The sequence below is a fragment of the Streptomyces sp. NPDC048644 genome, from assembly GCF_043199105.1.
Taxonomy (GTDB): Bacteria; Actinomycetota; Actinomycetes; order Streptomycetales; family Streptomycetaceae; genus Streptomyces.
In genome coordinates this window covers 110,864-164,693 of the sequence record NZ_JBICVO010000018.1, presented here as the reverse complement: position 1 = coordinate 164,693, position 53,830 = coordinate 110,864, and the positions used below count along the sequence as shown (strand labels likewise).

General features: G+C 71.1%; 57 protein-coding genes, 1 pseudogene and 1 riboswitch (2 of these 59 cut by a window edge). Of the genes and pseudogenes, 31 read left to right on the top strand and 27 right to left on the bottom strand.

Going from position 1 to position 53,830, the window contains the following annotated elements; translation table 11 throughout:
• Positions 1-31, top strand: partial view of a DNA repair helicase XPB gene (locus ACGFNI_RS31105; RefSeq protein WP_393688320.1) — the 3' end only. It extends 1,628 nt beyond the left edge of the window; the window shows 31 of its 1,659 coding nt (coding positions 1,629-1,659); its start codon lies off the left edge, out of view; the stop codon is at positions 29-31.
• A 14-nt stretch (positions 32-45) separates the two neighbouring features.
• Here the strand turns inward: ACGFNI_RS31105 and ACGFNI_RS31100 are convergent, their stop codons facing one another.
• Together ACGFNI_RS31100 and ACGFNI_RS31095 are read right to left on the bottom strand one after the other, a co-directional pair.
• Complete coding sequence (locus ACGFNI_RS31100) at positions 46-1,323, bottom strand: glycosyltransferase 87 family protein (protein WP_393688318.1); 1,278 nt, start codon at positions 1,321-1,323, stop codon at positions 46-48.
• Between the two features lie 155 nt (positions 1,324-1,478).
• Positions 1,479-1,676, bottom strand: a complete 198-nt coding sequence (locus tag ACGFNI_RS31095; protein ID WP_393688316.1) for a hypothetical protein — start codon at positions 1,674-1,676, stop codon at positions 1,479-1,481.
• Between the two features lie 369 nt (positions 1,677-2,045).
• Here ACGFNI_RS31095 and ACGFNI_RS31090 point away from each other — a divergent pair, with 369 nt between their 5' ends.
• Both ACGFNI_RS31090 and ACGFNI_RS31085 read left to right on the top strand, forming a co-directional pair.
• The gene (locus tag ACGFNI_RS31090) at positions 2,046-4,301 is read left to right on the top strand and encodes a HelD family protein (RefSeq protein WP_393688314.1); all 2,256 of its coding nucleotides are present in this window, start codon (positions 2,046-2,048) and stop codon (positions 4,299-4,301) included.
• A complete protein-coding gene (locus ACGFNI_RS31085) occupies positions 4,298-4,699 on the top strand; it encodes a hypothetical protein (protein WP_393688312.1) in 402 nt (133 codons plus the stop codon). The genes ACGFNI_RS31090 and ACGFNI_RS31085 overlap by 4 nt, the downstream gene beginning before the upstream one ends.
• A 50-nt stretch (positions 4,700-4,749) precedes the next feature.
• Here ACGFNI_RS31085 and ACGFNI_RS31080 read toward each other — a convergent pair whose 3' ends face one another.
• Positions 4,750-5,484, bottom strand: a complete 735-nt coding sequence (locus ACGFNI_RS31080) for a copper homeostasis protein CutC (protein WP_393688310.1) — start codon at positions 5,482-5,484, stop codon at positions 4,750-4,752.
• A 362-nt stretch (positions 5,485-5,846) separates the two neighbouring features.
• On the opposite strand from ACGFNI_RS31080, the gene ACGFNI_RS31075 reads away from it, so the two are divergent.
• The 6 genes from ACGFNI_RS31075 (at position 5,847) to ACGFNI_RS31050 (ending at position 11,278) form a co-directional block, all read left to right on the top strand.
• Positions 5,847-6,341, top strand: a complete 495-nt coding sequence (locus ACGFNI_RS31075; protein WP_393688308.1) for a hypothetical protein — start codon at positions 5,847-5,849, stop codon at positions 6,339-6,341.
• Positions 6,338-7,132: a hypothetical protein gene (locus ACGFNI_RS31070; RefSeq protein WP_393688306.1), complete on the top strand. Its 795-nt coding sequence runs from the start codon at positions 6,338-6,340 to the stop codon at positions 7,130-7,132. The genes ACGFNI_RS31075 and ACGFNI_RS31070 overlap by 4 nt, the downstream gene beginning before the upstream one ends.
• A 50-nt stretch (positions 7,133-7,182) precedes the next feature.
• A complete protein-coding gene (locus ACGFNI_RS31065) occupies positions 7,183-8,094 on the top strand; it encodes a transporter substrate-binding domain-containing protein (RefSeq protein ID WP_393688304.1) in 912 nt (303 codons plus the stop codon).
• 52 nt (positions 8,095-8,146) lie between these two features.
• Entirely contained in the window at positions 8,147-8,818 is a 672-nt protein-coding gene (locus ACGFNI_RS31060) for a hypothetical protein (RefSeq protein WP_393688302.1), read from the top strand.
• Positions 8,815-9,894 carry a serine hydrolase domain-containing protein gene (locus ACGFNI_RS31055; RefSeq protein ID WP_393688300.1) on the top strand — a complete coding sequence of 360 codons (1,080 nt, stop codon included), beginning with the start codon at positions 8,815-8,817 and terminating at the stop codon, positions 9,892-9,894. Before ACGFNI_RS31060 ends, ACGFNI_RS31055 begins: the two co-directional genes overlap by 4 nt.
• Positions 9,895-10,027: 133 nt before the next feature.
• Positions 10,028-11,278: a Cmx/CmrA family chloramphenicol efflux MFS transporter gene (locus ACGFNI_RS31050; protein ID WP_393688298.1), complete on the top strand. Its 1,251-nt coding sequence runs from the start codon at positions 10,028-10,030 to the stop codon at positions 11,276-11,278.
• A gap of 28 nt (positions 11,279-11,306) precedes the next feature.
• Here the strand turns inward: ACGFNI_RS31050 and ACGFNI_RS31045 are convergent, their stop codons facing one another.
• From ACGFNI_RS31045 to ACGFNI_RS31035, 3 genes are all read right to left on the bottom strand, one after another.
• Positions 11,307-11,852 (bottom strand): pyridoxamine 5'-phosphate oxidase family protein, encoded by a 546-nt coding sequence (locus ACGFNI_RS31045; RefSeq protein WP_393688296.1) that lies wholly within the window; start codon positions 11,850-11,852, stop codon positions 11,307-11,309.
• A 111-nt stretch (positions 11,853-11,963) separates the two neighbouring features.
• Positions 11,964-13,139, bottom strand: a complete 1,176-nt coding sequence (locus tag ACGFNI_RS31040; protein WP_393688294.1) for a CaiB/BaiF CoA transferase family protein — start codon at positions 13,137-13,139, stop codon at positions 11,964-11,966.
• 38 nt (positions 13,140-13,177) lie between these two features.
• Positions 13,178-14,344 carry an acyl-CoA dehydrogenase family protein gene (locus ACGFNI_RS31035; RefSeq protein WP_393688292.1) on the bottom strand — a complete coding sequence of 389 codons (1,167 nt, stop codon included), beginning with the start codon at positions 14,342-14,344 and terminating at the stop codon, positions 13,178-13,180.
• A 243-nt stretch (positions 14,345-14,587) separates the two neighbouring features.
• Between ACGFNI_RS31035 and ACGFNI_RS31030 the strand changes: the two genes are divergently transcribed.
• Positions 14,588-15,322 (top strand): IclR family transcriptional regulator, encoded by a 735-nt coding sequence (locus tag ACGFNI_RS31030; RefSeq protein ID WP_393688290.1) that lies wholly within the window; start codon positions 14,588-14,590, stop codon positions 15,320-15,322.
• Between the two features lie 89 nt (positions 15,323-15,411).
• Here the strand turns inward: ACGFNI_RS31030 and ACGFNI_RS31025 are convergent, their stop codons facing one another.
• Complete coding sequence (locus tag ACGFNI_RS31025) at positions 15,412-17,256, bottom strand: GAF domain-containing protein (protein WP_393688288.1); 1,845 nt, start codon at positions 17,254-17,256, stop codon at positions 15,412-15,414.
• A gap of 113 nt (positions 17,257-17,369) precedes the next feature.
• Between ACGFNI_RS31025 and ACGFNI_RS31020 the strand changes: the two genes are divergently transcribed.
• Complete coding sequence (locus ACGFNI_RS31020; protein ID WP_393688286.1) at positions 17,370-18,206, top strand: class II aldolase/adducin family protein; 837 nt, start codon at positions 17,370-17,372, stop codon at positions 18,204-18,206.
• Between the two features lie 26 nt (positions 18,207-18,232).
• On the opposite strand, the gene ACGFNI_RS31015 is transcribed toward ACGFNI_RS31020, so the two are convergent.
• On the bottom strand, positions 18,233-18,529 hold the full coding sequence (locus ACGFNI_RS31015) for a DUF4031 domain-containing protein (protein ID WP_393688284.1): 297 nt from the start codon (positions 18,527-18,529) through the stop codon (positions 18,233-18,235).
• A 68-nt stretch (positions 18,530-18,597) separates the two neighbouring features.
• Complete coding sequence (locus ACGFNI_RS31010) at positions 18,598-18,960, bottom strand: hypothetical protein (protein WP_393688282.1); 363 nt, start codon at positions 18,958-18,960, stop codon at positions 18,598-18,600.
• A gap of 131 nt (positions 18,961-19,091) precedes the next feature.
• Here ACGFNI_RS31010 and ACGFNI_RS31005 point away from each other — a divergent pair, with 131 nt between their 5' ends.
• The 8 genes from ACGFNI_RS31005 (at position 19,092) to ACGFNI_RS30970 (ending at position 28,727) form a co-directional block, all read left to right on the top strand.
• Complete coding sequence (locus tag ACGFNI_RS31005; protein ID WP_393688281.1) at positions 19,092-20,036, top strand: MurR/RpiR family transcriptional regulator; 945 nt, start codon at positions 19,092-19,094, stop codon at positions 20,034-20,036.
• Between the two features lie 96 nt (positions 20,037-20,132).
• Positions 20,133-21,071 (top strand): N-acetylmuramic acid 6-phosphate etherase, encoded by a 939-nt coding sequence (murQ, locus tag ACGFNI_RS31000; protein WP_393688279.1) that lies wholly within the window; start codon positions 20,133-20,135, stop codon positions 21,069-21,071.
• A gap of 65 nt (positions 21,072-21,136) precedes the next feature.
• Entirely contained in the window at positions 21,137-22,759 is a 1,623-nt protein-coding gene (locus tag ACGFNI_RS30995; RefSeq protein ID WP_393688277.1) for a PTS transporter subunit EIIC, read from the top strand.
• A gap of 145 nt (positions 22,760-22,904) precedes the next feature.
• A complete protein-coding gene (locus ACGFNI_RS30990; RefSeq protein WP_393688275.1) occupies positions 22,905-23,174 on the top strand; it encodes a hypothetical protein in 270 nt (89 codons plus the stop codon).
• On the top strand, positions 23,167-23,859 hold the full coding sequence (locus ACGFNI_RS30985; RefSeq protein WP_393688273.1) for a DUF6879 family protein: 693 nt from the start codon (positions 23,167-23,169) through the stop codon (positions 23,857-23,859). The genes ACGFNI_RS30990 and ACGFNI_RS30985 overlap by 8 nt, the downstream gene beginning before the upstream one ends.
• A gap of 132 nt (positions 23,860-23,991) precedes the next feature.
• On the top strand, positions 23,992-26,361 hold the full coding sequence (locus ACGFNI_RS30980; RefSeq protein WP_393688272.1) for an ATP-binding protein: 2,370 nt from the start codon (positions 23,992-23,994) through the stop codon (positions 26,359-26,361).
• 199 nt (positions 26,362-26,560) lie between these two features.
• Positions 26,561-27,661 (top strand): YncE family protein, encoded by a 1,101-nt coding sequence (locus tag ACGFNI_RS30975; RefSeq protein ID WP_393688270.1) that lies wholly within the window; start codon positions 26,561-26,563, stop codon positions 27,659-27,661.
• Positions 27,662-27,914: 253 nt separating this feature from the next.
• The gene (locus tag ACGFNI_RS30970) at positions 27,915-28,727 is read left to right on the top strand and encodes an alpha/beta fold hydrolase (protein ID WP_393688268.1); all 813 of its coding nucleotides are present in this window, start codon (positions 27,915-27,917) and stop codon (positions 28,725-28,727) included.
• Between the two features lie 40 nt (positions 28,728-28,767).
• Here the strand turns inward: ACGFNI_RS30970 and ACGFNI_RS30965 are convergent, their stop codons facing one another.
• Positions 28,768-28,980 carry a hypothetical protein gene (locus tag ACGFNI_RS30965; RefSeq protein ID WP_393688266.1) on the bottom strand — a complete coding sequence of 71 codons (213 nt, stop codon included), beginning with the start codon at positions 28,978-28,980 and terminating at the stop codon, positions 28,768-28,770.
• Positions 28,977-29,201 (bottom strand): hypothetical protein, encoded by a 225-nt coding sequence (locus tag ACGFNI_RS30960; protein ID WP_393688264.1) that lies wholly within the window; start codon positions 29,199-29,201, stop codon positions 28,977-28,979. Before ACGFNI_RS30960 ends, ACGFNI_RS30965 begins: the two co-directional genes overlap by 4 nt.
• 121 nt (positions 29,202-29,322) lie before the next feature.
• Here ACGFNI_RS30960 and ACGFNI_RS30955 point away from each other — a divergent pair, with 121 nt between their 5' ends.
• Both ACGFNI_RS30955 and ACGFNI_RS30950 read left to right on the top strand, forming a co-directional pair.
• The gene (locus ACGFNI_RS30955) at positions 29,323-30,162 is read left to right on the top strand and encodes a helix-turn-helix domain-containing protein (protein WP_393688262.1); all 840 of its coding nucleotides are present in this window, start codon (positions 29,323-29,325) and stop codon (positions 30,160-30,162) included.
• On the top strand, positions 30,146-30,448 hold the full coding sequence (locus ACGFNI_RS30950; RefSeq protein ID WP_393688260.1) for a DUF397 domain-containing protein: 303 nt from the start codon (positions 30,146-30,148) through the stop codon (positions 30,446-30,448). The genes ACGFNI_RS30955 and ACGFNI_RS30950 overlap by 17 nt, the downstream gene beginning before the upstream one ends.
• A 75-nt stretch (positions 30,449-30,523) precedes the next feature.
• Here the strand turns inward: ACGFNI_RS30950 and tgmC are convergent, their stop codons facing one another.
• From tgmC to map, 6 genes are all read right to left on the bottom strand, one after another.
• Complete coding sequence (tgmC, locus tag ACGFNI_RS30945) at positions 30,524-31,666, bottom strand: ATP-grasp peptide maturase system methyltransferase (RefSeq protein ID WP_393688258.1); 1,143 nt, start codon at positions 31,664-31,666, stop codon at positions 30,524-30,526.
• The gene (gene tgmB / locus ACGFNI_RS30940) at positions 31,663-32,625 is read right to left on the bottom strand and encodes an ATP-grasp ribosomal peptide maturase (protein ID WP_393688256.1); all 963 of its coding nucleotides are present in this window, start codon (positions 32,623-32,625) and stop codon (positions 31,663-31,665) included. The genes tgmC and tgmB overlap by 4 nt, the downstream gene beginning before the upstream one ends.
• On the bottom strand, positions 32,625-32,861 hold the full coding sequence (gene tgmA / locus ACGFNI_RS30935) for a putative ATP-grasp-modified RiPP (RefSeq protein WP_393688349.1): 237 nt from the start codon (positions 32,859-32,861) through the stop codon (positions 32,625-32,627). The genes tgmB and tgmA overlap by 1 nt, the downstream gene beginning before the upstream one ends.
• Positions 32,862-33,074: 213 nt before the next feature.
• Complete coding sequence (locus ACGFNI_RS30930; protein ID WP_393688347.1) at positions 33,075-33,368, bottom strand: DUF4328 domain-containing protein; 294 nt, start codon at positions 33,366-33,368, stop codon at positions 33,075-33,077.
• The gene (locus ACGFNI_RS30925) at positions 33,266-33,550 is read right to left on the bottom strand and encodes a DUF4328 domain-containing protein (RefSeq protein WP_393688345.1); all 285 of its coding nucleotides are present in this window, start codon (positions 33,548-33,550) and stop codon (positions 33,266-33,268) included. The genes ACGFNI_RS30930 and ACGFNI_RS30925 overlap by 103 nt, the downstream gene beginning before the upstream one ends.
• 229 nt (positions 33,551-33,779) lie before the next feature.
• Positions 33,780-34,550, bottom strand: coding sequence for a type I methionyl aminopeptidase (gene map, locus ACGFNI_RS30920; protein WP_393688254.1), 771 nt, complete (start codon positions 34,548-34,550; stop codon positions 33,780-33,782).
• Between the two features lie 77 nt (positions 34,551-34,627).
• On the opposite strand from map, the gene ACGFNI_RS30915 reads away from it, so the two are divergent.
• From ACGFNI_RS30915 to ACGFNI_RS30900, 4 genes and pseudogenes are all read left to right on the top strand, one after another.
• Positions 34,628-34,930: a helix-turn-helix domain-containing protein gene (locus ACGFNI_RS30915; RefSeq protein WP_393688252.1), complete on the top strand. Its 303-nt coding sequence runs from the start codon at positions 34,628-34,630 to the stop codon at positions 34,928-34,930.
• A 377-nt stretch (positions 34,931-35,307) separates the two neighbouring features.
• A complete protein-coding gene (locus ACGFNI_RS30910; protein WP_393688250.1) occupies positions 35,308-36,381 on the top strand; it encodes a hypothetical protein in 1,074 nt (357 codons plus the stop codon).
• Positions 36,382-36,492: 111 nt separating this feature from the next.
• A pseudogene (locus ACGFNI_RS30905) lies at positions 36,493-36,849 on the top strand (Uma2 family endonuclease); the annotation flags it as partial.
• A gap of 58 nt (positions 36,850-36,907) precedes the next feature.
• Entirely contained in the window at positions 36,908-37,330 is a 423-nt protein-coding gene (locus ACGFNI_RS30900; protein ID WP_393688249.1) for a VOC family protein, read from the top strand.
• A gap of 43 nt (positions 37,331-37,373) precedes the next feature.
• On the opposite strand, the gene ACGFNI_RS30895 is transcribed toward ACGFNI_RS30900, so the two are convergent.
• The 6 genes from ACGFNI_RS30895 to thrC all read right to left on the bottom strand — a co-directional run bounded on the left by ACGFNI_RS30895 (position 37,374) and on the right by thrC (position 43,502).
• Complete coding sequence (locus tag ACGFNI_RS30895) at positions 37,374-38,153, bottom strand: SDR family NAD(P)-dependent oxidoreductase (RefSeq protein ID WP_393688247.1); 780 nt, start codon at positions 38,151-38,153, stop codon at positions 37,374-37,376.
• A 52-nt stretch (positions 38,154-38,205) separates the two neighbouring features.
• Positions 38,206-38,901, bottom strand: coding sequence for a type 1 glutamine amidotransferase domain-containing protein (locus ACGFNI_RS30890; RefSeq protein ID WP_393688245.1), 696 nt, complete (start codon positions 38,899-38,901; stop codon positions 38,206-38,208).
• A 252-nt stretch (positions 38,902-39,153) separates the two neighbouring features.
• On the bottom strand, positions 39,154-40,779 hold the full coding sequence (gene groL, locus ACGFNI_RS30885) for a chaperonin GroEL (protein ID WP_227046769.1): 1,626 nt from the start codon (positions 40,777-40,779) through the stop codon (positions 39,154-39,156).
• A 384-nt stretch (positions 40,780-41,163) separates the two neighbouring features.
• A complete protein-coding gene (locus tag ACGFNI_RS30880; RefSeq protein ID WP_030576453.1) occupies positions 41,164-41,370 on the bottom strand; it encodes a cold-shock protein in 207 nt (68 codons plus the stop codon).
• 482 nt (positions 41,371-41,852) lie between these two features.
• A complete protein-coding gene (locus ACGFNI_RS30875) occupies positions 41,853-42,131 on the bottom strand; it encodes a MoaD/ThiS family protein (RefSeq protein WP_227046770.1) in 279 nt (92 codons plus the stop codon).
• Positions 42,132-42,209: 78 nt separating this feature from the next.
• The gene (thrC, locus tag ACGFNI_RS30870; RefSeq protein ID WP_393688242.1) at positions 42,210-43,502 is read right to left on the bottom strand and encodes a threonine synthase; all 1,293 of its coding nucleotides are present in this window, start codon (positions 43,500-43,502) and stop codon (positions 42,210-42,212) included.
• Between the two features lie 16 nt (positions 43,503-43,518).
• Positions 43,519-43,679: riboswitch (SAM riboswitch) on the bottom strand.
• 172 nt (positions 43,680-43,851) lie between these two features.
• Here thrC and ACGFNI_RS30865 point away from each other — a divergent pair.
• Genes ACGFNI_RS30865 through ACGFNI_RS30855 form a run of 3 tightly spaced genes read left to right on the top strand, consistent with a single transcriptional unit; the run spans position 43,852 to position 47,399 of the window.
• A complete protein-coding gene (locus ACGFNI_RS30865; RefSeq protein WP_393688240.1) occupies positions 43,852-44,817 on the top strand; it encodes a glucosyl-3-phosphoglycerate synthase in 966 nt (321 codons plus the stop codon).
• 39 nt (positions 44,818-44,856) lie between these two features.
• On the top strand, positions 44,857-46,314 hold the full coding sequence (locus ACGFNI_RS30860; protein ID WP_393688238.1) for a trehalose-6-phosphate synthase: 1,458 nt from the start codon (positions 44,857-44,859) through the stop codon (positions 46,312-46,314).
• Between the two features lie 53 nt (positions 46,315-46,367).
• Complete coding sequence (locus ACGFNI_RS30855; RefSeq protein WP_393688236.1) at positions 46,368-47,399, top strand: cytochrome c oxidase assembly protein; 1,032 nt, start codon at positions 46,368-46,370, stop codon at positions 47,397-47,399.
• A gap of 46 nt (positions 47,400-47,445) precedes the next feature.
• Here ACGFNI_RS30855 and otsB read toward each other — a convergent pair whose 3' ends face one another.
• From otsB to ACGFNI_RS30840, 3 genes are all read right to left on the bottom strand, one after another.
• Positions 47,446-48,360 (bottom strand): trehalose-phosphatase, encoded by a 915-nt coding sequence (gene otsB, locus ACGFNI_RS30850; protein ID WP_393688234.1) that lies wholly within the window; start codon positions 48,358-48,360, stop codon positions 47,446-47,448.
• A gap of 75 nt (positions 48,361-48,435) precedes the next feature.
• Positions 48,436-48,738: a DUF3263 domain-containing protein gene (locus ACGFNI_RS30845; protein WP_393688232.1), complete on the bottom strand. Its 303-nt coding sequence runs from the start codon at positions 48,736-48,738 to the stop codon at positions 48,436-48,438.
• Between the two features lie 93 nt (positions 48,739-48,831).
• Entirely contained in the window at positions 48,832-50,055 is a 1,224-nt protein-coding gene (locus tag ACGFNI_RS30840) for an extracellular solute-binding protein (protein WP_393688230.1), read from the bottom strand.
• A 330-nt stretch (positions 50,056-50,385) separates the two neighbouring features.
• Here ACGFNI_RS30840 and ACGFNI_RS30835 point away from each other — a divergent pair, with 330 nt between their 5' ends.
• From ACGFNI_RS30835 to ACGFNI_RS30825, 3 genes are all read left to right on the top strand, one after another.
• A complete protein-coding gene (locus ACGFNI_RS30835; protein ID WP_393688228.1) occupies positions 50,386-51,318 on the top strand; it encodes an ROK family protein in 933 nt (310 codons plus the stop codon).
• Positions 51,318-52,520: an N-acetylglucosamine-6-phosphate deacetylase gene (gene nagA, locus ACGFNI_RS30830; protein ID WP_393688226.1), complete on the top strand. Its 1,203-nt coding sequence runs from the start codon at positions 51,318-51,320 to the stop codon at positions 52,518-52,520. Before ACGFNI_RS30835 ends, nagA begins: the two co-directional genes overlap by 1 nt.
• Positions 52,521-52,752: 232 nt before the next feature.
• Positions 52,753-53,685, top strand: coding sequence for a 1-phosphofructokinase family hexose kinase (locus tag ACGFNI_RS30825; RefSeq protein ID WP_393688224.1), 933 nt, complete (start codon positions 52,753-52,755; stop codon positions 53,683-53,685).
• 21 nt (positions 53,686-53,706) lie between these two features.
• Here ACGFNI_RS30825 and ACGFNI_RS30820 read toward each other — a convergent pair whose 3' ends face one another.
• A protein-coding gene (locus ACGFNI_RS30820) for a carbohydrate-binding protein (RefSeq protein WP_393688222.1) crosses the window boundary here: on the bottom strand, positions 53,707-53,830 show its 3' end. Its footprint extends 794 nt past the window's final position; only the last 124 of its 918 coding nucleotides appear in the window; the start codon falls outside the window, past its right edge; it ends in the stop codon at positions 53,707-53,709.

Below are 53,830 nucleotides of genomic sequence, written 5' to 3'. Positions count from 1 at the left end.
GCTGTCGGCGGATCCTTCCGAGGACGCCTGACCGGAGCCTGTCGGTCAGCCTGCCGTGCGGGTGCTCTGCGGCAGCGTACGGCCGGTGCGTGGGCGTGGGATGCGGCCCGGGGTGCCGTCCGTCGGGGCCGTGCGGGTCCACCACACCACCATCGCCAGCATCGCGAGGCCGAGCAGCGGGTACGGCGAGGTGAGCGGCTGCTGCCACCAGGAGAAGTGCAGGTCGAGGTAGCCGGTGTGCGGGACGATCCACAGGGTGCGGACGGTGAAGGCGAGCGTGACGGCGACGAGCAGGGCGCGGCGCCAGCGGATGCCGCGGGTGTGGGCGGCCAGCGCGACGATCAGCGGCACGCACCAGACCCAGTGGTGGGACCAGCTGATCGGTGAGACGAGCAGCGCGGTGACGGCGGTGCAGAGCACGCCCCAGATGTCACCGCCGCGCCGCAGGAAGGCGCGGCGGGCGGCGTAGAGCCCTCCGGCGGCGGTGAGCAGCGCGGCGACGGCCCATATGAGGCCGGGCTCGGGGGTGTGCAGGACGCGGGCGATCAGGCCCTGGAGCGACTGGTTGTCGACGATCCACACCTTGCCGACCCGGCTCGTCTCGAACATCCGCCGGGTCCAGAAGTCGACGCTGGCGTCCGGGAGCACCAGCAGTCCGAGCAGTACCGAGCCGAGGAATCCGGCTGCGGCGGTGCAGGCGGCCTTCACCCGTCCCGTGACGAGGAGATAGACCGCGAAGATCGCCGGTGTGAGCTTCACGCCTGCGGCGATGCCGACGGCGAGGCCCTTGAAGCGGGCGCCGTCGGGGCGGGCGAGGTCCCACAGGACGAGGCAGGTCAGGGCGAGGTTGATCTGCCCGAAGATCAGGGTCTGGAAGACCGGTTCGAGCCAGATGCCGAGTGCGGTGGCGCCGATGACGGTGGGCGCGGTGTACGCGGAGCGGCGTATTCCGGCGGCTTTGCAGGAGAGCTGGATCAGCACGGCGAGCAGCGCGCCGTTGGCGAGGACGCAGGCGACCTTGAGCGTGGCGAGCGAGACCCACGTGGTGGGGAGGAAGAGCAGTGCGGCGAACGGCGGGTAAGTGGCCGGAAGGTGCCATTTGGTCGTGGTGAATCCGTAGAGATCACCGCCCGTCGCGGCGGCCTCGCCCTCGGCGCGGTAGACCTCTATGTCGGGCATCGGCAGCGGGTGGACCGTATACAGCACCCAGAGGCCGATGAGGGAAGCCGCCACCAGCGCTCCCGCGATCACCATGCGGTGCGGTCCGGCGACGCTCTGCGCCCATGTCCGCCTCCACGTCCGCGTCCCGTCGGCGGCAGACACCCGTTGCCCTCCTCGTCGCCCTGCGCTCTTTACGCGGCGACGCTAGCTGATCAGGGCCGACGGCCCGTAACGGTTTCCGGTCAACCGGATGTCCGGGAGGAATCACGCGCCCGCCGGCCGCTCCGGGGCGGGTGCCGGGGCCGGGGCGCCCCTGGTCAGTCCTCGGCGTACTCGCCGAGCAGGACGACGCTGAAGGCCGCCGCTGCGAAGACCTTCACCGCGCGCAGGGCGTTGCCGACGAGGTGGTGGCTGTCGTGGTCCCGGCCGACGGGCCCGGTGTCGAGCGCGGTGGCCCCCTTGGCCGGGTGCAGGGAAGCCGGTGCGACCGCTGGAATCATCGTTGCGCTGCTCATGCCTCCATGATGGTTTTCCCCCGGATACGGCACATCGGTCGATGGGTCCATTCCGCAGGGGGCCTGAAGTCCGACGGCGGGACCGCCCGGCCCCCTACCGGAGACGGACGGGGTCCTACGGGAGAGGGACGGGCGTACGGGGGCTCCGGAGCAGGACGGGCCGCCGGATATCCGTTGGCGCCGCGAATAGCTGCTGACTACAATCGCGCGTCTGCCCTGCCTCCCGTCGAGGAGTGCCGCCGACCGGACGGAAACCGGCCGGTTCTTCGCATGACGCCGATGACCGCCCCACGTACCGAACAACGGCCCGCCGTGCCCGCTCGCAGCGGCGCGTGCCCGCCGCAGTGAGATCCCACCGGAGGCAACGCCGTGCCCGCGCACGCCCAGCAACCCGCATCACCCGCATCCGCCCCGGCCCCAGGCGCCGCAGCCGACCCGCTCCAGCGCGAGCGCGCCCACCTCGCCGCTTCCCGCACCGCGCTGCGCGCCATGCGCGCCGACGCCGAGGCGCTGAACATCGCCGACGTCACCGCGAACTGGGTCAACGCCGAGGTACTCCAGGGCGAGATCGACGCCCGTATCAAGGCGCTCGCCGACCTGACCCACACCCCGCTCTTCTTCGGCCGGCTCGACTACCTGCACGCGCCGGGGATAGACGTGGCGGAGGACGAATCACGAGGTGCGGCGCAAAGCGCCTCCGGCAAGGGCGGTGATGGGCGACGGGCGGGCGAGAACTTCTACATCGGGCGGCGGCACGTCCACGACGCCGACGGCGACCCGATGGTCATCGACTGGCGCGCCCCCGTCTCCCAGCCGTTCTACCGGGCCTCCAAGAAGGACCCGATGGATCTCGCGCTGCGCCGCAGATTCGGCTACACCGGCGGCGAGCTGACCGCGTACGAGGACGAACACCTCACGGATCCCGGGGAGGGCGAACAGACCAGCAAGCTCCTCCAGTCGGAGATCGAGCGTCCGCGCGTCGGGCCGATGCGGGACATCGTCGCGACGATCCAGCCCGAGCAGGACGAGATCGTCCGCGCCGGGATCAGCGGTTCGGTCTGCGTCCAGGGCGCGCCCGGCACCGGGAAGACGGCGGTCGGCCTGCACCGTGTCGCGTATCTGCTGTACGCGCACCGGGAGCGGCTGGCCCGCTCCGGCACCCTCGTGATCGGCCCGAACGACTCCTTCCTGCACTACATCGAGCAGGTGCTGCCCGCGCTGGGCGAGCTGGAGGTCAAGCAGGCCACCGTCGACGCACTCGTCGGCCATGTGGAGGTGCGCGGCACCGACGGGGCGGCAGCCGCCACGCTCAAGGGCGACGCGCGGATGGCCGAGGTGCTGCGGCGGGCGGTCCGCTCGCACATCTCGCTGCCGCAGGAGCCCTGCGTGGTCGTCCGCGGCTCCCGCCGCTGGCGCATCCCGGCGTATGAACTCGAAGAGATCGTGCGGGAGTTGATGGAGCGGGAGATCCGCTACGGTGCGGCGCGCGAGGCGCTGCCGCAGCGGATCGCGCATGCCGTGCTGGTGCGGATGGAGCAGGCGGGCGAGGCGCCCGACGACCGGGTGCAGGACGCGGTGGCGCGCAATCCCGCGGTGAAGGCCCTGGTCAAGGCGGTCTGGCCGCCGGTGGATCCGGCGAAGCTGGTGCTGCGGCTGCTGGGCGACGCGGAGTTCCTGGCCGCGCAGGCGGAGGGGATCCTGTCGCCCGACGAGCAGCAGGAGATCCTGTGGGCCAAGCCGGCCAGGAGCGTGAAGAGCGCCAAGTGGTCTTCCGCGGACGCGGTGTTGATCGACGAGGCGATGGACCTGGTGGCGCGCACCCACTCGCTGGGCCATGTGGTGCTGGACGAGGCGCAGGACCTGTCCCCGATGCAGTACCGCGCGGTGGGCCGCCGCTGTACGACGGGTTCGGTGACGATCCTGGGCGACATCGCGCAGGGCACCACCCCGTGGTCGACCAACACCTGGGAGGAGGCGCTGGCCCACCTCGGCAAGCCGGGTTCGGCCATCGAGGAGCTGACGCTGGGCTTCCGCGTGCCGCGCGAGGTCATCGCGTACGCGTCCCGGCTGCTGCCCGCCATCGCGCCCGAGCTGACGGAGGCGACCTCGATCCGCGAGTCGGCCGGCGACTTCGAGATCCGCACGGTCCAGCCGCAGGACCTGGACACGTCCGTGCTCGCTGCCTGCCACGACGCGCTGGCGAAGGAGGGCTCGATCGGCCTGATCGCGGCCGACGAGCGGGTGCCCGCGCTGCGCGCCGCCTTGGAGAAGGCCGGTCTGAGCTGCCTCTCCCCCGGCGATGAGACCTCGGCCGACGCCCGCCTGACCCTGGTGCCGGCGACGCTCGCCAAGGGCCTGGAGTACGACTACGTGGTGCTGGACGAACCGGCCGCGATCGTGGCGGGCGAGCCGGACGAACGCACCGGGCTGCGCCGCCTGTATGTGTGCCTGACCCGTGCGGTGTCCGGCCTGACGATCATTCATGCGGCGGGATTGCCCGAGCAGTTGACGGACGGAGGGAGCGGTTCGGCCGCCGCGACGGGAGAGTTGACGGACCTGCTCGACGGATTGGATACCGTTCCCGGCCAGTTGCCCGAAGGTTTCGAAGGGGTGCCCACGTCATGACGTACGAGCAGGGCGGCGGGCCCGGCGCCGACGGCCCGCGTGCCGGGGAGGGGGCGGAGACGGCGGTCACGGTGTGCGTCGTCGCCTCGCCCCTGGCGGCCTGGTTCCACCACCTGCTGACGCGTCCGGTCGTCGTGATCGACGGCCGGGAGCACCCGGTGCGCTGGGGGCAGCGGGAGACGCGCGCCGGGCGGGCCCGGGTCGCTCCCGGCCTGCACCGGCTCTGCGTCGCCTTCCGCTACCGGTGGCAGCGGAAGGCGCGCCTCGGCGCAACCTGCGAGGAGTTCACGGCGGACGGGACGCCGGTCGGCTTCACCGCCCAGCTCGGCGTGCGCAACGGCAGCGGGTTCAGGATCGGGGTACGGGGCACCGTCCGCGTCCCGCCGGACACGCCCTGACGGCCCACCGCTCCCTACGTCCTATCGCTCCCTACGCCCCATCGCCCCCTCTAGGCCCCGTCCAGCGCCGTCCGCCACTCCCGTACCGCCGCCGCGTCCACCGGGCCGGACCAGCCGTCGGGGCGGGCGGCGCCGCCGATGTGGAAGGCGTCGAGGCCGCCCGCGCGCAGCGTCGGGAGGTGGGCCAGGGTGAGGCCGCCGCCGACCAGGATCTGCGGGGTGTAGCCCGGTTCGCCGGTGGCCGCGCGGGACTGTTCGGCCAGCAGGGTCGCCAGGCCGTCTTCGACGCCGCACGCGGAGCCCGCGGTGAGGAACGCGTCGGGTCCTGCGGGCCCCGGGGCGCCGCCGGGGCCCGGGGTCTCGGGGAGGGTGGCCAGTTCCTTGCGCAGGGCGTCACGGTCGGCGGCCCGGTCGATGGCCCGGTGGAAGGTCCAGCGGCAGCCGTCGATCACCTCGGCGACCGCCCGCACGGCGCGCAGGTCCGGGCTGCCGTCGGGGCCCAGGAAGCCGAGGACGAATTCATCGGCGCCCTCGGCCCGCAGCGCGGCGGCGTCCGCGCACAGCGTGTCCACGTCTCCGGCCGCGAAGCCGTCGGCGCGGCGCAGCATCACGCGCAGCGGGATATCGACGGCGGCCCGGATGGCGGCGAAGACGGCGCGGGGCGGGGTGAGCCCGTCGGCTGCCATGTCGGTGGCCAGTTCGAGCCGGTCGGCCCCTCCGGCCTGGGCCGCGACCGCGTCCTGCGGGTCGAGCGCGATCACCTCCAGGAGTGCGCGCTTGCTCATGTGACCTCAACCCTTCGGTGGACGACGTGGACGACGTGGACAGGGGTGGACGACGGTGGACCGGGCAGGCACAGGTCTAGTCCAATATCCAGCGTAAGGGCTGGTGGACGGTGCGGGGCCCACCACTACGCGGGACACGACCGGAAACCGCCCATACGCGCGGCCGGGCGCCCCCGTGCACCTCGGACCCGACGTGCACCCCTTACCCGTACGGCCCGCCCCGTTCACCCGGCCACCCCCCGCTACGCGCGTCGCAAACCACTCATCAGAGCGGGTGTGGAACTTGCCAATCATGGGTAACACGCCTTCCTCGTAAGGGCGTTGCGGCATCATGCACGTGGCCCACGAGCAGGGAGAAGCCGATGTCCGACCTTGCCACCGTTTCCGCCGAAGTCGCCCCCTTTCTCGCCCTGGCGGCGAACAGCCTCGGCAGCACCGTCCTCACCACCGCCCAGCAGCGGATCGCCGACCGCACGGTGACGGCGGGCGAAGGCTTCTTCCGCCGGCTGCTGCGCCGCGACCCCGGCGACGGGGACCAGGACCGCGGCAGCATCGGCGGCGGCACCGAGCCGCTGCTCGACACCCGTACCGCCGACACCCTCGACGGCCTGCTCGCCCGCCTCGACGACCGAGACCGGCAGCTGCTCTCCGACGCCATCACCGCCTGGCTGGCCGAGCCCGCCGACCGCCGCGAAGCCTCCCACCTGCTGGAACACGTGGCCCAACGCTCCGCACCCGCCCCCGTGCAGATCATCAACAACCACCCCACGGCGAACGGTGCGCACTCCCTCGCGGCTGTCGAGATCCACGGCGACATCCACCTGGGAGGCGGCGGACGCACCCAGGACGGCTCATGACAGCCGACGACCGCGAGGGCGGGAGCGCCCGCGGCGACCGCCGGAGACGGCCCGCGCGGGACACCCCGGGCACCCCACCCACCCGTGACATCCACAACAGCCCCACCACGCACGGCGACCACTCCATCGCCGCCAATGACATCAAGAACGTCATCATCCGCTGGGTGCTGCACCCCAGCGCCCGCTGGTTACCGCTGCTGCTGGTCTGCGCCGGGCTGGTGATCGCCCAGACCCTGCACCCGCGCGGCTCGTTCGGCCAGTACGTGCTGTGCGCCGTACTGGCCGGGATCGCGCTCGCCACGGCCGCCGTCCGCGTGCTGATCCGCAGGCCCCCGGGCGCCGGCTTCGTCGGGGCGCTCTCGCTGATCTCCGTGCTGGCCACCGTCGGCGGCTGGCTGGCGTTCCAGCACAGCGCCTCGCACGCCGACATCGACGTGACGGGGCAGGTCAGCACGGAAGGCACCCAGCCGCTCGACGACGCGGGGAACCGCTCGCTGATCTTCACCCTCGGCGAATCCGCGCTCGAAGAACCGCGCGCACGGCTGCGCCTGGACCTGGCGATCGACGACCACGACCCGTCGGGACCGACCTGCCTGCACCGGACCTCCGCCACGGTCCACCTGCTCACAGGGGGTGTCGCCGCCCAGGAGGAAGACCTTCGGTCCAGCGGCACCGTCGACTTCGCCCTGGGCGCGCGGACCGGCACCGTCAAGATCCAGCTGACGCTGAAGACCGGCCGGAACTGCCTGATGGACGTACGGGCCGCATCGGCGGTACTGCACGACAGTTGACGGCCGGCACCCGGCCACGACCAGGAACCTGAACGCGAACGGGGACGCCCATGACCACACCCGCACAGCACCGGGACGCACCGCCGAGAAGCCGCTCCCGCCGACGCCGCCGCCTGGCCTGCGCCGCGCTGCTCGCCCTCACCGCACTGCTCGCCGGTGCCTGCGCCGACCCCGAGCCGCCGTCCCTGTTCGCGGACGGCCGGGTCTCGGTCGGCGTCAAGAACGACCAGCCGGGGACCGGCAAGGAGACCTCCTACAAGTTCGCCGGGTTCGACATCACCGTCGCCCGGCAGGTACTCGCCGGCGTGCACGCGGAGCCCGATTTCAGCAGCGTGCCGTCCCAGGACCGCAGCACGGTGCTCACCCACCACCAGAAGGACCTGGTCATCGCGACCTACTCGATCACCGACAAGCGGATGAAGGCGGTGGACTTCGTCGGCCCCTACGCCACCACATCCCAGGGCATCATGATCCGCGAGAACGAAGCCGCCACCATCCGCAGCCGCAAGGACCTCAAGGGCAAGCGCGTCTGCACCTGGGAGGGCACCACCTCCGTCAAGGAACTGGACAAGCCCGCCTACGACGACATCGAGGACTATCCGCAGCACGACGCCTCGCTGTGCATCAAGGACCTGCAGGACGGCACGGCGGACGCGGTCTCGACCGACCAGATGATCCTCTACGGCTTCACGCAGGAGAAGGACGCCCACCTCAAGGTCGTCCCCGGCATCCTCTTCGGCTCGGCGAACGAATACGGCATCGCGATGGACAAGGGCCACCGCGCGGACTGCCTGCGGCTGCGCGACGCGCTGCGGGACTACCTCACCAGCACCGCCTGGGAGCAGGACTTCGCCATCTCACTGCCGTCCATCAAGGATGAAGAGCCGCACTGGCAGACCGATTTCAAGCCGACCACGGAGTCCATCGACCGGCTGTCCTGCCGCGACCACCCCGCCCCCTGACCCGGCCCGCGCCCCCTCGCCCGGCCCGTTCCGCGCGCGGCACAATGGCCGCATGACATCCGAGTCCCGTACGGCACGGCCCACCGGCCAGGCACCGGACCTGCACCGGCGCTGGGCCGCCGCCGTGGCATCGGCACGCGGCCAGGAAGGCCCCGATCCCGCCCCGTACGCGGACAACCTCCTGGCCCGCTGGGCGGAGCCGCAGCGCCGCTATCACACGCTCGCGCACCTGACCGCCGTCCTGGACCGCGTCGACGAACTCGCCGCGCACGCCGACGACCTGTGCGTCGTCCAGCTCGCCGCCTGGTTCCACGACGCGGTCTACCGCCCGGACCGCTCCGAGAACGAGGAGCGCAGCGCCGCGCTCGCCGAGCGCGCCCTGCCCGAACTCGGCGTCGGCCCGGCCCGCACCGCCGAGGCCGCCCGCCTGGTGCGGCTCACCGTCACCCACGACCCGGGCCCCGACGACCGCGACGGCGAGGTGCTGTGCGACGCCGACCTCGCGGTGCTCGCCGGCCGGCCCGCCGCCTACGCGGCTTACGCGGCGGCGGTCCGCGAGGAGTACGCCTTCGTCCCCGACCCCGACTTCACCGCGGGCCGCGCCGCCGTGCTCCGCCAACTCCTGTCCCTCCCCCGCCTCTTCCGCACCCCCACCGGCCGGGACCACTGGGAACACCCGGCCCGCCGCAACCTCGCCACCGAACTGGAGTTGCTGGAGGGATGAGCGAAGGGACGTATCTCGGCGGCGGCAGCGGCGATCCCTGGGCCGGGGTGGACGCGGCCGGACTGGCACAGGCCGCTCGGGCGCAAGGCGAACGGCCGGTGGCCGGTGTGGAGGACATGGCGTCGTACCTCGCGGCCCAGGTGTCCGACACTTCCCACCGGGACGTGGTGGGGCCGCTGCTCGACGGGCGGGGAGCGAGCGGCGTCGTGCTGCGGCGGGGCGCGGTCATCGCCCGCTGGGGCGATCCGGCGCGGGAGGAGATGGCGTTCAGCGCGACCAAGAGCGTGCTGTCGCTGGTGGCGGGGGTGGCGCAGGACGACGGGCTGCTGCGTCTTGACGAGCCGGTCCACCGGTCCGTCGGCCTGCCGCAGTTCGCGGACGGGCACGGACGCGCGATCACCTGGCGGCATCTGCTGGATCAGACCAGCCAGTGGGAGGGTGAGCTGTGGGGGAAGCCCACCGCGGTCGACGCCCAGAGCACGCGGGAGGGCACGGAGTCGGCGGGCGGTCCGCCCGGGGAGGGCTGGGCCTACAACGACGTCCGGGTGAACCTGGCCGCCCTGGCGCTGACGGTGCTGTTCCGGCGGTCGCTGCCGGACGTGCTACGCAGCCGGATCATGGCGCCGGTCGGTGCCTCGCCCTCGTGGTCCTGGCACGGCTACGCCGATTCCGTGGTGGACATCGACGGCGGCCGGGTGCCCGTGGTGTCCGGGGGCGCGCACTGGGGCGGCGGCCTGTGGATCAGCGCGCTCGACCTCGCCCGGATCGGACAGCTCTGTCTGCGGGGCGGGCGGTGGGGCGAGTGCCAGGTGGTGTCACGGCAATGGATCGACGCGTTGTGGACGCCCTGCCGGGTCAAGCCGGATTACGGGCTGTCCTGGTGGCTGAACGATGACCGCACGGTGTGGCCGCAGGCTCCGGCGACCGGCCGCTGCTCCCGGGGGAACGGCGGCAGCCACCTGCTGTGGGTGGATCCCGCGCGGGACCTGGTGATCAGTTCGCGGTGGGGAGCGGACGTCGAGACGCTGCTGGCGGCGGTGTCGAAGGCGGTGGAGCCGGTCCGAGCCGCGGCGTGACCGTACGGGAGGGCCGCGCCCCGTCCCGGAACGTGGACACCGCGCCCGAACGGGAATTCCCGTCCCGCCGCCGCTGTTCCTTGCAGTTATGCCTGCTCCATCCGATCCTTCCGGTTCTTCCGAACGCGCCCGCATGCCCATAGCCGTGTATGTACTCGGCCTTTCTGTCTTTGCGCTGGGCACCAGCGAATTCATGCTGTCCGGCATCCTCCAGCCGCTCGCCCGTGACCTGGGGGTTTCCATCCCGCAGGCGGGACTGCTGGTGTCCGCGTTCGCGATCGGGATGGTGGTCGGCGCGCCGGTGCTGGCCGCCGCGACGCTGCGGCTGCCGCGCCGTACGACCCTGATGGCGCTGCTCGCCGTCTTCGGCCTCGGCCAGGTGGCGGGCGCGCTGGCGCCGACGTACGGCGTGCTGTTCGTCTCCCGGGTGGTGAGCGCGCTGGCCTGCGCCGGGTTCTGGGCGGTCGGCGCCGCGGTCGCCGTCTCGCTGGTTCCGGTGACCGCGCGGGCCCGTGCGATGGCCGTCATGGTCGGCGGGCTGAGCGTCGCCAACATCGCGGGTGTCCCGGCCGGCGCGCTGCTCGGGCAGCACGCGGGCTGGCGGTCGGCGTTCTGGGCGGTGGCCGTGCTGTCGGTGATCGGCCTGGTGGGAGTGATCGCGCTGGTGCCGCGTACGGCGGTGCCGACGGGTGACGACCGGCCGCAGCTCCGCCGCGAGCTGGCCATCTACAAGGACAAGCAGGTCTGGCTCTCGCTGACCGCGACGGCGATGAACGGCGCCGCGGTCTTCGCGCTGTTCTCGTACCTCTCCCCGCTGCTGACCGACACCGCGGGGCTGGCGGAGAGCTGGGTGCCGACGGTGCTCGCGCTCTTCGGTGTCGGCGCGCTGATCGGTACGTTCGTCGGCGGCCGGGTCGCCGACGCGCACCTCTTCCCCACCCTGTTCACCGGAATCGCCGCGTCCACGGTCGTGCTGGCCGTACTGGCGATCACCGCGCACAATCCGGTCGCCGCCGTCGCCCTCTCCCTGATGCTCGGCGTCACGGCGTTCACCACCGCTCCGGCGCTGAACGCCCGGATGTTCAACGTCGCCAACGCCGCCCCGACGCTGGCCGGGGCGACCACCACCGCCGCCTTCAACGTCGGCAACACCCTCGGCCCCTGGCTGGGCGGCCTGGTCATCGCCGCGCACTGGGGCTATCGCTCGGTGGCCGGCCTCGGCGCGGCGCTGGCCGCGGTGGCCGTGCTGACCACCTTCATCTCGTTCCGCCTCCAGCGGTCCACGCCGGGCTCCCGGATCATCGCCAAGTCGGCGCCTTCCGGCAGCGCCTCCGTGCCCGCGGCCCGCTCCTCCGCTGAAGGCTCGGAGCAGCACGCGGGCTGACCGTCCGACGCGCCGGGGCGGGCCGCCGTCAGCCCGTCCCGGTGAAGCTCCACCGGGTCTGGCTGTAGGTCTCGCCCCGGCCGAAACCGAAGGCCGTCTCCGGTGCGACCCGGTAGACGACGGCACGGCCGCCGCCCCCGACGAAGGCGCCGTCGCGGACCTCGAACCGCCAGTCGCCGCCGTATTTCGCGGCGTAGGCGTCGGCCAGCCGCCGCAGCGTCTCCTCGTCGCCGACCTGGACGGCTTCCCCCTCGACGACCACGTCGAGGCCGGCGTGCAGGTCGTTGCCGCCGGCCGTCGAAGTGGTCAGGGCGCAGTGGGAGTTGGCGGCGAGGTTGTGCGCCTTGCGTTCGGCGGGTCCGGTGCAGAAGTGGAGCGCGTCGTCCATCCAGACGGCGATCAGCGGGGTGACGTGCGGGCGCCCTTCCGGCCTGAGGGTGGCGAGCCAGAAGACCTCCGCCTCGGTGAGCCCGCCGACCGCCGCCGTCCATGCGGTGGGGGTGGCGCCTTCGCTGCTGTAGCGCGTGTCGAGGGTGGTGGACGGCTCCCTCACCGGTACGTCCCTGGCCGGCATGGCGGTCTCCTTTCGGCGCGGCGCGTGGTCAGGGCCATCGTGCGGGTGCCGCCCGCCGGACCCCGCCCTCGACGCGCCGCCCGCCGCCCGTACGGGCGCGCCGCGACGCCGTCAGCGCTCGCGCCCCTCTCCGGGCGGCCCGCCGCGCCCGTCGGCGCCGAATTCGGCGAGCACGTCCCGGGTGTGCTCGCCCAGTGCGGGCACCGGGCCCATGCGCGCCTCGACGTCCGCGAAGTTGATGGGCGGCAGCACCGCGTCGACCGGGCCGACCGGCGTGTCGACGGCCCGCCACCGGTCGCGGGCGGCCAGCTGCGGATGGCCGGCCAGGCCGTGGACGGTGTGCAGCGCGGCGTTGGTGATGCCCGCCGCGTCGAGTGCGCTGACCAGTTCCGCTGTGGACAGCCCGGACGTCACCTCGGCGACCGCCGCGTCCACGGTCGCGCGGTGGCGGCAACGGGCGACGTTGGTGGCGTAGTCGGGGGCTTCGGCCAGGTCGGGGCGGCCGAGCACGTCGCGCGCCAACTGCCGCCACTGGCGGTCGTTCTGGACGCCGATCAGGAGGTCGGGCCCGTCCGCCGTGGGGTAGGCGTCGTAGGGGACGATCGACGGGTGGCCCAGTGCGGAGCGCGGCGGGGGCGTTCCGGTGTGCAGGGTGGTGTAGAGCGGGTGTCCCATCCATTCGGTCACCGCGTCGAACATCGAGATCTCCACGTGGGCGCCGCCGGCGCCGCGTTCCCTGCGCAGCAGGGCGGCCAGGACGGCGGAGAAGGCGTACATGCCGGCACCGATGTCGGCCACCGGGATGCCCGTCTTGGCCGGGGACTCGGCGGTTCCGGTGACCGATGCCAGGCCGGTCTCGCCCTGGATGAGCAGGTCGTAGGCGCGCCGGTCGCGGTACGGGCCCAAGCCGCCGTAGCCGGACATCTCCACGGCGATCAGGTCAGGGTGCGCGGCGCACAGGGCTTCGGCGCCGAAGCCCAGGCGCGCGGCGGCGCCGGGGGCGAGGTTCTGGACGAACACGTCGGCGTGTGCGACGAGTTCGGCGAGCGCCTCGCGCCCCTCGTCCGTCTTCAGGTCGATGGCGACGGATTCCTTGCCGCGGTTGAGCCAGACGAAGTGCGAGGCCATGCCGCGCACCGCCTCGTCGTAGCCGCGGGCGAAGTCACCGCCGTCCGGCCTTTCGATCTTGATGACCCGGGCGCCCAGGTCCGCGAGGTGACGGGTGGCCAGGGGCGCGGCCACCGCCTGTTCCACGCTGACCACCACGATGCCGTCCAGCGCGTGCATGGCTCCTCCAGAGGGTGCGGTAGGGGTGCGGCGGGCGCTCAGTAGGACCGGGGCAGGCCCATGACGTGCTGGGATACGTAGTTGAGCACCATTTCCTGGCTGATCGGGGCGAGGCGCATCAGCCGCGACTCACGGAAGTACCGTTCGACGTGGTACTCCTTCGCGTACCCCATGCCGCCGAGGGTCTGCACGGCACGATCCGCCGCCTGGTAACCGGCGTCGGCGCACAGCCATTTGGCCATGTTGGCCTCGCGTCCGCAGCTCAGTCCGCGGTCGTAGCGCCAGGCCGCGTTCCTGGCCATCAGGCGGGCGGCGTCGAGCCTGGTCAGGGCCTCGGCGAGGGGGAAGGCGATGCCCTGGTTCTGTCCGATGGGGCGGTCGAAGACGACGCGGTCGTTGGCGTAGCGGGTGGCGGCGTCCAGCGCGGCGCGGCCGATGCCCAGGGCTTCGTGCGCCAGCAGGATGCGCTCGGGGTTCAGGCCGTCCAGGAGGTAGCGGAAGCCCTTGCCCTCCTCGCCGATCCGGGCGCTCGCCGGTACCCGCAGGCCGTCGATGAAGATCTCGTTGGAGGCGACGGCGTTGCGGCCCATCTTGGGGATCGGGCGGATGTCCATGGCCGTGCGGTCGACGTCGGCGAGGAAGACGGAGATGCCGTCGGTCGGTTTGCCGACCTCGGCGCGCGGGGTGGTGCGGGCCAGCAGCACCATCTTCTGCGCGTCGCCCGCCTTGGTGATCCAGATCTTGCGGCCGTCGATGACGTAGTCGTCGCCGTCGCGGCGGGCGAAGGTGGAGATGCGGGTGGTGTCGGTGCCCGCGTCGGGTTCGGTGACGCCGAAGCAGACGTGCAGGTCTCCGGTGGCGGCCTGCGGCAGCACCTCGCGGCGCAGTGCCTCGCTGCCGTGTCTGGCGAGGACGTTGAGGCCGAAGATGGTCAGGTGCATGGTGCTGCATCCGTTCATTCCGGCGCCGGACGCGGCCACCTCCTCCAGCAGCAGGGCCGCCTCCAGGACACCCAGACCGCCGCCCCCGTACTCCTCGGGTATGGCGATGCCCAGCCAGCCCGCCTTCGCGAAGGCGTCGTAGAACTCCCAGGGGAATGCGCCACGTTGGTCCTGGTCGGCCCAGTATGCGGGGCTGAAGGACCGCGCCAGGTCGCGTACGCCGGCCTGGATGTCCCGCTGCTGCTCGGTCGGTTCGAAGTCCATCGTGCTGCCGCTCCTTGCTCGTTCGCCGGCCGGGGCGCGGTGGTGGACCGGGGGCGACGTGAGCCCCTGTACACGCTTGACACCCCCACACGCACCCCTCTTGAGTCCCTATATACGATCCATGGTGCGTACATACGAATTCTGTCGAACCTATTCCTGCCCCCAAGGGCGGTCAAGAGGCCGGAAACGGCCATCACCACCAGGCAGTAGAGTCCGTATATACGAACACACAGGGGAGCAGCAGTGCCCGAGACCCACGCCAAGGCCCACCGAACCGTCAGCCGCGTGACGGACATCCTCGAAACCGTCGCCCAGCGGCCCGGCGTCCGGATGCACGAACTCGCCACCGCGCTCGACGCCCCGAAGTCCTCGGTGTTCGGGCTGGTCAAGGGCCTGGTCTCTTCGGGATACCTGATCGAGGACCAGGGGCTCTACCAGCTCGGCCCCGCGCTGGGGAACCTGCTGCCGCTGCCCGCGCCGGACGTGGCGGCGGCGGCCGGGCCCGGCCTGGAAGCCCTGCGGGACGCCTTCGACGAGACGGCCATGGTCGGCATCGCGGTCGGCGACTCCCTGGTCTACCTCGCAGCCGCCGAGTCCCGGCAGCTGATCCGCTACTCGGCGCCGATCCGCACCCGCCGCCCGCTCTACCCGCCGAGCGCGGGCAAGGTCGTACTGGCCTTCAGGTCACCCCGCCGCCGTGACGCCTATCTGGAGACCGCGATCACCGACCAGCAGGAACTCGGGTCGGCCCGCGACGAGTTGGCGACCGTACGGTCCGAAGGCGTCGCCTTCAACCGGGGGGAGACCCTGCCCGACGTGAGCGCGGCGGCCCGCCCGATCCTGACGAACGGCGAGGTCCGCGGGGTCATCGCAGTGGCAGGACCCACCGCCCGCATCACCCCGCGGCTGCCCGAGATCGCCGACGCGCTGAGCGGGGCGACGGCCGAAGCCGCCAAGCGGCTCGGCCTCCAGCGGTAGGCGGGCACGCACAACACCCCACGGGACGGCGCCGGTTCACCCCGCGGACGGCGCCGGGCGCACTCCGGTCACGGCGGCACGCCGGATCGTCACCACGGCTCCGCGTCCGGGTGCACCCGGAGCAGGAACTGCAGGTCCAGGGCGCGCGGCGGCTCGCGCCAGGTGGAGCCGAGGAGGCCGTCCAGGACGGCGAGCCGCTGATAGAGCGTGTTGACGTGGACGCCCAGTGACTTGGCCGCGGGCGCGGCACGGCAGCCGTGGTCGAGGTAGGTCTTGAGCGTGGCGAGCATCGGCATGCTGCGGCGTTCCTGCTCCCGGACCACGTCACCCAGCAACGCGTCGAACTGCGCCTGGAGTTCGGCGCGCCCGGCGTGGCTGAGCAGCACGCGGTAGATGCCGAGCCGGGCGGCCGTGGCGGCGACGCCGGTACGGCCGAGGGTCCGCAGCGCGTCCACGGTGCGCACCGCTTCGCGGTAGCAGCGGTGGAGATCGGCAGGGCCCGTGGTGGGTCCGGCGACGCCGATGGTGGCCGACGGGAGCGCGCCGCCGGCGCCCCAGGCCCGTACGAGCTGCTCGGGGTCGCGCGCGGGCACGACCGCGACGAGCCGTGCGCCGTCCGCCGCGACGATCGTGCCCGCGGGCGGGCCGAGCGCGGCGAGCTCCCGGCGCGCCCGCCGCTGGGGTTCTCCCGGCTGTCCCTGACCGGGCTCGGCCGACACGAGGCAGTACCCGGCCGACGGGTCGAGTCCCGCGTTGCGCATGCGCTGGCGCAGCACCGCCGGGTCAGGCTCCGGGCGGTGGAGCAGGTCGAGCAGCAGCGCGTCCCGGGCCAGCCGGGTCGCCTCGGTGACCGCTCGCTCGCCGACGACGGCGAGCGCGAGAGCCGGAGCGGCCCGTTCGAGGAGCGAGCGGTCGGTTTCCGTGTCCTCGCCGCCCAGGAGCACCAGCGCGCCCACCGTGACCTGCCGGGCGATCACCGCCGTGATCCGGACGGTCCCGCCGTCGGCCGGGACGGCACGGCAGGCGTCCGGCGGGTCGTTGAAGAGCGCGGCCAGCACGGAGGGCAGTTCGGGCACGCGCGCGACGAGGTCGGCGGGCACGGCGTCGCCCGCGTCGACGAACCGCACCTCTCCGGTGGCCGCTGCCGCGATCTCGTCCACCAGCTCCTCGACGCCGCCGCCCCGCAGCACCACGGCGGTCAGTTGCTGCTCCCACGCCAACGCCCGCTCCAGCCGCGCGTTGACGGCGGTGAGCTGTTCCGCCGCCGTCTGGTGCCGCTCGATCGCCGCGGCGTTGTCGAGGGCGAGCGCCGCATGCGAGGCCAGCGCCGACAGCAAGGTGATCTCTTCCTCTGCGAAGTGGCTCTCCCTGCGCTTGCAGACGAACAGGGCCCCGAGCTGCCGGCCACGCGCGGCGAGCGGCACGCCGAGCAGCGCGCGGAACCGCTCGGCGGTCGCGGTGGCGTCGAAGGAGTCGTGGGCGAAGGCGGGTTCCGTGGCGTAATCGCTGGTCCAGACCGGTGCGCCACGGCTCAGGACCGCGCCGAGCATCCCGGCGTCACGGGGCACGCGCAGGCCCCGCAGCTGCGGGGTCACGGCCCCGCTCGCCACCTCCATCACGAAGTCGTCGCCGTGCACCAGACCGATGTAGGCGAGGTCCGCGCCCAGCAGCCTGCGGGCCTGCGCGGTGATCTCCTGGAGCAGTTCGTCGGGCTGGTGGAGGCCCGCCAGCCGCGCGGCGATGTCGTTGAGCGCGGCCAGCTCCGCCGCCCGTCGGCGCCGTTCGTCCAGCCGGGCCAGCAGTCGCAGGGCGGCGCCTGCCTGCCGCTCCGCCGCCACGGGGTCGGCGCCGCCCCGCACGAGGTCGTCGCTGTGGGCACTGATCGTCTCGGCCGACGCTCCCGCCAGCAGCAGTTCGAGCCAGGACTCGGTCATCGCCGCCCCTTCCGCCCGACTCCGAGATATATGTGCACAGCACACATTAGTACGTCGGGATCCGGGCCGTTTTCTCCATACCCGACCCCCGGACTCGTCCCTAGCGTGAAGACATGACCGAAACCAAGGAAGCGCCCCAGACCCCGATCGAACCGTCAGGCCGCTACGGAGACGTGAATGTCTTCCGGGCGGGCGAAGGCGGGCTGCCCACCCCGCCGGAGAACCTGTCCTCATCGGAGGAACGACTGCTGCGCAAGCGTGAACTGACCGCCGCCTTCCGGCTGTTCGGCCGGTTCGGATTCTCCGAGGGCGTCGCCGGGCACATCACGGCGCGCGACCCGGAGTTCCCCGACCACTTCTGGCTGAACCCTTTCGCGATGAGCTTCAACCGGATCAAGGTCTCCGACCTGCTCCTCGTCAATGAGCGAGGCGAAGTCGTCGAGGGCGAAGGACCGGTGAACATGGCCGGTTTCCACATCCACTCGTCGGTCCACCAGGCCCGGCCTGACGTGGTGGCAGCCGCTCACGCGCACTCCCTGTACGGCAAGGCGTTCTCCTCGCTCGGCATGCGGCTCGACCCGATCACGCAGGACGCGACGGCCTTCTACCAGGACCACGGCCTCTACACCGAATACGGCGGCCCGGCAGGCTACCGGGAGGAGGGCACCCGCATCGCCGAGGCCGTCGGCGACGCCAAGGCCGCCGTCCTCCAGAACCACGGCCTGATCACCGTGGGGCACAGCGTGGGCGAGGCGGCATGGTGGTTCATCACCATGGAGCGCTCCTGCCAGGCACAGCTCGTCGCCATGGCCGCGGGCAAGCCGATCAGCATCGACCACGAGACGGCTGAGTTCTCCCGCAAGGAAGTCGGCTCCCCGTATGCGGGCTGGCTCAGCTTCCGCCCCTTGTGGGACCAGATCACGTCGGAACAGCCCGACTTGTTCGACTGATCCGCCCCGCCCCGCCCCGGGCCTGATCAGCCGGCCACGCCCGGGGCCCCGCCGGCCGGTGCCGGGCGGTGCTTGGGGCGGCGCAGCCCGGCGTCCGTCAGGCGGCGCAGCAGCTCCTTGCTGCCGACCTCCACCGCGCCGGCCCGCACCGCGTCGCCGTAGCGCTCGCCCGGCAGGTCGTAGTGATCGCGCTCGAAGGCCCTGCGGGGCGCGCCTATGCCGTCCGCGAAGCGGTGCAGCTCGTCGAACGAGACGTCGCTGACGACGTGCGACCACATGCGGCCGTGGCCCGGCCAGGTGGGCGGGTCGATGTAGATCGCCACGTCACCGCTCCCGGCTGCCGTCGGACGCCACCGCACCGCCGGCCGACGCCGCTCCTGAGGTGACCACCTCACCGCCCCGACGGCTTGCCGAGCCCGCCGACGCGGGACACCGTCACGGCCGTCTTCGGGCAGACCCAGTGCGGGTCGGGCCCCAACTCCGGCTCCACGTCGAGCGCGTGCGGGTCGCCGGACTCCGTGCACACCGGGCACAGCGGCCAGCGGCCGTACCGCTCCAGCAGGGCGTCCTGTACATCCTGCGCCACCAGACCGGCGACGAACTCCACGCCTTCAGGCCACTGCTCCACCCACCATCTGCGGTGGACGACGGCGTCCTCGACCAGCGAGACGATGTCCGCGTCGGCGACCTCGTCGGCCATCAGATCGGCGAGCACCAGCGCCCGCGCGGCATGCAATGCCTGTTCCAGCTCCATGCCACCCATTCTCTCGCGGACCACCGACAGCCTTCCGCCGTTGTCCACAGGCCGTGACCTGCGGTCCGGGTTTTCCACAGGCCGGGAGTCGAGGTATTGACGCGACCAGCCGATGAAATTACTTTTCAGCTGTGAGCAGCAGCCTGAAGGAAACTTTCAAGGACTCGGCCGTCGAGACCCGACCGGCCCCGACCCCACCCGCCCCTGCGGCGCTGGCCGCCAAGGTCCGCACCCTCGGCCCCTCGATGACGCGTTCCATGCAGCGGGTCGCCGAGGCCGTCGCCGGCGACCCGGCGGGCTGCGCCGCCCTCACCGTCACCGGCCTGGCGGAACGCACGGGCACCAGCGAGGCCACGGTCGTCCGCACCTCCCGCCTGCTGGGCTACCCCGGCTACCGCGATCTGCGCCTCGCCCTCGCCGCGCTGGCCGCGCAGCAGGAGGCCGGCGGCGCCCCGGCCGTCACCGCCGACATAGCGGTCGACGACACCCTCACCGACGTCGTCGCGAAGCTGGCGCAGGAAGAGCAGCAGTGCCTGGCGGACACCGCGGCGGGGCTCGACGTCACCCAGCTCGAAGCGGCCGTCGCCGCGCTGGTCTCGGCCCGCCGCATCGATGTGTACGGCATAGGGGCGTCGAATCTGGTCGGCCAGGATCTGGTCCAGAAGCTGCTGCGCATCGGCCTGATCGCGCACGCCCCCGCGGACCCGCACCTCGCGGTGACGAACGCCGTACAGATGCGGGCCGGCGATGTGGCCCTCGCGATCACCCACTCCGGCCGGACCACCGACGTCATAGAGCCGCTGCGGGTCGCCTTCGACCACGGCGCGACGACCATCGCGATCACCGGCCGCCCGGACGGCGAGATCGCGTCCTACGCCGACCACATCCTGACGACGTCCACAGCCCGCGAAAGCGAGCTGCGCCCCGCCGCCATGTCGTCCCGTACCAGCCAACTCCTCGTCGTCGACTGCCTGTTCATAGGGGTCGCACAGCGCACCTACGACATCGCGGCCCCCGCCCTGTCCGCCTCCTACGAAGCGCTGGCGCACCGCCACTCCCCCCGCGCCCACCGCTGACCGCCGCCCCAGGCACCACAGCTCCCCTCCCCTTCAGCACGTCCCTCACAGCACGTCGTACAGGTCCGTCCGTACGAGCCGGAAAGAGCCGCCCCCATGACTTCCACCGACGACCACACCCGTCTGCGGGCCCAGTTGGACACCCTCACCACCGAGGCGTTCCGCCCCGAGCTGGCCGAGATAGACCGGCGATCCACCCTGGAGATCGCCCGGACGATGAACGACGAGGACGCGACCGTCCCGGCAGCCGTCGCCGCGCAGTTGCCGCGGATAGCCGCCGCCATCGACGGCATCGCCGCCCGGATGGCCGAAGGCGGCCGGCTGATCTACGCCGGCGCGGGAACGGCAGGCCGGCTGGGTGTGCTGGACGCCAGCGAATGCCCGCCGACGTTCAACACCGATCCCACCGAAGTGCTCGGCCTGATCGCCGGCGGCCCGGCCGCGATGGTCACCGCCGTCGAGGGCGCCGAGGACAGCGCCGCGCTGGCCGCCGACGACCTGACCGCGCTCGGCCTGACCGCCGCTGACACGGTCGTCGGCATCTCCGCGTCGGGCCGCACCCCGTACGCGGTCGGCGCCGTCGAGCACGCCCGCGCCCTGGGCGCACTGACCGTCGGCCTGTCCTGCAACGCCGGTTCGGCACTCGCCGCGGCGGCCGAGCACGGCATCGAGGTCGTCGTCGGCCCGGAGCTGCTGACCGGCTCCACCCGCCTCAAGGCCGGCACGGCACAGAAGCTCGTGCTCAACATGCTCTCGACGATCACCATGATCCGGCTCGGCAAGACCTACGGAAACCTCATGGTCGACGTCCGGGCGTCCAACGAGAAGCTCCAGGCCCGTTCGCGGCGCATCGTCGCGCTCGCCACGGGCGCGTCCGACGAGGAGATAGAGACCGCGCTCGCCGCTTCGGACGGCGAGGTGAAGAACGCCATCCTCATGATCATCGGCGGCACCGACGCCCCGACCACGGCCCGCCTCCTGGACGCCTCGCACGGCCACCTCCGCGCCGCCCTGGAAGCCACCCGCAAACCCTGACCCGCCCACCGCTGCCACCCCCACCGCACCACCCTCCTCGTTGTCCGCACAGCAAGGCACCGCACATGTCCGAAGACAAGAACCGCGCCACCGCCGCCGCGATCCTCCCTCTCGTCGGCGGCGCCAGGAACGTCACTTCCATCGCCCACTGCATGACCCGGCTCCGCCTCGGCATCCAGGACCGTTCGCTGGTCCAGGACGACGCGCTCAAGGCGCTGCCCGCGGTCATGGGAGTGGTCGAGGACGACACGTACCAGATCGTGCTGGGCCCGGGAGCGGTCGCCCGCGTCACCCCGGAATTCGAGCGCCTCGTCGAGGAGGACCGCGCGACCGCGCCCACCACCGACGCCACAGCCACAGCCGACACCACCGGGGCCCCACCCGCCCCCCACGCCGCCTCGACCCCGACCCCGACCCTGGAAGCGTCCCCCACCACCGCCGAAGACCTCGCCGCCCAGGGTGCCGCGCTCAAGGCCCGCCAGAAGGCGAAGAACGCCACCCCGGTCAAACTGTTCCTGCGCCGGGTCGCGAACATCTTCGTCCCGCTGATCCCCGCCCTGATCGGCTGCGGCATCATCGCGGGCATCAACGGCCTGCTGATGAACCTCGGCTGGCTCCCGTCACTGGTCCCCGCGCTGGCCGCGATGGCCTCCGGCTTCATGTCGCTGATCGCCGTCTTCGTCGGCTACAACACCGCCAAGGAGTTCGGCGGCACCCCCGTCATCGGCGGGGCGGTCGCCGCGGTCATCGTCTTCCCCGGCGTCGCGGACATCACCGCGTTCGGCCAGAAACTCTCCCCCGGCCAGGGCGGCGTGCTGGGCGCCCTGGCCGCCGCGCTGCTCGCGGTCCAGGTGGAGAAGTGGTGCCGCAAGGCCGTGCCGGAGGCGCTGGACGTCCTGCTCACACCGACCCTCACGATCCTGGTGACGGGCCTGGTCACCCTCTTCGGCCTGATGTACGCGGCGGGCGAGGTCTCCACCGCGATCGGCACGCTCGCCAACTGGCTGCTGGCACACGGCGGCGCGTTCGCCGGCTTCGTCCTCGGCGGCCTCTTCCTCCCCCTCGTGATGCTGGGCCTGCACCAAGCCCTCATCCCCATCCACACCACCCTCATCGAACAGCAGGGCTACACCGTCCTGTTGCCCATCCTCGCCATGGCGGGCGCGGGCCAGGTCGGCGCGGCCATCGCCGTCTATCTCCGGCTGCCGCGCAACGGCTCGATCCGCACCACCATCAAGTCCGCGCTCCCGGCCGGTTTCCTGGGCGTCGGCGAACCACTGATCTACGGCGTCTCGCTGCCCCTCGGCCGCCCCTTCATCACCGCCTGCATCGGTGGCGCGTTCGGCGGCGGCTTCATCGGCCTCTTCAACCAACTCGGCGACACTGTCGGCTCCACCGCCATCGGCCCCTCGGGCTGGGCCCTGTTCCCTCTGGTCAAGGGCAACCAAGGCATCGCCACCACCCTCGTCATCTACGCGATCGGCCTGGCCGTCGGCTACCTCACCGGTTTCCTCGCCACCTACTTCTTCGGCTTCAGCAAGCAAATGCGCACGGAATTGAACGCCGAAATCATTGAGGAGGCCGCCGTTGCCCCCTCAGCGCCACAGACACTCCCTCCGCATCCGTCCCCATCCGCGACTCCGGCCGCATCGGGCGCAGACAAAAGCGGAATCGACATAATGGGCTGATAAGAGCACACAACCGCTCAATAAACGGCTGAATGTCGACCATGACGGCACCTACCACTCCGTTGCCCTCCGCTGTCGCCAGTTGTACACTCAGTGATCGAAATATAGGTTGCTGAGCGGTAACGTCGACAGCGCAGGGAGAAAGATGTCTCGCCCTTGGGACGCAGATCCGACCGCTTCCTTCGCGCGCCGCTTAGGAAAGTCGCCAAGCGAACTCGGAAACACACACGATGAGGACGGCTGCCCCGACATTTGGCAGCTCGACAATGGCGATATCGCGGTAATTGGACGCGACCTCACAGATGAGTACAGGTCGCGCCTCCCCGAGAGCGCCCGCATCTCCGAGGGCGAGCGATTGGTCATCATCCCGGGGAACACACTGAGCTCCGCGAAACCGGAGATCCCAGATGCCTGACACCGAAAAGCTCCACATTGAAAAGCCTCGCGTCGAAAGGCCCCATCTCGATGCGTCGCAGGGCGAACGACTCTCCGCTGACGCATATCGGCAAGACTTCCGGGGACGCCGCTGGGTGGCCGATGGCCGGGATTCCTGGAAGCTGGAGCGGCAGCAGGATTTTCAAGAGCCGAGGAATAAGAGCTGGCAAGCCTTTTCCCGAGGCGAATGGAGTGAAGCAGTCCGCCTAATCGAACAGACGCGCGACAGTCTGCTGAAGCTTTCGCGCGACGCGGAAGCCCACCGATCCCATTTCTTCCGCGTGCGCGTGGTCGAAAAACCGATCGTGCCCTACCTGGAATGGGAGCTGACTTCGCTGCGGATGCGCGCGGAGCTGCTGGGCAAGATCAAGGTCTGGGAGCCGGAAAAGCTCTCCGGTACGGAACGGCTGGCGCAGATGGAAGAATCCGGACCGCTGCCGGAAATCGTCACGCTTGGCGGTCACACCCTCTATCAGGTTCTGTACGACGATCGAGGCATCGCCGACGGCGCGATCCGGTTCACGGATTCCGGGCTGATCGAGCATTGGGAACGCTTCATTCAGGACCTCTACGGCGAGGCAGAAGATATGGCCCCCTTCTTCGACCGCGAAGTGGCTCCCCTCACCGCACTGCGATCGAAGCGGGAATCACAACAAGAGGCGTAAAGCACAAGGCAAGCGGCACGAAGCGGGAAGCACGAGGCGCAGCAAGCCGACCGGAAAGACCGACAAGAAGGCAAGGAGAGTAGGGCCATCGATAAGGACGGATCGCCGCAGCGTCCCGGAACCCACTCCCACATGTCCGGGTCGGCCGACGGTGTCGTACAGGCCGGGCAGGTGAGTGGAGGGGTGCACTTCCATGGCCATGGAGGCGATCAGTCCGCGGAACGGCCCGAGGCGAGAAAGCCGCGCCAACTTCCGGGCGACGTACGGGGATTCGTCAACCGCACGGAAGAGCTGGAGCGGCTCAACGCCGCTCTGACCGGCGACGGCGGCGAACCCCTGGTCGTGTCGATCTGCGTCATCGCAGGGACCGCAGGAGCCGGCAAGACCTCGCTCGCGCTGCGCTGGGCCCATCAAGTCCACGAGTACTTCCCGGACGGCCAGCTGTACGTGAATCTGCGCGGCTACGACCCCGGCACACCGGTCACCGCCCAGGAAACGCTCTACCGCTTCTTATCGGCGCTGGACGTGCACGCCTCCGCCATTCCGGCCGATGGCGAGTCGGCAGCGGCCTTGTACCGCTCGCTCCTGGCCGGCCGGCGGATGCTGATCGTCCTCGACAACGCCGCCACGGTGGGTCAGGTACGGCCGCTCCTGCCGGGTACCGCCGGATGCCTGGTCATCGTGACGAGCCGAAGTCGCCTGTCCGGGCTGGCCGTTCGGGACGGCGCGCACCGGCTGACGCTCGGGACTCTGGACGAGCCGGCGGCGGTCGCCCTGCTCCGTGCCGTCACGGCCGGCTACCGCCCCGAGGACGACCAGGACAAGCTCATCGACCTCGCCCGCCTGTGCGCACGACTCCCGCTGGCCTTGCGCATCGCGGCGGAACGCGCGGTCGACCACCCCCACATGAGCCTGGACGACTTGATAAGTGACCTTCGTGACGAGTCCTCTCTCTGGGATGCCCTGACCGTCGGAGACGACGAGGAAGCCGACGCGGTACGCACAGTGTTTGCCTGGTCCTATCGGGCGTTGCCCGCAGAAGCCGCACGCTTCTTCCGGCTGCTCGGCCTGCACCCGGGCGCCGAATTCTCCGCCGCAGCCGCCGCCGCGCTGACCGGTCATCCCACCCATCGAACACAGCACTTGCTGGACGTCCTGGTCGGCGCGCATCTCCTGACGCAGACCGCGCCCGACCGCTTCGAGTTCCACGATCTGCTGCGGGCCTACGCGATCGACCAGGCGCAGCGCGATGAACCCGCCGAGAGCAGGGCAGCCGCGCTGCACCGCGTTCTCTCCTGGTACCTGCACGCGGCCCAGGCCGCACGGACCCGTTTCAAGGCGTCCGAACCGCCGCTCCCCCTCGATCCGCCGCCCGACGGAGTCGAGCCGCCGGCCTTCCCGGATTACGACGCCGCCCTGCGCTGGTACGAGCAGGAGCACGGCAGCCTCCTGGTAGCCGTAAAGGCCGCAGAGAAGGCGGGCCTTGACCGCATCGCCTGGCAAATCCCCGCCCTGCTACGCCCGTTGCACGCCCGGCTGAACCCCTTCGACGAGTGGTTCGCCATGGGTGAGATCGGCCTGCGGGCCGCCCGCAGGCAGGGCGATCGAGCCGGGCAGGCCGAGCTGCTGACCAGCCTGGGCAAGGCATACACCCAGTCGCACCGTCTCGCCGAGGCCGCGGAACATCACGAAGCCGCCCTGGAGCTGCGCCGTGAGCTGGACGACCGGCTGGGAGAACTGCTCGCCCTGAACGCAATCGGCCTGATCAGACTGCGCGCCCGCCAACTGGACGCCGCGGAGGAGCAGTTCCTCGCGTCGCTGACGCTCTGCCGTGCGGGCGGATCCGACCAGCTCCGGCAGCGGGAGCCCACCCTGCTGTCCAACCTCGCCACGGTCAGCTACGAGGCGGGCCGACTGGACGACGCCCTTTACCGCGTGCACCAGGCGCTGGCAGGCCACCGCGAGCAGGGTGATCACAGCGCCGAGGGCAATGCCCTGCACCTCCTGAGCGCCGTGCAGCGTGAGAGCGGTGACGTGCCCGGCGCACTGCGGTCCGCGCAGCACGCGGTGGAAATCGCCCGGCGGCATCGCAACGCCGTGGAGGAAGGCTTCTGGCTGCTGGACCTCGGCAGGGCGCAACAGGCCGCCCAGGAGCCCGGCCAGGCCCTCGTCTCCTACCAGCGCTCGGCCGCCCTGCACCGCCGCCTCGGCGACCGCTCGCGCGAGGCGCGGGCCTGGCACCACACCGGCGAGGCGTACGCACAGCAGCGCCGCTTCGAGGACGCCGCCGCGTTCCACCGCCGCGCGGCGGCAACACAGCGCGAGATCAACGATCCCTGGCAGCTGGCCCTCGCACTCGACGGTCTGGCGACGGCGCTCCAGGAATCCGGTGCCGAGGAGAAGGCGCGCCCCCAGTGGTCCGAAGCCCTGGAACTCCTCGCCGCCTTCGACGATGCCCGCGCGTCCCTGATCCGCACGCGCATCAGCGCAGCCCTGGGGTAGTCGCGCCCCGGCCCGTCAGTCGCACGAGCCCCCCCCCCGCACCAGGCGCCACACCACAAACACCCTCCCCGCGCAGCCCCCTGTGACGCGCCCCACACCGAAACCCGTCCAAAAGTTAGGCAAGCCTAAGCTAACTTAATCTTGGATCGCTTCCCGCGAGCCGGCCCCAAGGGGCCCCCGCCAAGGAGATTGACGCCGCATGTCTTCACTGACCCCCCGCATCCGCCGGATCGCCGCCACGGCCGCGGCCGTCGCCGCGGGCAGCACGCTGACCATGACCGGCGTCGCGCACGCCGCGCCCGTGGCCGGGCCCGCCCCCGCGGCCGAGGCCGCCCACTCCGGCAAGGCCACGCACTCCGGCAAGGCCGTCACGGCCGCTCCCCTGGCGAAGGGCCTCTACCAGTCCGCGTACTCGGACCGGAACCACGTCCTCTGGGCCACCGCATCGGTAGGCCGCCCGCCGGTCACCAACTCCGCGCTGGTGAAGGTGGATCCCCGCTCGATGAAGGTGAAGGCGGCCTACACCCCGCCGGTCACGGACGCGGCCACCGGCGCCGTCGAAGCGGTCTACGGAGTCGCCGTGGACGACAAGCACAACACCGTCTGGACGACCAACACCCGCGACAACTCCGTCGCCGTCTACAGCCAGCGCACCGGCAAGCACCTCGCCACGCTCCCCGGCGTGAACCACGCCCGCGAGGTCGTCGTGGACGAGCGGCACAACACCGCGTGGGCCAGCGGCTTCGGCGACGGCTCGCTCGTCGCCTTCGACACCCGCACCTACAAGGAGAAGAAGCGCATCACGGTCGAGGGCGCGGGCCCCGCCGGCCTCGCCGTCAACGAGCGCACCGGCACCGCCTACGCCACCGACCTGAACGGCAACCAGATCATCGAGGCGTCCACCCGCACCGAGACCCCGCGCCTCATCCCCACGGGCGAAGGCCCCATCTCGATCACCCTGTCCCGCGACGGCCGCACCGCCTACACCGCCGACCAGAAGGCCGGCTCCCTCTCGGTGGTCGACCTGCGCAAGGGCGCCGTCACCAAGTCCGTGCCCACCGGCGACGGCACCCTCGCCGTCGCCAGTGACCCGCGTTCCCACACCGTCCTGGTCGCCAACCGCACCGCCGCCACCGTCTCCCTCATCGACCCCCGCAAGGGCTCCGTCGTCAAGACCGTGACCACCGGCGCCAACCCCAACCACATCGAGATCGCCCACGGCACCGCCTACGTCGTCGACAAGTCCGGCACCGGCCCCCAGGGCGAGGACCAGCTCAACCGCATCCGCGTCAAGCGCTGACCACCACCCCCCCCCACAGGACCCGGGACGTCCGCCGCACGCGACGGCGGACGTCCCGGGGGCCGCACCCATCTCGTTCCGTGATCGCTCCCGACGCGAACTGCCTGTTGGTCCCGCCCCCGTTCCCCGGTGAACTGGTAGCGGCCACCGCGCCTCCCCGGAGACCGACGGAGGCCACCCGACCCACCGGACCTACCGGACCCACCGGACCCACCGGACCCACCGGACCCACCGGACCAAGGAGCGAACACCCATGCCCTACGCACACGTCAACGGCACCGAACTGCACTACGAGGACCACGGCACCGGCCCGACCGCCCTGTTCCTGCACGGCTGGGGCACCAGCGGACGCGTCTGGGACGCCCAGGTGGCCGCCCTCGCCCCCGACCACCGCGTGGTCACCGTCGACTGGCGCGGCTGCGGCCTCTCCGCCCGCCCCGCCACCGGCAACACCGCCGAGGCCAACGTCGCCGACATCCTGGCCCTCATCGACACCCTGGCCCTGGACCGCCCCGTACTCGTCGGCAGCTCGATAGGCGCCGCCTTCGCCCTGGAGGCCGCCTTCCGCGCCCCCGACCGCATCGCCGGAGTCGTCTCGGTCGGCGGGCCGGGTTACTGGAACACGGTCTCCCCGGAGAAGGCCGCCCAGGTAGCCGAGCTGCGCACGTCACTCGTCACCGACCGCGCCGCGACCGCCGCCGCCTGGGTTCCCACCTGGTACGGCCCCGACACCTCCCCCGCCCTGATCGACCAGACCGTCCGGCAGGTCCTCGATGCGAGCGTCTTCCTCACCGAACTGTTCGCCGACGGAGCCCCGCGCGACCCGCGCGCCTTCCTCGGCGAACTGCCCGTCCCCGTCCTCTACCTGCACGGCGACCTCGACCTCATCCCGGCCGAGGTCTCCCGCACCCTCGCCGACCTCACCCCGCAGGGCGAGTTCCACCTCTTCGAGAACACCGGCCACATGCCGCACCAGGAGCGCCCGGTCGCATTCACCGCGCAACTCCGCACCGCCCTGCGCCGGATGACCGCGCCGGCACACCCGACGACGGCCCACGCCTCGTAGGCGGACGCCGCGAGCCGCAATCAGCCGCCACGCCGCACGCTCAGGGCAGCCTGCTCGCCTGATTCAACTCCGCGACCCTGGCCCAGAGTTCCTCACGCGGCATCGTGGCCCGGACCGCGTCCGGCGGGCAGTCCCACTCCCGCCCGCCCCCAGGAGGCCGCAACTGCACATACGGCCCCTCCTGTCCCATCACCCGGCCGACCCGCCCGTCCCGCGCGTCCACGACGTACCGCCCGCACTCGACACCCGTCACGGCCGGCACCCTTCCAGCACCTCCACCAGCCGCCGCGCCGTGGCGAGATTGCACCGCCCGAGTTCGATCAACGGCTGCGGGTCAGCCATCACACACGAGACCGGATCCACCCGCAACGACGGCAACGTCACCCCGAGTTCCCGCAGCGACTCATCCACCACCCGCACGATCTCCTCGGCCTCCCCCAGCCGCTCCGCCTCCAGCCGACGCCGCTCACTCATCGCCATCGCCCTACCACCTTTCACGCTCAGCAGTGATGTTCTTCACACAGCGTGGCCGGACTCGGCTAGCCTGAAAAGTGGCGCAGATCCAACACATCCGGCTGGCTGACCAGGAGTTCTCATGCCCGGACCGAAGCGTCTCGACCCGTCGTCATCACCCCGCGCGATGCTCGGCGCCGAGTTACGCCACCAACGCGAGAAGGCCAACCTGTCGCAGGACGAACTGGGCGCCGCCCTCTTCGTCAGCGGCTCCTTCATCGGCCAACTGGAGGCCGGCACCCGCCGGATGCTCCCCGAGTACGCCGTCCGGATAGACGAAATCCTCGGCACGGACGGCTACTTCACCCGCAACTGCGAAGCGGCCACGAAATCGAAGTACCCGGATCATTTCGCGGAGGCGGCGGAAGCGGAGGCCATCGCGGTCTCCATCAAGGAGTACGCACCGCAGCTCATCCCGGGTTTGCTGCAGACGGAGGCGTATGCGCGGGCGGTTTTCCGCGCGTATCAGCCGACGGCGACGGAGGCGGTCATCGATGAGCTGGTCAAGGATCGACTGGATCGCGCGCGGCTTCTCGACGATCCAACAACGCCGTTGATGTGGACGGTACTGGACGAAGCCGTACTACGTCGGACCACCGGCGGAAGCAAGGTGATGGCAGAGGCACTTCAGCACATCGCCTCAATGACCCGTCGACATCGAATCATCGTGCAGGTGCTGCCGTTCAACGCTGGCGCGCACTCCTCACTGGGAGGCACGGTGAAACTCATGCGCTTCCCCGATGCTCCGCCTCTGTCCTACCTGCAAGGCCCCGGTACTGGGCAGTTGATGGACGATCCGGCAAGGGTCGCGCAGTACGAACTGTCCTACGATCTCCTCGCGGCCAGCGCACTGTCACCGGAAATGTCACTGGCCATGATCGAGTCGACGGCGGAGGCATTTATCCATGAGGAACCACGGTGAGTACGACCTGAGCGCCGCGTCCTGGCACAAGTCCAGCTACAGCGATGGCAGCGGCGGCGACTGCCTGGAGGTGGCCCGGGACTTCCCCGGTGCCGCCTCCTGGCGCAAGTCCAGCTACAGCGGCGGCAGCGGCGGCAACTGCCTCGAAGTCAACGACAACGCCCTCCCCGGCCTCGTCCCCGTCCGGGACTCCAAGCGGCCCACCGGCCCGGCACTCGTGTTCCGGGCGGCGGCCTGGTCCGAGTTCGTGACCAGCCTCAACAACGGTTCGCTGCACGGCGCCTGAGGCACAAAAACCCGGGGCCCGGGACTCGTTCACCCGAGCCCCGGGCCCCGGGCCGTCGTCTGGGACCGCTGTGCGTCAGATCGGCAGGTCCCATCCGGGCCCGTCCTCGGTGCCGAGCCACACTCGCTGACCGGCGGCCGAGACCGTGATGCCGAATCCCTCCTGGTGGGGTTCGTCGGCGGCCTGCCAGCGCTGCACCGCCCGCTCGACCCGGTCCCACAGGCGGACGGGCCCGCGCTGCACAACGGTCCACCCGCCGTTGGGGTGGGGTGCCGTCCGGGCCTGCGAGCCGGTGGACACGTCCCAAAGGATCTGTTCCGCCCCCGTTCCCATACGTTCGGCCGAGGGCGCCGCGAGCTGCGCGACCCACCCGCCGGTCCACGTATCGAGCTTCGCAGGGTCGATCCGGCTCGGGCGTTCCTCTCCGGGCAGCAGGGCCAGCGTCGGGCGGGGCGGCCGGCCGTGGGGCCTGGCGATCATGAAACTGGTGTAGCCGGGCAGGAACCGCCCTGTCGCCTCCCCGAGGCCGGTCACGTCGAGCAGCACCAGGGAGTTGGCGTAACTCCACCCGGACAGGGTGACCAGGATCTTTCCGCCCGGCCTCACCTGGTGCAGCCACGGGAGCGGGATGTACCGGACCGAGCAGGTGGCGATGAGCCGGTCAAACCGCCCGCCGTCCGGGTCGCCGCGCAGCCCGTCACCGATGATCAGCCGGGGCACGAAACCGGCCGCCTTGAGCGCCGCCGCCGCAGCCTCGCCCACCGCCGGGTCGTACTCGATGCTGGTGAGATTGGCGTCCCCTAGGCGGTGCGCGCCGAGGGCAGTCGAGTAGCCGGTTCCGGTGCCGATCTCCAGCACCTGGTGCCCGACCTCGGCGCCGAGTTGCTGCCACATGCGCAGCACCAGCGACGGCAGCGTGGACGACGACGACGGGGAACCGGTCACAGTCCCTTCGGTCACATCGTCGGGCCTGATGCGGCCGTCGAGTTGAGTGATCAGCGTGTCGTCGGAGTAGACCCCCTCCAGCCATCCGGGCTTGCCCTCTCGGACAAGGCGGTAGCTGGTCGGGACACTGCCTGCCACCGGCATGAAGTAGGACCCCGTGAACAGCTCGCGGGGAACCGTCCTGGCGGCGCTGCACCACTCGGGTTCAGTGAGGGTGCCGTCCTCGGTGAGCCTGTCCGCCAGGGCACTGCGAAGCTGAGCCGATGTGCTCACGTGTCGGGGCCTTTCTCCAACTGGTCGGCGATGGTGCGGGCGATCGCTGCGGTGGTCTTTGCCGGCTGCCACGCCCACTGGCCGTTCGGATTGCACTCAAGGAAGTACCAGTCACCGTCAGTGGTTACGGAGAAGTCGAACGCACCGTAGGTCAAACGGAGTTCGGCGAGATAGGCGGCGACCGCACAGGCGACCGGATCGGGTACCTCGACCGGTGTGCACGTCATCAGGTCTTGACGGTAACGCCAGTCGAGATCGGGGCTGTCGATCCGGACCCCGAACAGCCGGTCTCCTACGGCAGTCACCCGCACGTCGAACGCCTTGTCCACCTTGGCTTGGAACATGTGCGGGCAGACAGACACAGCATCGGTGATCTCGGCCCCGCGCACCTCCCGGACCCACACGCTGTGCGGCCGGCCGTCCACCCGGTAGGGCGTGTTCCACAGCGGTTTGTAGACCACTCCGCCGGACTGGTGGACCGCGAACTTCCGCGCCTCGTGCGGATCGTTGGTGACTACGGTGTCAGGCACCAGGAATCCGCAGCGTCGTGCGGTCGAAAGCTGTGCGGGCTTGAACTCGGCGGCCCGGTTGTTCCACGGGTGATTGACGTAGTGCGCGCCCGGCAGTGACGCGAGGATGCCCCCCGCGCCCCACAGGGCTTGTTCTGCGGCAAACCGGCGGTCCTGGTCGCTCAACCCCGGCGGCCCCTCGTAGGGGGAGAGCCTACGCACCCAGACGGACCGAATCCGAGCCGTGTCAAGTTCCCGGCTTGCCGTGCGCAGCGTGCCCGGCTGGGCGCCCGTGCGGTACATGGCCGTCAGCGAGGCACCCGTGTGCAGGTCGATGCCGGGGTCGAGACGGACAACGGGAACCCGGCGTTCGGCGAGCAGTCGCAACACCACGTCCGCTGTCACGTCGTAGGGGTTGGTCAGCACCAGTACCGACCTGCTGTCATCCATCAGCCGGAACTCTGGTCCTGGTCGTACGACTCGGTGCTGTCCGCGTCGGTCGCGCCGCCCGGACCGGCCCCGTCACCAGGGGTGGTCGTGGTGGGCGTCAGGCCGCTCGTGCTGGTGCCGTGGCTGCCCAGCTCGACCGTCCGGCCATGCTCATCCACGATCACCGCGATCTGCGTTTCAGGGTCGATCACAGGCATGCATTTCGGAACCGTAGCGGTGGCCGCGTACGGCCCCATTCGTTGCGTGCCCCACGGTGCGGGCGTCTGCGTCATCTGTTCTGCGCCTCCGTTTCTTAGCGGTGTTCACAGCTCAACAGCACAGCAAAATGGCCTGAGTTGCGCAATCCCACCCCGCCGGCTCTTCCTGTCCAGGGGGAGTGGCCGAGGCCGTTGCGCCACCTGAAGACCGCGCGGGTGCCTGAGACACAAAAGCCCGGGGCCCGCCGGCGGTCAGAGCATCGGCCCCCGCAGCGCCTTCTCGTTCTGCATGCGCGTGAGGCGGCGCACGAAGAGAATCGCGAGGACGGCGGCCACGATGTCGAACACATCGCTCGTCATGAGCCCGGCGATGGCTCCCCTGATCTCGTCCAGTGTCTCGGCCTTCGCGTACCGCTGACCGGCGAGGCGTCCGAAGAACAGGTTCACGAGGAACAGTGCCCACCACCAGTTGAGCAGCACCCTGGACCGGGAGTTCTCGTCGGCACTGGCGTTCCAGGTGAAGACGGCCACCCGCCGGGGGACCACAGGTTCACCACCGGCACGACCCAGCCCCAGATCGCCCAACCATGCTTCATCGCATGGCAGTTGGGGGCGAAGACCCCGGCGTTCACGCGGGCCCTGTGGAACCAGACGATGAAGACCACGGCGGTCGCGACCGTGACCGCGAGCTGCACCTTCCCGGATGCCGCGAACAGCGCGACGGGCATGTGGGACATGCGGAATCCCCCGGTGGTGCTGGATCACTGTGCTGACACGCGCAGCGGGCCACCTCTCCCCGAGGCGGCCCGCACACAGAGGGAACATATGTTCTCGATATATCCCCTGTCGATTCAAAAGGGGCAGACAAGCCCGTCTCGGAGTGAACCAAACCTTCCGGCAGAGGGCAGAGTTGAGGCGCCCGCACAATTGCGCTCACTTCGACAAGGTCGATTGCACCTACTTCGGCAAGGTGAGGATTTCGGCTCCGCTGTCGGTGATGGCGATCGTGTGCTCGCTGTGCGCCGTCCGGCAGCCGGTCGCACTGCGGAGCGTCCACCCGTCGGCGTCGGTGACGAGTTCAGCGGTGTCCGCCATGACCCACGGCTCCAGCGCAAGCAGCAGCCCAGGGCGCAGTTTGTATCCACGGCCGGGCCGTCCGGTGTTCGGAACGTGCGGGTCCTGGTGCATCGTCGATCCGATGCCGTGACCTCCGAACTCGGTGTTGATCGGGTACCCCGCCGCGCCGAGGACCGTACCGATGGCATGGGCGAGGTCGCCGATGCGGGCGCCGGGCCCGGCGGCGGCGATCCCTGCGGCCAGCGCGCGTTCGGTTGCCTCGATCATCGCGACGCTCTCCGGGGGCTTCGCGTCGCCCACGATGAAGCTGATGGCGGCGTCCGCGGCGACCCCGCCTCGGGAGACGGCGAGGTCGAGCGTCAGCAGATCGCCGTCGGCAAGCGTGTAGTCGTACGGCCGCCCGTGGAGCACCGCGTCGTTGACAGCCGTGCAGATGTAGTGGCCGAACGGGCCGCGGCCGAAGGACGGCGCGTAGTCGACGTAGCAGGAATCCGCTCCCGCCTCGACGATCATGGCCTTGGCCCACCGGTCGATGTCCAGCAGGTTCGTGCCGACCGCGCTGCGGCCCTTCAGCCTCTGCAGGATGTCAGCGACCAGGGCGCCGGTGCCCTTCGCGCGGGCCAGCAGGGTGGGGTTCAGGATCTCGATCATGCGGCGCCCTTCTGCAACCAATAAATATACCGGTCAAACTATACCGGCCAAACTATACCGGTACTAGAATCGGAGCCATGGTCAGGTTGCCGCTCACCCCCGAAGAGGTCGAACGCGGACAGCGCCTCGGCGCCCTCCTGCGTCTGGCCAGGGGAGAACGCTCGATGCTCGACGTCGCGCTCGACGCACGCGTCTCACCGGAGACCCTCCGGAAGATCGAGTCGGGCCGCGTGGCCACCCCCGCGTTCCCGACCATCGCGGCAATCACCGACGTCCTCGGCCTCTCCCTCGATGTGGTGTGGGCCGAGATCAACCGGCCCGAACAGGGCGCCGGACCGGCCGGCGCCGGTCACCACGCACCCGAGCGGTTGGCCTCGTAAGCCGGGAGATCCCGAAATGGCCAGTAGATTCACCGAGCTGGCGATCGACCCGGAGGGCAACGAATCCTGCGTCCTCGCGGGCTGCCACCCCTGACCGGAGACCACACACCGCGCGAGACCCGAGACCCGGGCGCCGAGACCCGCGCTTCGGGATCCGTGCTTCGAGCCCTGTCTTCAAGGAACGGGAGGGTAAAGGGAATTCACCCACCCACCCGCCCAACTCCCGCACACACCAGCACCGATGACGGATTGTGTTCGGTTTGCCACAACCTGCCACGCCGGTCTAGCGTTCCCGGCACCAGACAAAAATCAACCCCGGCGGGTGCTACCAACACTCACGCCGGGGTCTGACCAACAAGATCGGAACAAGCGATCTCATGGCTACTGAAGACTCTAACGCCGTCACAGCCCCGTACGCACACGCCCACCCCGGCCGCGTACATCCTCCGGCCCGCCCCGGCTACGGAAAACGCACCGCCCCGGGCCAACTTCCCCGCAGTGCGGACGACTTCACGCACCTCCCGCGCCGCGAAGCATCCATCGCCGGATACCTCGACCGGCTGCCGGACGGCGCCGACATCTCCGTGAAGACGCTGGCCAAGGTACTGCCGGACTACGGCCAGTGCGCGCTGGGCACGGCGCTGCGGCGGTTATCCGAGGCCGGGCACCTGCGCCGGATCACCGAACTCCGGGACGGCAGCGGCAGCCCGCGCTGGGTGACCCGAACACACTTCTCCCGCACCCCGCGCCCGGACTCCTGGTGGGCCGCCCTCACCTCGGGCGATGTCCCCATCTCCTCGGGCGATGTCCCCACGGAATCGGCCGCCGCCCAAGCACCACGCGTACCGACACCCCCGCGCGAGCCGGAGCCCCCGAACGAACCGGAACCACCACCGGCCCCACAACCGCACAAACCCCCACAACCGCACGGCTCCCCGCACCCGCACCGCTCCTCACACCCGCGCCGCGCCCCACACACGGCGCACCCCCGCACCCCGGCCTACGCGGCCCTCGCCGCCCTCGGCCGCACGGATCCCCGTATGACACTCTCCGCCGCCGACTGCGCCGCCCTCGAACCGCTGGCCGCCGAGTGGCTGGCCCGGGGCGCGACCCCCGACCATCTGGCCCAGGCGCTCACCGCGGGCCTGCCACCGGTCGTCCACCACCCCGCCAAGCTGGCCCACTCCCGCCTGACCACCAAACTCCCGCCGGAGCCACAACCGGCCCCGGAACCACCGCCGTTCCACGACGGCGCCCCACCCCGCCCCCGCTTCATGGAATGCACCCTCTGCCGCGCCCCTGGCCTCCCCCAGGCCCTCCCCGGCGGCCTCTGCCCCGACTGCCGCAACGAACCCCGCCCCACCCCGCGCGGCCTCTCCCCCACGGCCGTCCACGCTCACGCCCAGCGCCTCCGGGAGGCGACCCGCGCAACAGAACGGAGTCACGCATGACCGCAACAACTGTCCGCACGAGAACCGGGGCACCATGGAGTCGAGGAGGCGACACCATGACCCCCAGCGCCGCACACCGCCCGCAGATGCTCGTCACAGGGCCTCCAGACCGAGGTCTGCTGCAAGGGCCGCGCCCGCCCCGACGGCTCCCTCGCCCCGGAGGACCACTTCGTCGGCCAAGGCGAATGGGCAAGTCCCGAAGGCGTCCTCATGACCGTCGAGGTGACCTCCCACGACGCCGACACCGACCGCCGCGACCGCCGCGAGAAGCGCGACGGCTACGCAGCCGCCGGCATCCCCGCCTACCTCCTCATCGACCGCGACGCGGGCACGCTCACCGTCTACAGCGAGCCGCTGAACGGCACCTACCGCACCCGCGCCACCCACCCGTACGGAGCCGCCGTCCCGCTCCCCGACCCTCTCGGCATCACCCTGAAGACCGAAAAGCTCAAGGACTACGCCCACTGACGGAGCCCCCTCCAGACCAGGCAGCCCAGCCGGCCGGAACTGGGCTGGAAAGGTCGGCATGGAACTCACCCAGATACGCGTGTTGGTGTCCGACTTCCCCGGCGTCTACCGCTTCTACCGGGACGTGCTCGGGCTCAAGCCGCAGTTCGAGGCCGAGAGCGGCCCGTACGCCAAGTTCAGCCCCGACACCGGACACGCCGCCATCGCGCTGCAGGAGCGGGCGCAGATGGCCGGCGTGCTGGGGCAGTTGCGGGCGAATCCGGATGGGTACCGCGCGCTGGTGGTGCTGCGGGTGGACGACCTCGACGCCGCCCACGCCGAGCTGACCTCGCGGGGTGCGGTTTTCACCCGGGAGCCGGGCCCGATGGGCGATCGGATGCGGGTCGCCTACCTGGAGGACCCCGAAGGGAACCTGATCGAGCTTCAGGAGTGGCTGGCGCCGCGCGAGCGGGCCGACGGCGAGTCGGCGCAGGAGGCATAGGAGAGGGAGGAGTCGGGGTTCCGCGGGGGCGGGCCACCGCCCCTCAGTGCACCGAGAAGCCGCCGTCCACGTAAAGGGCCTGTCCTGTGACGTAGGCGGAGGCGGCGCTGGCCAGGAAGACCGCGGCGCCCGCGAAGTCGTCGGGCAGTCCGTTGCGTCCGGTCAGGGTGCGGGCGGCCAGCGCTTCGACCTTTTCGGGGTCGGATGACAGGCTGGTGTTGAGCGGCGTCATCACGAAGCCCGGCACGAGCGTGTTGCAGGTGACGCCGTGCGGCGACCACGCCTCGGCCTGGGAGCGGGCCAGGGACTCCAGTGCGCCCTTGGAGACCCCGTAGGCGCCGCTCTGGACGAAGGCGCGGTGCGCCTGCTGGGAGGTGATGTGGATGATCCGGCCGTAGCCGCGTTCGGCCATGCCGGGGCCGAACCTGCGGCCCAGCAGGAAGGGCGCTTCCAGGTTCACGGCCATCGTGGTGTCCCAGACCTCGTCGTCCAGCTCGCCCATCGGCGGGCGCAGGTTGACCCCGGCGCAGTTGACGAGAATGTCCGGCTCGCCGAACACGGCAGCCGCCCGGTCCGCCGCTGTCCGCACCCCTTCGCGGGTGCCGAGGTCGGCGCTCACCCAGGCCGCCCGGCAGCCTTCGGCCGCCAACTCGTCGGCAGTGGCGGCGAGTTCCGCTTCCCTGCGCGCCACGATCACGACGTTGGCGCCCGCGCGGGCGAGGGCGCCGGTGATGGCCCGGCCGATGCCGGAGCTGCCGCCGGTCACCACGGCGGTCCTGCCGTCCAGGGCGAACAGGCCGGAGAGGTACGTCTGCGAAGTCATGGCCGCACCTTAGATGCGGCGTTCGCGGAGCGCGCGAGGGGGTCGGGGCAGGTCAGCGCAGCCGCCCGACGACCGCTTCGGCGACCGCCTTCGCGCTGCCGGGGTTCTGCCCCGTGATCAGCAGGCCGTCCTCGACCACGTACGTGGCGAACGGCTTCTCCGCCGTGCTGTAGGACGCCCCGAGCTGCTTGAGCCGGTCCTGGAGGCTGTAGGGAACCACGTCCGCGCGCCGGGCCAGCTCCTCCTCGGGCCACGAGAAGCCGGTGACGTCCTTGCCCCGCACCAGCGGCTCCCCGCCGCTCAGAGTGACGTCGAGCAGGCCGCACGGCCCGTGGCAGACCGCCGAGACGATCCGGCCGGTTTCGTGGAAGCGGGCGATGAGCGATTCCAGCGCCGCGCTCTGGTGGAAGTCGAACATCACGCCGTGCCCGCCGGTGAGGTAGATCGCGTCGAAGTCCTCGACGTCGACGTCCGCGACCGGCACGGTGTCCGTCAGCTTGTCCATGAACTCGCGGTCGGCGTAGCGCTTGTCGGTGCCCAGGTCGGCGAGGACGTCGTGGGCCAGGCTCTCCGGGTCGAGCGGGACGTGGCCGCCCGCGATACTGGCGATCGTCATCGCGAAGCCGGCCTGTTCGGCGACGTCGTAGAAGTGCGTCAGCTCCCCCAGCCACAAGCCGGTACGGTACCCGGCCTTCTCGTACTCGCCCACGCTCGTGACGATGACCAGGATGCGGTTGGTGCCGGCCATGGCGGCCTCCCTCTCCGAGCTGCCGGTAAGCCGCTGAAGGAGCTGCCGATACCCGCGAGCACCCCGCGAAGGCCAGGCGGCACCCGCGGCTCATTCCACCGTAACCGTGATCATTTACGCCGCAACCCGGCTCCCGCGCCGGGGATTTGGGTCCTGGATCCACCCGTACAACGCCCGAAGGCGGCACCCCCCAGAAGGGGTGCCGCCTTCAGTACGTACTCCGGCGCTATGGCCTGCCGATCCTCGGGAGGATCAGAAGTCCATGTCACCGCCGGGCATGCCACCGCCGGCCGGGGCGGCGGACGCCTTCTCCGGCTTGTCGGCGATGACGGCCTCGGTGGTGAGGAACAGCGCGGCGATGGAGGCGGCGTTCTGCAGCGCGGAACGGGTCACCTTCGCCGGGTCGATGATGCCCTCGGCGATCATGTCGACGTACTCGCCGGTCGCGGCGTTCAGACCGTGGCCGACGGCCAGGTTGCGCACCTTCTCCACGACAACGCCGCCCTCAAGGCCGCCGTTGACGGAGATCTGCTTCAGCGGGGCCTCCAGGGCCAGCTTCACCGCGTTGGCGCCGGTGGCCTCGTCACCCTCAAGCTCCAGCTTCTCGAAGACCGAGGAAGCCTGCAGCAGGGCCACGCCACCGCCGGCGACGATGCCCTCCTCGACGGCCGCCTTCGCGTTGCGAACGGCGTCCTCGATGCGGTGCTTGCGCTCCTTGAGCTCGACCTCGGTCGCGGCACCGGCCTTGATGACCGCAACACCGCCGGCGAGCTTCGCCAGGCGCTCCTGCAGCTTCTCGCGGTCGTAGTCGCTGTCCGAGTTCTCGATCTCGGCGCGGATCTGGTTCACGCGGCCCTGGACCTGGTCGCTGTCGCCGGCACCGTCGACGATGGTGGTCTCGTCCTTGGTGATGACGACCTTGCGGGCGCGGCCCAGCAGGTCGAGACCGGCGTTCTCCAGCTTGAGGCCGACCTCCTCGGAGATGACGGTGCCACCGGTGAGGATGGCGATGTCGCCGAGCATGGCCTTGCGGCGGTCACCGAAGCCCGGGGCCTTGACGGCGACGGACTTGAAGGTGCCACGGATCTTGTTGACGACCAGGGTCGACAGGGCCTCGCCCTCGACGTCCTCGGCGATGATCAGCAGCGCCTTGCCGGACTGCATGACCTTCTCCAGGAGCGGCAGCAGGTCCTTGACGTTGCCGATCTTGGAGTTGACGATCAGGATGTACGGGTCGTCGAGCGACGCCTCCATACGCTCCATGTCGGTGGCGAAGTACGCCGAGATGTAGCCCTTGTCGAAGCGCATACCCTCGGTGAGTTCCAGCTCCAGACCGAAGGTCTGGGACTCCTCGACGGTGATGACGCCTTCCTTGCCGACCTTGTCCATGGCCTCGGCGATCAGCTCGCCGATCTGGGTGTCAGCGGCGGAGATGGAGGCGGTCGAAGCGATCTGCTCCTTGGTCTCCACGTCCTTGGCCTGCTCCAGCAGAGCGGCGGAGACGGCCTCGACGGCCTTCTCGATGCCGCGCTTGAGCGCCATCGGGTTGGCGCCGGCGGCGACGTTGCGCAGGCCCTCCTTGACGAGCGCCTGGGCCAGGACGGTCGCGGTCGTCGTGCCGTCACCGGCGACGTCGTCCGTCTTCTTCGCGACCTCCTTGACCAGCTCGGCGCCGATCTTCTCGTACGGGTCCTCCAGCTCGATCTCCTTGGCGATGGACACACCATCGTTGGTGATCGTGGGGGCGCCCCACTTCTTCTCAAGGACGACGTTGCGGCCCTTGGGGCCGAGGGTGACCTTGACGGCGTCGGCGAGCTGGTTCATACCGCGCTCAAGGCCGCGCCGCGCCTCCTCGTCGAACGCGATGATCTTGGCCATGTGAAGTGGTCCTCCCAGGACGAAGGGGGCACCTCCCGCGCCCGAAGGCGTGGAGGCGGATTTCTCCGGACCGCGCTGGCGCCCGCGACGGACGGACCACACACCGGACGGTTCCTTCCCGTCCTGCCTGCGGACCTCGCCGACGGTCCAAAACTGTCACTCTCACCCGGAGAGTGCTAACGCCAATGATTAGCACTCGACCCCCTGGAGTGCAAGCGCCTTCGACGAAGGCTCCTTGAGGGGAGGCGGTCGGGTGACGGGTGGGAGCAAGCGCCTGTGGACCACGTCAGGCTTACGCCCCGCCCCGGAGCACCCCGGGCACGACAGGAGGCCCGCACCCCCGAAGGGATGCGGGCCTCCTTCATGCTGCAGTCGGTCGGCGCCTCAGCCGGCCGCCACCCGGACCATGTCCGCCTGCGGCCCTTTCTGGCCCTGCGAGATCTCGAACTCGACCCGCTGGCCCTCCTCAAGGGTGCGGTAACCGTCCATCTGGATCGCGCTGTAGTGGACGAAAACATCCGCACCACCGTCGACCGCGATGAAGCCGTACCCCTTCTCCGCGTTGAACCACTTGACGGTGCCCTGAGCCATGCCTAACTCCCCTATTACTGGCCCTTGCACAGGACCGCACTCCGCGGACCCGGGTCAGACCTCACCCCGCGAATGGCCCGTGGGGTGTGCGCCGGAACGCGTCGACCGCCGCTGAATGTATCTGCACCGATGCCCAGCGCAACAGGTCAATCGGACGAGAATTCTGACGCCGCCGGAAGGGGCGATATGCCCTGAACTCCCCATATTCCCGGGCAAGTCGGGCCGGGCATAGCGCACTTAAGCCGCAAATGCTGCACACACTTTGCGCACAACTCACCGCGATCTCATGGGCGTCGAACCGCTTGCGGTGGGGGCATGGAAGGGGATCAGCGAAATGGTATCGCGTTTTGCAGGACCCTTTCACAACTCGGAATGGCCCCGTCCGCTTATCCGCGGACGGGGCCATTCCAGTCAATCAAGGGAAAGGATGGCGCGAATTGAACGGCGCACTCCTTCCGAGAGGGGCAGCGCCCCTCGGACGGTCAGCAGCCTCCCGCCACCGCCGGAATGATCGAGATGCCCGCACCGTCCGGCGTAGGCGTCTGAAGGCCCTGCTCGAAGCGCACGTCGTCGTCGTTGACGTACACGTTCACGAAGCGGCGCAGCTTGCCCGCGTCGTCCAGCACACGGGCCGCGATGCCCTGGTGGTTCTTCTCCAGGTCGCCGATCACCTCGGAGAGGGTCGCGCCCTCGGCCGCGACCTCGGCCTGGCCACCGGTGTACGTGCGGAGGATGGTGGGGATGCGGACCTTGACGCTCATGGGTTCTGCCTTCCAACGGCTACGGAATACGACTGCGGGTTCGGGGGCCGCCGGGCGAGCGGCGGCGGGCGGGACGGGTCAGCCGGCCAGACCGGCCGAGCGGAACGCGTCCAGGCTCGGGCGGATGGTGGCCGTGGGGCCCGTGGTCGGGGCGACGGCGTCAAGCGTCTTGAGGCCGTCACCGGTGTTCAGGACGACGGTGGTCAGGGACGGGTCGAGCAGACCCTCATCGATGAGCTTCTTGGTCACGCCGACGGTCACGCCGCCCGCGGTCTCCGCGAAGATCCCTTCCGTCCGGGCCAGCAGCTTGATCGCGTCCACGACCTGCTCGTCGTTCACATCCTCCACCGCACCGCCGGTACGGCGCGCGATGTCCAGGACGTAGGGACCGTCGGCCGGGTTGCCGATCGCCAGCGACTTGGCGATGGTGTCCGGCTTCTGCGGGCGCACCACGTCGTGACCGGCCTTGAACGCCGTCGAGACCGGCGAGCAGCCCTCCGCCTGGGCGCCGAAGATCTTGTAGGGCCGGTCCTCGACGAGGCCGAGGGCGATCAGCTCCTTCAGCCCCTTGTCGATCTTCGTCAGCTGCGATCCGGACGCGATCGGAATGACGATCTGGTCCGGCAGCCGCCACCCCAGCTGCTCGCAGATCTCGTACGCGAGTGTCTTGGAGCCCTCGCCGTAGTACGGACGGAGGTTGACGTTGACGAAGCCCCAGCCCTCGCCGAGCGGGTCGCCGATCAGCTCGCTGCAGAAGCGGTTGACGTCGTCGTAATTACCCTCGATGCCGACCAGGTCGCCGCCGTAGACCGCGGCCATGACGACCTTGCCCGCCTCCAGGTCGTGCGGGATGAAGACGCAGGACTTGAAGCCGGCCCGGCGCGCCGCCGCGCCCACCGCGCCGGCGAGATTGCCGGTCGAGGAGCAGGACAGGGTGGTGAAGCCGAAGGCGCGGGCGGCTTCCACGGCGATGGCGACGACCCGGTCCTTGAAGGAGTGCGTCGGGTTGCCTGAGTCGTCCTTGACGTACAGGCCGCCGGTGACACCCAGCTCACGGGCGAGGTTGTCGGCCTTGACGAGCTTGGTGAAGCCGGGGTTGAGGTTCGGCTTCTCGGCCACGTCCTCGGGGACGGGCAGCAGCGGCGCATAGCGCCAGATGTTGTCGGGACCGGCCTCGATCCGCTTCCGCAGCCCCTCGGGGTCGCCACTCGGCAGGTCGTACGCCACTTCGAGCGGCCCGAAACAGGTCGCACAGGCGAAGATCGGGCCGAGGTCGAAACGCTCGCCGCATTCGCGGCAGGAGAGCGCGACGGCAGGACCCAGAGCGACGGAGGGAGCGTTTTCGGTGACTTCAGTAGCTTGCACAGCCATGGAGGGAGGCCCTTTCTCCTCATCTTCCTCGGGGCGCATCTCGCCACGAGACGGATTTGGCACCTTCCCTAGCCGGGAGCCTCACGCGCGCGGGACGTTCACGTCCTGGCGGCAAGACCGGCTGGAGGGTTGCCGGGGCTTCAACGGGCCGTATCCCTCTGCCCCTCTGGATGAGCGGTATGGCACTGGGCACAATCCCAGGCGTTTGTGGTGCGGAGACCCCGGCATGCGACGGTCGTCCGCGTTGTTCAAGACTGTAACCGAAGGCCCTGACGGTTGAGATAGTCGTCCGAACCGCGAGATGGATCACATGCGCCGCTGATACGGCGCGCACCGAGGAGTCGAAGACGTGCTGGAAGAGGTGGAGCGCTGGCTTGAGCACCGCTCCTGGTCCGCTGCCGACCGCCCGCTCGGGCAACTGCTCGACGCCAAGCGGCAGACCGGCAGGACGGTCAGCGTGGTGCTGCCCGCACTCGACGAGGAGGCCACGGTCGGCACCATCGCCGCGGCCATCCGCGCCGCCCTGATGACGCCCGATGTGCCCCTCGTCGACGAGTTGGTGGTGCTGGACTCCGGCTCCACCGACCGCACCGCCGAGGTCGCGGCGGCGGCCGGGGCGCGCGTCGTGCACCGTGACACCGTCCTGCCCCGGCTGCCCGCGCTCCCCGGCAAGGGCGAGGTGCTCTGGCGCTCGCTGCTGGCGACCCGCGGCGACATCGTCTGCTTCGTCGACGCCGACCTGCGCGCCTTCTCGCCGGACTTCGTCTCCGGCATCGTCGGCCCGCTGCTGACCGATCCGGACATTCAGTTCGTGAAGGCGATGTACGACCGGCCGCTGGAGACCGGCGGCGCGCCCGGCTCCGGTGCCGGGCAGGGCGGCCGGGTCACCGAACTGGTGGCGCGCCCCCTCCTCAACCTCCACTGGCCGCAACTGGCCGGCTTCGTGCAGCCCCTGGGCGGCGAGTACGCGGCCCGCCGCTCGCTGCTGGAGCGCCTGCCGTTCCCGGTGGGCTACGGCGTCGAGCTCGGCCTCCTGGTCGACGCCCTGCACACCGTCGGCCTGGACGCGCTCGCCCAGGTGGACGTCGGCGTCCGCAAGCACCGCCACCAGGACGGCCAGGCACTCGGCCGGATGGCGGCTGCCATCTACCGCACCGCCCAACTCCGGCTGGCCCGCGGGCACTTGGTGCGGCCCCGGCTCACCCAGTTCGACCGCGGCGAATCCGGTTTCGTGCCCCGCACCACCGACGTGGACACCGAGGAACGGCCCCCGATGGCCGAAATACCGGAGTACGCGGAACGCCGGGCGGCCTGAAGGCGGGCGGGCGGCACTCCGTCCGTCTACTCTCGCCGCATGGTCTCCGCACGCAAGCCTGCCGAGGTGCTCGTCGCCTCCAATCGCGGTCCGGTCTCCTACACCCGGGCGGCTGACGGCGCGCTGACCGCCAAGCGCGGCGGCGGCGGTCTCGTCTCGGGCCTGTCGGCCATCGGCCCCGACACCGACGCGGTCTGGGTGTGCGCCGCGCTCGGCGACGGCGACCGCGCGGCCGTCCGGCGCACCGGCGGCGATCTCGACCCGGACGACACCGGTGGACAGCGCGTCCGGATGCTGGACATCCCCGCTGAGGTGCACGCCGCCGCCTACAACGGCATCGCCAATTCCGTCCTGTGGTTCGTCCACCACATGCTCTACCAGACGCCCCTGGAACCCGCCTTCGATACGGACTTCCGTACGCAGTGGGCGGCCTACGAGGCGTACAACGCGGCCTTCGCCGACGCGCTCGCCGAGGCCGCCGCACCGGGCGCCGCGGTCCTCATCCAGGACTACCACCTGGCGCTGGCCCCAGGGATGCTCCGCGCACTCCGCCCCGACCTGCGGATCGCGCACTTCTCCCACACGCCGTGGGCACCCGCCGAGTACTTCGCGATGCTGCCCGACGACATCCAGCGGCAGCTGCTGCGCGGCATGCTCGGCGCGGACCGCACCAACTTCCTGACCCACCGCTGGGCACGGGCGTTCCGCAGCTGCTGCCGGGCGGCGCTCGGCCCGGAGGGCGAGATCGCCGAGGCCCGCATCGGCGTGTACGGCCTGGGCGCCGACGCCGGGTTCCTGCACGAGCGTGCGCACCGTCCCGACGTCGGCGAACGGCTCGTGGCGCTGCGCGCCCAGGTGGACGGCGAGCGCGGCGGCGCCCCGGCCCGCAGGACCATCGTCCGCGTCGACCGCACCGAACTCTCCAAGAACATCGTGCGCGGCCTGCACGCCTACCGCAGGCTGCTCGCCGACCACCCCGAATGGCGCGAGCGCGTGGTCCACATCGCCTTCGCCTACCCCTCCCGCCAGGACCTGGCCGTCTACCGCGACTACACCGCCGAGGTGCAGCGGGTCGCCGAAGCGGTCAACGCCGAGTACGGCACGCCCGGTTGGCGGCCCGTCGTGCTGCACGTCAAGGACGACTTCGCCCGCTCGCTCGCCGCCTACAGGATCGCCGACGTGGCCCTGGTCAACCCGATCCGGGACGGCATGAACCTCGTCGCCAAGGAGATCCCGGTGGTCTCCGACACGGGCTGCGCCCTGGTCCTCTCCCGCGAGGCGGGCGCCCACGAGGAGCTGGGCGATGACGCCCTGACGGTCAACCCGTACGACATCAACGCCACCGCCGACGCCCTCCACGCGGCCCTGTCGATGCCGGACGCCGAACGCGCCGCCCGCACCGAACGCCTGGCCGCAGCCGCCACCGCGCTGCCGCCCGCCCGCTGGTTCCTGGCGCAACTGGAGGAGCTGAGGGCGCTGGAGGGCCGGTCCTGCTGACCGCCCGGCACCCGCTCCGCCACCGTCGCGGGGCCGGGTCTAGCGTGTGATCCGTGACGGGTACAACGATTGCGGCCGGCCTCCCGGAACTCACCGCGGGACGGCTGGCCGACAGCTGGCAGCTCGATCCGTACGCCCTGGCGCTGGTGCTCGTGCTGGGCGGTCTCTACGCCTGCGGTCTGGTGCGGCTCGCGCGGCGGGGCGAACGGTGGCCGCTCGCGCGGACCGCGGCGTTCGCGGGGATCGGGCTCGGCGGCATCGTGGTGGCGACCATGTCGGGGCTCGCGGTCTACGACCACGAGCTGTTCTGGCCTGCCGCCGTGCAGAACGTCGTGCTCGACCTGATCGCGCCGCTCGGCCTGGCGCTCGGCGACCCGCTGGCCCTCGCGCTGCGGGCGCTGCCCGACGAGCGGCCGGCCGCCCGGTGGCTGCGCGCGCGGCTGACCGGCCGTGCCCTGCGCCTGCTGACCTTCCCGCTGGTCAGCACGGTGCTGGTGCTCGCGTCCGAGCTGGCGGTCTACTTCACGCCGTACTTCCCGACGGCACTGCGGCACGGCCCGCTGCACGAGCTGATGTACCTGCAACTCCTGGTCGTCGGCAGCCTTTTCGTGCTGCCGATGCTCACCCGCGAGGCGCTGCTGCCGTCGTGGTGCAGCCATCCGGTGCGGGCGCTGCTGGTGCTGGTCGACGGGCTGGTCGACGCGGTGCCCGGCATCGTTGTGATGACCAGCAGCACCATGATCGCGGGCGGCTGGTACGCCTCGCAGCACCGGCCCTGGGATCCGAGCCCGGAGCGCGACCAGATGATCGGCGGCGGGCTGATGCTGACCATCGCCGAGGTCGTCGGACTGCCGTTCCTGATCGCGGTGTTCGCGGAGTGGGTACGGTCCGAGCGTGCCCGTACGAAGGCGCTGGACGCCCGGCTGGACCGCGAGCTGGCACCTGCGGGCGGGACGGCCACTGCCGTGGGGACCGGCGCTGCGGGCGGGTCCGGCGCGCCGCAGCCTGAGCTGACCCGGCCGTGGTGGGAGACCGATCAGGGGATGGTGGGCGAGCGCTTCAGGCGGCACGGCAGGGGCGGCTGACCCGGGTGTTGCCGCGGGGGGGACGACTGTCGGCCCGCCGCCGTCCTCAGGTGGCCGCGAGCCGGTCCGCGAGCCCCTCGATCAGCGCCACCACGCCATCGGGCCCGTCGACCACCAGGTCCGCGCGGGCGGCCAGTTCGGCGACCTCGGCGCTGCCGCTGCACACCAGGAGGCCGGTGAGGCCGTCGGCGCGGAGGCGTTCGACGGCGTCGAAGGCGGCGAGGTCGCCGAGGTCGTCGCCCGCGTAGAGGACCGTGCGGGCGCCGCTCTCGCGGACCCAGTCGGTGAGGGCGACGCCCTTGTCCATGCCCGGCGGGCGCAGTTCCAGGACGAGGCGGCCCGGTTCGACGATCAGGCCGTGGCGGGCGGCGAGCGCGGACAGCGGCTCGCGCAGCCGGTCGAAGACGCCCTGCGGGTCGGGGGCGCGGCGGGTGTGCACGGCGAGGGCGCGACCGCCCTTGGTCTCGATCGCGGTCTCGGTCCAGGGGCCGTGCCAGACGCCGGAAGCGGCCAGCACGCCGGGGAGTTCGGCTGCCACGGCGGCGACGGCGGGCGGCGGCGGGGGCGCGTGGACGGTGTTGCTCGCGGCTTCCCAGCGCTCGGCGCCGTAGTGGCCGAGTACGACGAGGTGGTCGAGGCCCGGGGCGCCCGTGACGCCGGACAGGCGGACCGCGACCTCGGCCGGGCGGCCGGTGATCACAGCGGCGGCGCGCAGCCGCGGGACGAGGCGGCCGAGCGCCGCGGTGGCGCCGGGGTGCGCGCGGGCCTGTTCCGGGTCGGGGACGATGGCGGCGAGCGTGCCGTCGAAGTCGAGGGCGATCACGGCGCGTTGCGGCTCGGCGAGCAGCGCGGCGAGACCGGCCCGGCCTGCTGCGGTGCGCGGCTCGGGGAGGGCGCGGGGGCCGGGGCCCTGCGGGGCGGGTTCCTGCGGCTGTGGTGCGGCGTTCGGGGAGCTGCCCATGGCGCCGAGCCTACCGGTGGGGCGGTGTGACGCGAGGGGTGTGCGCCGCCCCGGAGCGGCCCTGAGCCCGGTACGTCAGCGCCGGGTGCGGCGGGCGGCGCGCACCCGGCGGAGGCGGTTGACGGTGACCGGGTCGTGCTCCAGCGCGCGCACGTCGTCCAACAGTGCGTTCAGGAGCTGGTAGTAGCGGGTCGGCGAGAGGCCGAGCCGCTCGCGGATGTAACGGTCCTTGGGACCGCGCGACGGCCAGGAGCGGCGCTCCGTGGCGAGCACCGCCGCGTCCCGCGCCGAGAGCCCGCCCGCTCCGCCGTCGCCGTCCGCGCCGCCGTCCGCCTCGGGGGTGCCCCCCTCCGCGCCGCCTCCCGCACCGCTCGTCATCACGCTTCCGCACCACCCGTCGTCACGTTTCCACGATAAGCCCACGGTCCGACAGCGCCGGAGGCCCGCCGCCCGGAGCGGAGGCGGCGGCGGTCACTCGCTGGTGTTGTCGGTGGTGTCCGCGGCGTTCTGCAGTTCGGTGAGCACGCTCTTGGGGTCGCCCTTGGGGCCGACCGCGGCGCCCATCTTCGCCTTGACGGACTTGGAGACCATCGGCCAGGAGATCTTGTTCGCGGGGTAGAACTGGGCGTCGCGGAGCTGCTTGAGGAAGCTGTGCAGCGTGCTGAACTTGTCGTCGGCCGCCATCTTCTGGGATGCCGTGGTGGTGACCGGCAGCAGCCCGTAGTCGTGCGAGAACTTCAGGACGTTGCCGTCGCTGTAGACGAAGTCGAGGAACTTGCCGGCTTCCTTGCGGTGGCCGTTCTGCTTGAACGCCATCATCCAGTCGGCGACACCCATGGTCGCCTTGGCCTTGCCGTTGACACCCGGCAGGTCGGCGGTGCCGTAGTCGATGCCCTTGGCCGCGGCCTGCTTCATCAGGGTCGGGTGGCCGTTGAGCATGGCGGCGTCGCCGTCGGCGAACGCCTGGAAGGCTTCCTCGCGGTTGAGGCCGGCCGGGTCGCCGCCGGTCAGGCCCTTGCCGACGAGGTTCTGCTGCAGCCACTCGAAGGTCTTGACGTTCTCCGGCGAGTTGATCGTGTACTTGCCGATCTGGTCGGTGTAGCTGCCGCCACCGCTGAGCATCCAGATCATGGTCTCGGCCTGGGTCTCCTCCGGGCCGAGCGGCAGCGCGTAGGGCATCTTGACGCCGTGCGCCTTCAGCAGCTCGGCGTCGTCGGCGATGTCGTCCCAGCTCTGCGGGGCTTCGGTGATGCCGGCATCGGCGAAGAGCTTCTTGTTGTAGAAGAGGCGGCGGGTGCTGGCGCCGAACGGCATGCCGTACTGGATCCGGTGGTACTCGCCTGCCTCCGCGAGCGCGGGGGTGAAGGCGGCCTGGGTCGGGATGGAGAGCAACTGGTCGGCGCTGTAGAGCTGGTCCTTGGCGGCGTAGTCGGCGTACGCGCCGATCTGGGCGAGGTCGGGGGCGTGGCCGTCCTTGACGAGGCCGGCGACCTTCTTGTCGACCTCGGTCCAGCTGTAGACGTCGACGTCGACCTTGATGCCGGGGTTCTTCTTCTCGAAGGCGTCGGTCACTTCGTCCCAGTAGTGCTGGGAGCTGGTGGCCTTGCCGTCGCCGTAGTCCGCCGCGATCAGCTTGAGGGTGACGTTGTCGTCGCCGCCCGGACCCCCGTCACAGGCGGTCAGGGTCAGAGTCATGGCGGTGGCGAGTCCCGCCGCCGCCAAGGTCACGTACCGCCGCTGCACTGCTGTTACCGCCCTTTGTCCCGAATGATGTGTAAGTACCCGGTTTGCCGTACGGCTTCAGGGATCGCCCTCCACCGGCATGGGCAGCGAGTCTCCCCGCATACCGACACAAGGTCTACACCACCTCCCGAATTACTGGGGTATCGCCCCAGGGAGGCGCAGGTCACAGCAGTTTTGCGTCAAAAAAATCATGGGGTTGCACCAAGGATAAATTCTGGTGAACGACAGGCGGTACGGCGAGTGGACTAGACCTTTCATGGCGGATCGCGCGAAACTGTTCCCGTGAAACACGTCATCGCCCTTGATGTGGGCGGCACCGGAATGAAGGCCGCCCTCGCGGGAGCGGACGGCACCCTCCTCTACGAAGCACGCCGCCCCACCGGCCGCGAACGCGGTCCCGAAGCCGTCGTCGACGCCATCCTCGGCTTCGCCGCCGAACTGCGGGACATCGGCAGGGCCAGGTTCGGCAGCACCGCAGCCGCCGCGGGAGTCGCCGTCCCCGGCATCGTCGACGAGGGCGCGGGAATCGCCGTCTACTCCGCCAACCTCGGCTGGCAGGACGTCCCGATGCGGAAGCTGCTGTCCGAACGCCTCGGCGGCGTGCCCGTCGCCCTGGGCCAGGACGTCCGCACCGGCGGCCTCGCCGAAGGCCGCATCGGCGCGGGCCAGGGCGCCGGACGCTTCCTGTTCGTCCCGCTGGGCACCGGCATCGCGGGCGCCATCGGCATCGAGGGCCGCATCGAAGCCGGCGCGCACGGCAGCGCGGGCGAGATCGGCCACATCGTCGTACGGCCCGGCGGCCGGCCCTGCGGCTGCGGCCAGCGCGGCTGCCTTGAGGTGCTGGCCTCCGCCGCGGCCGTCGGCCGCGACTGGGCCGCGGCCTGCGGCGACCCGCAGGCGGGCGCGGCGGACGCCGCCAAGGCCGTGGCATCGGGCGACCCGCGCGCCGCAGCCGTCTGGCAGGACGCCGTGGACGCGCTCGCCGACGGCCTGGTCACCGGACTCACCCTGCTCGACCCGCAGACGCTGATCATCGGCGGCGGCCTCGCCGAGGCGGGCGACACGCTCTTCGTGCCGCTGCGCGAAGCGGTCCGCCGGCGCGTGACCTTCCAGCGCCTCCCCTCGATCGTTCCGGCGGCACTCGGGGACGCCGCCGGCTGCCTGGGCGCAGGACTGCTCGCCTGGGATCTTCTCTCCACGGAGGTATCGGCCTGATGGCACAGCAACAATCCGCGGGGCGGCCCGGCGGCCTGCGCACCACCCTGGCCGGCGCCCGCATCGCCCGGCCTTCCGGCGTCGTCGACGGCGGCCGGATCACCGTCGAAGGCGACCGCATCGCCGACGTGGCCGGCCGCGAAGGCGACCCCGGCACGGCCGGCACCGTCGTCGACCTGACGGGCCATCTGATCGTCCCCGGCTTCGTCGACGTGCACGTCCACGGCGGAGGCGGCGGCTCCTTCTCGTCCGCCGACCCGGAGGAGTGCCTGACCGTCGCCGCCACCCACCGCAGGCACGGCACCACATCGATGGTCGCGTCGACCGTCACCGGCGACCTCGACGAACTGGGCAGGCAGGCCGCGGTACTCGCCGAACTCGTCCAGCAGGGCGACCTGGCCGGCATCCACTTCGAAGGCCCCTTCATCTCCCCGCACCGCTGCGGCGCGCACCAGCCCGAGCTGCTGCGCGACCCCGACCCGGCCGACGTGCGCAAGCTCGTCGACGCCGCCCGCGGCACCGCCCGGATGATGACCATCGCCCCCGAACTGCCCGGCGGCCTGGAATCCGTACGGCTGCTCGCCGACGCCGGAGTGATCGCCGCCGTCGGCCACACCGACTCCACGTACGACGCCACCCGCGACGCCATCGACGCGGGCGCCACCGTCGCCACCCACCTCTTCAACGCCATGCCCGCCCTGGGACACCGCGCGCCGGGACCTGTCCTCGCCCTCCTGGAGGACGAGCGGGTCACCGTCGAGCTGATCAACGACGGCACCCATCTGCACCCCGCCATCCTGGAGATGGCCTTCCGCGACGCGGGCGCCGGACGCGTCGCGTTCATCACCGACGCCATGGGCGCGGCCGGCATGACCGACGGCATGTACCCGCTCGGGCCGATGCGGGTCGAGGTCAAGGACGGCGTCGCCCGGATCAGCGAAGGCCCCACGGCCGGCTCCATCGCCGGCTCCACCCTCACCCTCGACCGCGCCTTCCGCCGCGCTGTCACCGTCGACCGGCTCCCCGTCGAACACGCCGTACAGGCCCTCTCCGCCAACCCGGCCCGCCTCCTGGGCATCGACGACCGCACCGGCTCCCTGGAAGCGGGCAAGGACGCCGACCTGGTGGTCCTGGACGCCGCCTACGAAGTGGTCGGCGTGATGCGCCGCGGCGCCTGGGTGGTCCGCCCGGCCGGCATCTGACGGACCGTGAGGCAGCGGGCCGAACCGCCGTTCAGCGGACGGCGGTCGGCCCGGGTCTGGGCCAACCGCCGTCCGCGATGGCATGATCTCTCGCGCACTTGTCCGTACGCTGCCGCCGAGCGCGGTTGCCAGACCAGCGGCCGTCCGCCCGACGGCCGTCCGGCCAACCACTGCCCGGCCGGCGGCTGCCCCATCGGCACAGCCGTCCGAGCACGGCGCGGGAGGGGGAATCATGATCCTCACGGTCACGCTGAACGCCGCCCTGGACGTCACCTACCGGGTACCGCAGCTGCGCCCGCACACCACGCACCGCGTCACCGAAGTCGTCGAACGCCCCGGCGGCAAGGGCCTGAACGTCGCCCGGGTGCTCACCGCGCTCGGCCACCGCACCGTCGCCACCGGATTCGCCGGCGGCGGCACCGGCGACGCACTGCGCACCCTGCTCGCCCAGGAGACCGACGTCACCGACGCGCTGGTACCCGTCGGCGGCACCACCCGCCGCACCATCGCCGTCGTCGACGCCGCATCGGGCGACACCACCCAGCTCAACGAACCGGGCCCGACCGTCTCCCCCGCCGAATGGAACGCCTTCCTCGGCACCTACCGCGAACTCCTGGGCGACGCACGGGCGGTGGCGCTCTGCGGCAGCCTGCCTCCCGGCGTACCGGTCGACGTCTACGCCCGGCTGACCCGCGCCGCACGCGGCGCCGGCGTCCCCGTCCTCCTGGACACCAGCGGCGAACCGCTGCGCCGCGGCCTCGCCGCCCGCCCCGACCTCGCCAAGCCCAACGCCGACGAACTCGCCGCCCTCACCGGCTCCACCGAACCGCTGCGCGCCGCCCGCGACACCCGCCGCCGCGGCGCGCACGCCGTGGTCGCGTCCCTGGGCGCCGACGGCATGCTCGCGGTCACGTCGGACGGCACCTGGCAGGCCGCCCCGCCCCGGCGCATCGCGGGCAACCCCACGGGCGCCGGCGACTCGGCGGTGGCCGGCCTGCTGTCCGGACTGGTCGAAGGGCTCCCCTGGCCCGACCGGCTCACCCGCGCGGTGGCCCTGTCGGCCGCGACCGTACGCGCACCGGCCGCCGGGGAGTTCGACGCGGCGACCTACGAAGAGCTGCTGCCGCGCGTGGAAGTGACGGACCATCCGGTTCCGGCCGCATGATGCGGCGGCCCCGGGCGGCTGCTAGAGCTTCTTCTCCAGCCAGATCTGATCGAGATTCACATTGCACTTATTGCCGTCCTCGCAGGACAGCATGACGGTGTTCCCGCTCTTCTTGTCCAGGTCGACGCGCGCCCAGGTCTTGGTC

What these genes read in the sequence shown, in the direction of transcription:
- ACGFNI_RS31095 (WP_393688316.1), bottom strand. Translation starts at nt 1,676, where the DNA reads ATGAGCAGCGCAACGATGATTCCAGCGGTCGCACCGGCTTCCCTGCAC.
- ACGFNI_RS31085 (WP_393688312.1), top strand. Translation starts at nt 4,298, where the DNA reads ATGACGTACGAGCAGGGCGGCGGGCCCGGCGCCGACGGCCCGCGTGCC.
- ACGFNI_RS31080 (WP_393688310.1), bottom strand. Translation starts at nt 5,484, where the DNA reads ATGAGCAAGCGCGCACTCCTGGAGGTGATCGCGCTCGACCCGCAGGAC.
- ACGFNI_RS31075 (WP_393688308.1), top strand. Translation starts at nt 5,847, where the DNA reads ATGTCCGACCTTGCCACCGTTTCCGCCGAAGTCGCCCCCTTTCTCGCC.
- ACGFNI_RS31070 (WP_393688306.1), top strand. Translation starts at nt 6,338, where the DNA reads ATGACAGCCGACGACCGCGAGGGCGGGAGCGCCCGCGGCGACCGCCGG.
- ACGFNI_RS31065 (WP_393688304.1), top strand. Translation starts at nt 7,183, where the DNA reads ATGACCACACCCGCACAGCACCGGGACGCACCGCCGAGAAGCCGCTCC.
- ACGFNI_RS31060 (WP_393688302.1), top strand. Translation starts at nt 8,147, where the DNA reads ATGACATCCGAGTCCCGTACGGCACGGCCCACCGGCCAGGCACCGGAC.
- ACGFNI_RS31055 (WP_393688300.1), top strand. Translation starts at nt 8,815, where the DNA reads ATGAGCGAAGGGACGTATCTCGGCGGCGGCAGCGGCGATCCCTGGGCC.
- ACGFNI_RS31050 (WP_393688298.1), top strand. Translation starts at nt 10,028, where the DNA reads ATGCCCATAGCCGTGTATGTACTCGGCCTTTCTGTCTTTGCGCTGGGC.
- ACGFNI_RS31045 (WP_393688296.1), bottom strand. Translation starts at nt 11,852, where the DNA reads ATGCCGGCCAGGGACGTACCGGTGAGGGAGCCGTCCACCACCCTCGAC.
- ACGFNI_RS31040 (WP_393688294.1), bottom strand. Translation starts at nt 13,139, where the DNA reads ATGCACGCGCTGGACGGCATCGTGGTGGTCAGCGTGGAACAGGCGGTG.
- ACGFNI_RS31035 (WP_393688292.1), bottom strand. Translation starts at nt 14,344, where the DNA reads ATGGACTTCGAACCGACCGAGCAGCAGCGGGACATCCAGGCCGGCGTA.
- ACGFNI_RS31025 (WP_393688288.1), bottom strand. Translation starts at nt 17,256, where the DNA reads ATGACCGAGTCCTGGCTCGAACTGCTGCTGGCGGGAGCGTCGGCCGAG.
- ACGFNI_RS31020 (WP_393688286.1), top strand. Translation starts at nt 17,370, where the DNA reads ATGACCGAAACCAAGGAAGCGCCCCAGACCCCGATCGAACCGTCAGGC.
- ACGFNI_RS31010 (WP_393688282.1), bottom strand. Translation starts at nt 18,960, where the DNA reads ATGGAGCTGGAACAGGCATTGCATGCCGCGCGGGCGCTGGTGCTCGCC.
- murQ (WP_393688279.1), top strand. Translation starts at nt 20,133, where the DNA reads ATGACTTCCACCGACGACCACACCCGTCTGCGGGCCCAGTTGGACACC.
- ACGFNI_RS30995 (WP_393688277.1), top strand. Translation starts at nt 21,137, where the DNA reads ATGTCCGAAGACAAGAACCGCGCCACCGCCGCCGCGATCCTCCCTCTC.
- ACGFNI_RS30990 (WP_393688275.1), top strand. Translation starts at nt 22,905, where the DNA reads ATGTCTCGCCCTTGGGACGCAGATCCGACCGCTTCCTTCGCGCGCCGC.
- ACGFNI_RS30985 (WP_393688273.1), top strand. Translation starts at nt 23,167, where the DNA reads ATGCCTGACACCGAAAAGCTCCACATTGAAAAGCCTCGCGTCGAAAGG.
- ACGFNI_RS30980 (WP_393688272.1), top strand. Translation starts at nt 23,992, where the DNA reads ATGTCCGGGTCGGCCGACGGTGTCGTACAGGCCGGGCAGGTGAGTGGA.
- ACGFNI_RS30975 (WP_393688270.1), top strand. Translation starts at nt 26,561, where the DNA reads ATGTCTTCACTGACCCCCCGCATCCGCCGGATCGCCGCCACGGCCGCG.
- ACGFNI_RS30970 (WP_393688268.1), top strand. Translation starts at nt 27,915, where the DNA reads ATGCCCTACGCACACGTCAACGGCACCGAACTGCACTACGAGGACCAC.
- ACGFNI_RS30960 (WP_393688264.1), bottom strand. Translation starts at nt 29,201, where the DNA reads ATGAGTGAGCGGCGTCGGCTGGAGGCGGAGCGGCTGGGGGAGGCCGAG.
- ACGFNI_RS30955 (WP_393688262.1), top strand. Translation starts at nt 29,323, where the DNA reads ATGCCCGGACCGAAGCGTCTCGACCCGTCGTCATCACCCCGCGCGATG.
- ACGFNI_RS30950 (WP_393688260.1), top strand. Translation starts at nt 30,146, where the DNA reads ATGAGGAACCACGGTGAGTACGACCTGAGCGCCGCGTCCTGGCACAAG.
- tgmB (WP_393688256.1), bottom strand. Translation starts at nt 32,625, where the DNA reads ATGGATGACAGCAGGTCGGTACTGGTGCTGACCAACCCCTACGACGTG.
- tgmA (WP_393688349.1), bottom strand. Translation starts at nt 32,861, where the DNA reads ATGGGGCCGTACGCGGCCACCGCTACGGTTCCGAAATGCATGCCTGTG.
- ACGFNI_RS30925 (WP_393688345.1), bottom strand. Translation starts at nt 33,550, where the DNA reads ATGCCCGTCGCGCTGTTCGCGGCATCCGGGAAGGTGCAGCTCGCGGTC.
- map (WP_393688254.1), bottom strand. Translation starts at nt 34,550, where the DNA reads ATGATCGAGATCCTGAACCCCACCCTGCTGGCCCGCGCGAAGGGCACC.
- ACGFNI_RS30915 (WP_393688252.1), top strand. Translation starts at nt 34,628, where the DNA reads ATGGTCAGGTTGCCGCTCACCCCCGAAGAGGTCGAACGCGGACAGCGC.
- ACGFNI_RS30910 (WP_393688250.1), top strand. Translation starts at nt 35,308, where the DNA reads ATGGCTACTGAAGACTCTAACGCCGTCACAGCCCCGTACGCACACGCC.
- ACGFNI_RS30900 (WP_393688249.1), top strand. Translation starts at nt 36,908, where the DNA reads ATGGAACTCACCCAGATACGCGTGTTGGTGTCCGACTTCCCCGGCGTC.
- ACGFNI_RS30895 (WP_393688247.1), bottom strand. Translation starts at nt 38,153, where the DNA reads ATGACTTCGCAGACGTACCTCTCCGGCCTGTTCGCCCTGGACGGCAGG.
- ACGFNI_RS30890 (WP_393688245.1), bottom strand. Translation starts at nt 38,901, where the DNA reads ATGGCCGGCACCAACCGCATCCTGGTCATCGTCACGAGCGTGGGCGAG.
- groL (WP_227046769.1), bottom strand. Translation starts at nt 40,779, where the DNA reads ATGGCCAAGATCATCGCGTTCGACGAGGAGGCGCGGCGCGGCCTTGAG.
- ACGFNI_RS30880 (WP_030576453.1), bottom strand. Translation starts at nt 41,370, where the DNA reads ATGGCTCAGGGCACCGTCAAGTGGTTCAACGCGGAGAAGGGGTACGGC.
- ACGFNI_RS30875 (WP_227046770.1), bottom strand. Translation starts at nt 42,131, where the DNA reads ATGAGCGTCAAGGTCCGCATCCCCACCATCCTCCGCACGTACACCGGT.
- thrC (WP_393688242.1), bottom strand. Translation starts at nt 43,502, where the DNA reads ATGGCTGTGCAAGCTACTGAAGTCACCGAAAACGCTCCCTCCGTCGCT.
- ACGFNI_RS30860 (WP_393688238.1), top strand. Translation starts at nt 44,857, where the DNA reads ATGGTCTCCGCACGCAAGCCTGCCGAGGTGCTCGTCGCCTCCAATCGC.
- otsB (WP_393688234.1), bottom strand. Translation starts at nt 48,360, where the DNA reads ATGGGCAGCTCCCCGAACGCCGCACCACAGCCGCAGGAACCCGCCCCG.
- ACGFNI_RS30845 (WP_393688232.1), bottom strand. Translation starts at nt 48,738, where the DNA reads ATGACGAGCGGTGCGGGAGGCGGCGCGGAGGGGGGCACCCCCGAGGCG.
- ACGFNI_RS30840 (WP_393688230.1), bottom strand. Translation starts at nt 50,055, where the DNA reads ATGACTCTGACCCTGACCGCCTGTGACGGGGGTCCGGGCGGCGACGAC.
- nagA (WP_393688226.1), top strand. Translation starts at nt 51,318, where the DNA reads ATGGCACAGCAACAATCCGCGGGGCGGCCCGGCGGCCTGCGCACCACC.
- ACGFNI_RS30825 (WP_393688224.1), top strand. Translation starts at nt 52,753, where the DNA reads ATGATCCTCACGGTCACGCTGAACGCCGCCCTGGACGTCACCTACCGG.